This is a genomic window from Streptomyces sp. NPDC006510 (assembly GCF_040611955.1).
Classification (GTDB): Bacteria; Actinomycetota; Actinomycetes; order Streptomycetales; family Streptomycetaceae; genus Streptomyces.
In genome coordinates, this window is sequence record NZ_JBEXPH010000058.1 from 1 (window position 1) to 44,631 (window position 44,631).

Genomic DNA, 44,631 nt, shown 5'->3' on the forward strand with positions numbered 1-44,631 from the left:
AGTTGCACTCGCGTCACGTACGACGGTCTACCGGACCAGACCGTGCCACGAAGGCACATCCCGCAGATTGATCACGACTCGATACGCTCCCTAGTAGGATGCTCGGTCCGCGATTGAGGTCAGGACGTGCTGGCCTGGCGGGTCGGCTGGTGGGTGATCAGCGGGCCGAGTCGTAAGACCGTGTCAGCGGGGTCGATTACCGTGTCGGCCATGACTGACGCTCTGTGGGACGAGGCTCCATCGGCTGGCCCCGACGCGGTGCCCGGCGGCTTGACCGACCCGGGCTGGCTCGTCTGCGCGGACCCGGACTCGGTGCTCGCGCTGCTGGGAAGTGCGTCGGAGCCGGAGGAGCAGCGGGGGGCGACGGTGTACCGGGCCTCGCTCGACGTGCACCGGCATCTGACTGCCGCCGAACGTCGCTTCGTCCTCGCACTGGACGCGGCCAGGCTGGACGAGGAGGATCTCGCGGCGCAATTTGCGGCGGTGGCGGTTCCCGGTGCAGAGCCGCTCGGCTGGGAGCCGGCCTGGGTCAGAGGCTCGCAGGCGGATTCCCGCCTGGTGTGGACGCTGACCGGTCACCAGGGCCAGGTGACCGCTGTCGCCACCGCCGTGGTCGCCGGTCGCGCGGTGGCCGTGACTGGCAGCCGGGACGGCACCGTTCGGATCTGGGATCTTGCCACCGGACGGGAGGCCTGCCCACCCCTGCACTGCCGCACGGATGTCCGGACGGCGCTGACCGTCGAGGTCGACCGGATCGCCACGGCCACCTTGGACGGTTGCGAGGTCGCGCTGCTGCTCTCGGAGTTCGTCGGCGAGCAGCGGCTCCTCCTCCTCGACCTTGCGACCGGGTCCCTGACAGGTGAGTGCGTCCGTGTTGCGGCCGCGACGGAGTTGGCCGGCCGGAGCGTGGTGCTGACGCTGGAGGACGACCGGACCCTGCGGCTGTGGAACATCGCCACCGGCGAGGAGCTGGGCTCGTCCGTGCCGGCGCAGGTGCTGGCCGGTTCGCACGGCTACCCGGCCGCGGTGCGCGTCGAACTCGGTGGCGCGGTGCGGACTTGGGACCTTTCCGGGAACGAGCTCGACGCGGCGCCGGTGGACGCGGACGAGCAGGCGTACGACCCGCAGGCCGTCGCGGTGGTGGTCGACGGTCGGCTGGTCGCCTGTGCCTTCGACGCTCTCGACATCGACCATCTCCACGACGGCGACACCGCGGTGGCTCTCCTCGGTGACCTGGCGGCCGCTTGCGGGCAACGATCCGGTGCGCCGGTTCGCGTCTCCCAGTTTGTGGTGGTGGCCGGGCGGCTGGTCACCCTGTTCCGGGAGTACGGCGGGGCGCTGCGGGTGTGGGACCGGGTGGCCGGTTCCCGGCCCGGCGCGCAGGGGTGGGTGGTGACGACCGACGAGCTGCGCGGACAACCACTCCGGCTGCCTGCCGAAGTCCCGGGCCAGGACTACTGGTTCTGGCAACTCGGCGACCCGGCCCCGGCCTTGGCAGCGGATGCCGGACGCTCTGCCGCGAGTGTCCTGGGCACCTTCGTCGTCGCCGGACGCGCGCTCCAGCTGACCACCGATGCCGACCACGTGGTGCGGGTGTGGGACACCGCCACCGGGGCGGAAGTCGGTGAGCGGCCGATCCCCTGCCACGAGGACCCGGTCCGGGCCGGCGCCTTGGCCGAGGTGAACGGGCAGCTCCGGGCGGTTACGGCCGCTCTCGACCGGAGCGTGCGGCTCTGGGAGGTGGCCGGCGGGCGGCAGGTCAACGGCCCGCTCAAAGGGCACACCGGGCAGGTGTGGGACGTCGCGCCGGCGATCGTGGACGGGCAACCGGTGGCCGTCACCGCCAGTGCGGACCACACCGTGCGCATCTGGGATCTCGGGGAGCGCCGGGTACGGCGCCGCACCGAGATCCGCGGTCACAAGGACGTGGTGCTGGCGGCCGCCATGACCACCATTCAGAGCCAACCGGCCCTCGTCACCGCCAGTGCGGACAAGACACTGCGCACCTGGGACCTGGCCACCGGCATACCGTACGGCGGGGGCATAGCCGCCGAGGTCAGCCTGTTGGCGACGGCGGAGCTGGACGGACGCACCGTCGCGGTGGCCGCGGCCCCGGACGCCACGCTCCGCAGGTGGGACCTCGGTACCGGCGAGGAGCTCGACCAGGCCGTTGCCGGACCCGTCGGCCGGGTCCTGGCCCTGGCCACCGCCCGGGTCGACGGGCGAGCCGTCGCGTTGACCGGCAGCTCGGACGGCACCGCGCAGCTGTGGGACCTGGCGACCGGTCAGCACCTCGGCCGGCCCCTCACCGGCCACACCCGTCGGCTCACCGCACTCGCCACCGCCACCGTGGACGGGCGCGCGCTGGCCGTGACCGGCAGCTGGGACAAGACGGTGCGGCTGTGAGACCTGGCCACCGGCCAGCAGCTCGGTGAACCCCTGACCGGCCACGCCGACTGGGTCACCTCCGTGACCACCACCACACTGAACGGGCAGCCCATCGCGGTCACCGCGGGCCGGGACGGCACGATCCGCACCTGGAGTCTGCCTGACGGCCGGCAGTACGCCGAGCCACTGCCCTGCCCCGCCGGGCCCATACGCGGGCTGGCGACGGCCGTACTCGGCACCAGCACCCACCTGATCACCACCAGCGGCACCGAGACGGTATCGGTGCGCGACCTGGCCACGGGCGTCGAACTCGTGCCACCCCTGCGCTGCCCCGTGCCCGTCCAGGCGGCCCTCGCCGCACCGGACGGCGGGCTGGTGGTCTGCTTTGGCCCGGAGATCGCCATGCTATCCGCCGTTGACGGTCAGGCATCGGGCCGGAGGGCAACAACGGGCTACAACTCGGCCCGCGATGCTGATCGACCAGGACCGTGACGTGACAACGGCCGCACCGGTTCTTCTTTCAGCGTCGCGCAGCGTATCGATACTCGTTGATGAGGCCGCCGAGGACCCTGGTGCGGAGCATGCTTCGGTCGTCGAGGTCGTGCACGATTGCGGGCTGCTCGGTCGCGCTGGGCGGTAGCTGTTGCCGGGATCGGTGCGGCCGGTGTCCGTTGTAGTGGTCCTGGTAGTCAGTCAGGACCTTCCTGGCATGGTCCTCGCCCAGGATCAGGACGTGGTCGAGGGCCTCGCGGCGGATGGTGCCGATCAGGCGTTCGCAATGCGCGTTCATGCGCGGTGCCCGGGGCGCGGGCTGCTCGACGGCCAGGGACAGGGCTTCCATCAGGGCGGCGCTGTCGACGCGGGCTTCCCGCCGCGAAGCGTTCCAGCACCGCGGTGCGGCCTGCGTTGCACGGATCGCGGAGCATCTTGCCCGCCCAGCGGACCCAGAGATGCTGTCCGTCCTGGTCGTCCTCCAGGACGGGGAACGGCATCCGGGGCGCCCCGACACCGCGCAGGTGCAGACCACCAGCTCACGCAACAAGGCAGCCGCCTCCTCCGGATCGTGCCGCCACCGCGAGGCGACCTCGTCGCCGACGCTCACCAGGTCCATCGCGGCGAACTGCTCCACCCTCGGCAGCGGCACACCGTGTGCTCACCCGGCGGGCCTGCCTGCTCCGCGATCTACTGGGGCCTTTGCCACGACGCACCGGCGGCGTACGTCCGCCGGGCCTCCTTCCGCTCCCACGCCACGGCGGCCGGCCACCGGGCATCGTCCTCGGCACGGGCCCGGTCCAGCAGGGTGGCGGCAGCGAGGCTGACCTGGATGCACGGCAAGAGGCTCACGTCCACGGCCTCCTGGCCGGGCGGGGCCGCGGCAACCGGCTCGTACACCGCGCCCGCCGCTTCGGCACAGGCACCGATCAGCGTGGTCAGGGCGGCGATCAGCCGCGCGTGGCGGCGTCGGCGGGCGGGCAGGTCCCCGAGCGACCTGAGCAGCAGGATGGCGAGTTGATGGGGCATGCTCCGGCTGAGCCGGTCGAGCACGAGCCGTATGGCGGGGTTGCGTGCCTCAGCCTGCCCGCCCGCAGCGCTCGGTGTCGATTTCGGCGAGGGTGGCCTCGTTGTAACGGGCCCCATGCACAGTCGCGGCGTTCAGGACCCGCCCTGCCGCGTCGAGGACCTCGCCGGGTACCTCGACATTGACCGTGGAGAGATTCTCCCGCAGGTGAGTCACCGACCGGGTCCCGGGGATGGCGACGACATGGGGACCACGGGAGACGACCCAGGCCAGGGCCAGCTGCGCGAGCGTGAGGCCGGCATCCTCAGCGATCTGCTCCAACTCGCGCTGCAGCGCCAGATTGGCGGGGTAGTGGCGGTCGTCGAAGCGAGGCATGCCCCGCCGGATGTCGCCGGTGGGAAGCCCGCCGAGGTCCGGAGGCGCCGACGTGAGGAAGCCGCGGGCCAACGGGCTGAACGCCACCAATGCGACGCCCAGCTCGCGGGCCGCCGCGAGGGTGCCCTGCTCGGGGTTGCGCGACCAGAGGCTGTACTCGTTCTGCAGCGCGGCGATCGGATGCACTGCGTGGGCCCGGCGCAGCGTCTGGGAGGACGCCTCCGACAGGCCGAGCGCGTGCACCTTGCCGGCCTTGACGAGCTCGGCCATCGCCCCGACGCTCTCCTCGACCGGGACCGCCCGGTCGAGGCGGTGCAGGTAGTAGAGGTCGATGACGTCGGTGCGCAGCCGGGCCAGCGCCTCGTCAGCGGTACGCCGGATGCTCTCCGGCCGGCCGTCGATGACGCGCCGACCGTCGACGCCCGTCATGCCGCACTTGCTGGCCAGCACGATCCGGTCCCGGTGGCCGGCGAGCACTCGGCCGACCAGTTCCTCGTTGGCTCCGAAGCCGTAGAGCGCGGCCGTGTCGAAGTGCGTGACGCCTTCCTCCAGTGCCGTCAGGAGCAGGCGCTCGGCCGCCTCAGGCGTCGGCGGGACGCCGTAGGCATGGCTGAGGTTCATGCAGCCCAGGCCGATCGCCGGGACCTCGAAAGGCCCGATCCGGCGCGGCGTACGGCCCGGGACTGCCGCCGGTGCCGTGCTCACGAGCCCGAGGCGGCGATGAGCTGCTCCTCCAGGGCCGCCAGCGTCTGGTAGCAGGGCATTACCTGGGCGATCGAGGAGTTCGGTTCGCGGCCCTCGCGGATGGCGGCCACGAACTCACGGTCCTGCAGCTCGATGCCGTCCATCGAGATGTCGACCCCGCTGACGTCGATCGGCTCGTCCTTGCCGGTGAACAGGTCGTCGTAGCGGGCAATGTACGTGCCGGTGTCACCGATGTAACGGAAGAAGGTGCCGAGCGGCCCGTCGTTGTTGAAGGAGAGCGACAGCGTGCAGATCGCGCCGCTCTCCGCGCGCAGCTGGATCGACATGTCCATCGCGATGCCCAGCTCGGGGTGGATCGGGCCCTGGATCGCGTTGGCCTGCACGATCGGCGAGCCGGTCTGGTACGCGAACAGGTCGACGGTGTGCGCCGCGTGGTGCCACAGCAGGTGGTCCGTCCACGAGCGCGGCTGACCGAGCGCGTTGAGGTTCGTACGGCGGAAGAAGTACGTCTGCACGTCCATCTGCTGGATGCCGTACTCCCCGGCCTGGATCCGCTGCCGCACCCACTGGTGGCTGGGGTTGAAGCGCCGCGTGTGCCCCACCATGGCGACCAGTCCGGTGTGCTGCTGTGTCGCCAGGCACGCCTCGGCGTCGGCAAGGGAGGACGCCAGGGGAATCTCGACCTGGACGTGCTTGCCAGCTTCGAGGCAGGCCAGCGTCTGCGCGGCGTGCATCGGGGTGGGGGTGGCGAGGATGACGGCGTCGATGTCGTCCATCGCCAGTACCTCGCCCAGGGTCGCGACACCGCGGCCGACGCCCTGTTCTGCGGCGAATTTCTGTGCGCTTTCGAGGGTGCTGCTCACGACGGCGGCCACCTCGACGCCCTTGATCCGCTTGAGCGCGGCCGCGTGCTTGGCGCCGAAGGCGCCTCCGCCGGCCAGGGCGATCCGGAGGGTTCGGTCGTCAGTCATGTCACTTCACTCCTTCGGCGGGCTTCTGGGCCCGGGGGTGGTTTTCCAGGATCAGGTGGCCGACGGCGGTGTTGGACGCCGGCACATGGTAGAAGCGGTGCTTGACCTCGATCTGTCCAGCCCCGTCCAGGTCGCTCATCGCCCCGCGGGCGATCAGCCACATGACCAGCTCGATGCCCTCCGAGCCCGCCTCCTCGACGTACTCCAGGTGCGGCACCCGCGACAGGCCGACCGGGTCCTCGACCAGCCGGTCCAGGAAGGCGTTGTCCCACTCCCGGTTGATCAGTCCGGCGCGCGGGCCCTGCAACTGGTGACTCATGCCACCGGTGCCCCACACCTGCACCTTCAGCGGCTTTTCGTACGACTCGATCGCCTTGCGCAGCGCCTGCCCGAGCTTGAAGCACCTGGCGCCCGAGGGCACGGGGTACTGCACCACGTTCACGTGGAACGGGATCACCTTGCACGGCCACTTCTCGGTGTCCCCGAACATCAGCGACAGCGGGACGGTCAGACCGTGGTCGACAGCCATCTCGTTGGCGAGGGTGAGGTCGAAGTCGTCTCTGATGAGCGAGTGCGCGATGTGCGCGGCCAGGTCGGGGTCGCCCTCGATGCCCGGGACCGGACGGGGCCCGTAGCCCTCGTCGGCGGTGGGGTAGGCCGCGCCGGTGCCGAGGACGAAGGTCGGGATCAGGGAGAGGTCGAAGGAGGTGGCGTGGTCGTTGTAGACCAGGAAGATCACGTCGGGGAGGTTCTCCCGCTCCCACCGCTTGGAGAACTCGTACCCCTCGAAGACCGGCTGCCAGTAGGGCTCTTCGGTCTTGCCGTGGTCCAGCGCCGCGCCGATCGCGGGCACGTGCGAGGTGAAGACGGCGCCGGTGATCGTGGCGTGCTCGGCGGGCGCCGCCGGATCGGCGTACGCCGCCTCCAGGACGGCGTGGTCGATCCGGTTGCCCTCGACGGAGCGGCCACCGCCAACCATCATGGCGCGGTACTCCTTCTCGGTCATGCCGGTCATCGAGCCCGCCATCTGCTGGAACGAAAGCCCCAGCGTCGCACCCCACTTGGCGAGGAAGTAGATGTTGCCGCCTTCGCGCATCGCGGCGTTGAGGTCGCGGTCGAGCAGCGCCTGCTTCTGTTCCTCCCGCAGCGGCCACGCATCCAGGTAGGCGCGCTCGTTGGCGAGGTAGCGTTCGCGGTTCTCCGCCGTCATCAGCGACATGCAGAACTGGTTGAGGTGGTACCCCTTGGCGGACTGCTCGGCGTCGAAGACGGTCGTCCCCGGGACCAGTCGGTAGGTCTTGTCCAGCGTCATGCTGGGGCTCCAATCGCGGGAGGGATCAGTCGGCGTCGGGCCAGTACAGGTGCATCGGGTTGTCGACGAGGAGCTTGCGCTGCAGCTCCTGCGTCGGCACGATGTGCGGGACGAAGTCGACGAGCAGGCCGTCGTCGGGCATGTGGTCGGTGAGGTTGGGGTGCGGCCAGTCGGTGCCCCACAGGACCCGGTCGGGGAACTCCTCGACCACGCGCCGGGCGAAGGGCACAACGTCGCGGTATGCCTCCCGCTCCCCGTCGATGGCCGGTGGGCCGCTGACCGAAAGACGCTCCGGACACGTCACCTTGCACCAGATGTCCGGCCTCGCCCGCATGAAGTCGAGGAACGCCTCGAAGTCCGGGCCGTGCGGGTCCTTGGCGGTGTCCGGCCGGCCCATGTGGTCGATGACCAGCGGCACCGGGATGGAGAGGAGGAAGTCGCGCAGCTCGGCGAGGTCGGCCGCCTCGAAGTAGACGACGACGTGCCAGCCGTACGGTGCGATCCGCTCGACGACGTCCCACAGATCCTGCCGGGGCGCCGCGTCGACGAGCCGCTTGACGAAGTTGAACCGCACACCGCGGACACCCGCCTCATGCAGCTCGCGCAACTCCGCGTCCGAGATCCCGGGCCGCACCGTCGCCACGCCCCGGGCCAGGCCTCCGGAGGCGCGCAGGGCGTCGACCATGGCGCTGTTGTCGGCACCGTGACAGGTCGCCTGCACCACGACGTTGCGGGCGAAGCCGAGGTGGTCGCGCAGCGCGAACAGCTGGTCCTTGGACGCGTTGCACGGGGTGTACTTGCGCTCGTGGGCGTACGGGAACTCGGCGCCCGGGCCGAAGACATGGCAGTGCGCGTCGACGGCGCCCTCGGGCACCTGGAACCGTGGCCGACTCGGACCGGCGTACCAGTCCAGCCAGCCGGGGGTCTTCTCGAAGCTCGTGGTCATCCTCAGTCCTCGTAGCGCAGTCCGAGCTCGGCCAGCGGGCCGCGCATGCCGTACATGTCCAGGCCGAGCCTGCCCGCGCGGAACTGCGCGCGCTTCCCCTCCTCGTTGGCCTCGCGCGCGGCCGAGGCCGCGGCGACCTCGGCGGCCCGCTCGCGCGGTACCACGACGACACCATCGGCGTCGGCCACGACCACGTCGCCGGGCCGGACCAGGGCGTTGGCGCAGACGACGGGCACGTTGACCGAGCCGAGGGTGGCCTTGACCGTGCCCTTGGCGTTGACGGCGCGGGAGAAGACAGGGAAGTCCATCCGCTCCAGGTCGGCCACGTCGCGCACGCCACCGTCGAGGACAAGGCCCTGGCAACCGCGGGCGCGGAACGAGGTGGCGAGCAGTTCACCGAAGAAGCCGTCCTCGCTCTCGCTCGTGCAGGCCGCGACGACGACGTCGCCGTTCTGGATCTGCTCGGCGGCGACGTGGAGCATCCAGTTGTCGGCGGGCTGGAGCAGGACGGTCACCGCCGTGCCGCACATACGGGCCGTCGGGTAGACGGGGCGCAGGTAGGGGCGCATCAGCCCCACCCGGCCCATGGCCTCGTGGATCGTCGCGACGCCGAACTTCGACAGCGCGGCGACGGCCTCGGGGTCGGCGCGGTCGATCGCGGTGTGGACGACACCGATCTCGGTGTGTTCCATGGGTGCTTCTCCTGGGGTCAGCGGCCGGCCGCGGCGGGGCGGGCGGTGGCGAGGCGGGCGGCAAGGCGGGGGTAGACGCGCAGGGCGTTGCCGGAGTAGACGGCGGCGCGCTCCTCGTCCGACAGGTGCGGGGTGGCGTCCACGTACCGCTTTGTGTCGTCGAAGTGGTGGCCGGTGCGCGGGTCGATGTCGCGGACCGCGCCGATCATCTCGCTGGCGAACAGCACGGATTGGCTGGGGATCACCCCGGTCAGCAGGTCGATGCCCGGCTGGTGGTAGACGCAGGTGTCGAAGAAGACGTTGTCCAGCAGCGTCTCCGGATCCGGCTTGCCCAGCGCCATCGCCAGGCCGCGGAACCGGCCCCAGTGGTACGGCACGGCGCCGCCGCCGTGCGGGATCACGAACCGCAGCGTCGGGAAGTCGGCGAACAGGTCGCCCTGGACCAGCTGCATGAACGCGGTGGTGTCGGCGTTCAGGTAGTGCGCGCCGGTGGTGTGGAAGGCCGGGCTGCACGAGGTGCTGACGTGGATCATCGCGGGGATGTCGTACGCGACCATCGCCTCGTAGACCGGGTACCAGCTGCGGTCGGTCAGCGGCGGCGCGGTCCACCTGCCGCCCGACGGGTCGGGGTTGAGGTTGATCGTGACCGCGCCGAGCTCCTCGACCGCCCGGCGCAGCTCGGGCAGGCAGGTGGCGGGGTCGACGCCCGGCGACTGCGGCAGCATCGCGCCCATCGCGAACCGGTCGGGGTAGAGGGTGCTGACCCGGTGGACAAGGTCGTTGCAGATCCGCGCCCACACTGAGGAGACGGCGGAGTCGCCGATGTGGTGGGCCATGAAGCTGGCCCGCGGCGAGAAGATCGTCAGATCGGTGCCGCGCTCGTCCATCAGCCGCAGCTGGTTGCCCTCGATCGCCGCTCGAAGGTCGTCGTCGTCGATGACCAGCTCGTTGGGGTCGGGGAGGGGGCCGCGGCCGTCGGCCGCGGCGATCTGCCGGTCGCGCCACTGGGCCAGCTGCGGCGGGGCGGTGGTGAAGTGACCGTGACTATCGATGATCATGGGAAGCCTCGTAATCGTCCGGGTCAGTGGTCGTGGTCGCGGGTGGGCCAGCCGGTGTACTGCTCGGCGAGGTAGGTGCGCCCGGCACGCGTGCCCACCACGTTGTCGAGCTCGCCGAGCTGACGCTGCAGGTCGAACGGTGTGCCACCGGGCGCGGTGTGCAGCAGCCGGGTCATCCAGTACGAGAAGTTCTGCGCCCGCCAGACCCGCTGCAGGGCGCGCGGCTGGTAGCCGTCAAGCGCGGTCTCGCCCTCGCTGCCGAGGGCCCGCAGCAGGACGTCGGCGAGCACCTTCACGTCGTGCAGCGCGAGGTTGAGCCCGCGGGCGCCTGTCGGCGGCACGGTGTGCGCGGCGTCGCCCGCGAGTGCCATCGAGCCCCAGCGCATCGGCTCCTGGACGAACGAGCGGAACCGCAGCACCGTCTTCTCGATGACAGGCCCCTCCTTGAGCCGGAAGCCGTCCTGGCCGGCCACCCGGGCCTGGAGCGTCTCCCAGACGCGGTCGTCGGGCCAGTCGTCGAGGGACTCGTCGGGGGCGCACTGGAAATACATCCGCTGCACGGTCTCGGTGCGCTGGCTGATCAGCGCGAACCCGTGCTCGGAGTGGGCGTAGATCAGCTCGGGCGCGCTCATCGGCGCCTCGGCCATGATGCCGAACCATGCGAAGGGGTACTCCTTGCCGTAGCGCACCCGTCGGTCCTCGGGCACCAGGTCGCGGCACATGCTGCGCGAACCGTCGGCTCCGACCACGTACCTCGCCCGGATCTCGTGGCGGGTGCCGTCGGGCGCGGTGTAGCGGACCCGGGGAGCGTCGGTCGTGATGTCGAGGACCTCGGTGTCCTGGATGCCGAAGTGGACCGTGCCGCCGTCGCGGTCCCGGGCGTTGGCCAGGTCGATGAAAACGTCGGTCTGGGGGTAGAGCCACACCGACTCGCCGACCAGCTCCTTGAAGTGGATGCGGTGCGGCCGGCCGCCGAACCGGAGCTCGGTGCCTTCGTGTTCGTGGCCCTCGCGCAGAATCCGGTCGGAGACGCCGGTCTCGACCAGGTCCCGGGCCGCGCAGGCCTCGAGGATGCCGGCCCTCTGCGTCGTCTCGATCTCACGCCGGGTGCGGGTGTCAACCACGATCGTATCGACTCCGGCGCGCCCAAGCAGGTGCGCCAGCATCAGGCCTGCTGGGCCGGCACCGATGACAGCGACTGGAACCGAGGCAACGGAGTCGACGGCGGCGTTGGTCATGGCACTCCTGAGCAACTGTGAACGTTCCGAACACCTCGAACGTTGGCACCCAGGGCTGCAACCAGTCGCCGGTGTTTCCGTCAGGCGGAAGCCTGATCGGATCTCAGGCAGTCGTGCGGGTACGCCGGCCGAGCTCGTCGGAGATTCCGTGCGCGGCCCTCAACAGCGGCTCCCGTAGCCTGCGTGCACGGCTCGCGCCGCGCGCTGTGATCACGATCCCCAAGGCGGCGCTGACAGGCCCGGCCCGGCCGATCCGTACAGGCGTGGCAACCGCGACCGTGCTCTCCGAGAGCTGCCGGTCGCTGACGAAGACCTGTTCGCGGCGGATACGGTCCAGCTGCGTGCGCAGCGCCTTCGGGTCGGTGACGGTGTGCGGGGTCCAGGCCCGCAGTGGCGAATCGAGGACCTCCTCCTGGATCTCCTGCGGTGCGTGTGCCAGCAGCACCCGGCCCATCCCGGTGGAGGCGATCGGGAAACGGGTCCCGACCATTGTCAGCAGTTCCACCGACCGGTGACCGGCGATCCGCTCGATGAACACGAGCTCTGTGCCCTCGCGCACCGCGAGCTGGATGTTCTCGTGGGTCACCTCATAGAGGTCCTGCATGAAAGGCAGTGCCACATCACGCAGAATCTGGGTGCGCGGGCATCCCGAGGCGATCTCCCAGAGCCTCAGCCCGACATGCCACGACCCGCCCTCGCCGCGTTCCAGCACACCCCAGCCCGCCAGCTCCGCGACCACCCTGTGCGTGGTGCTCAGGGCCAGACCCGTACGCTGAGCGACCTCCGACAGAGTCTGCGACGGGTGCTCACGATCGAAGGCCGAGAGGACTTTGAGGACTTTTCCTGCCGCCGAGATATGGGTTGTGCTCACGCGGCCAGTCTCGCAGACCGGCGTTGAGCAGCCCGACTGCGGGCCGTACCATCTGCCGCACACCAAGGAGGCTTTGTGAACCGAGAGATCTCTGGGCTGTCCTCGATGGCGACGCGGCCGATACTGGCCGAGCTTTCCGAGCACATCCGACTCGCCCACGGGATTCCGGTGCGATTCGAGGCCGCCGGCGGGGTCGAGACCGCACGGCGAGTGCGAGAGGGCGCTGAGGCCGACCTGCTTGTGCTCGCAGATGGAGCGTTGGCTGCGCTGGAGAAGGAAGGGCACCTCCTGGCGGGCACGGTACGCCCGCTGTGGATCTCCCAGGTCGTCACCGCCGTGCCGGAAGGAACGCCGGTTCCAGCACTCGGCTCGGAATCCGACCTGCGGGCCGCTCTCCTGTCCGCGAAGAAGATCGCCTACTCCACAGGCCCGAGCGGGACGGCACTCATCGATCTGATCAGCAGGCTGGATCTCACCGACACGCTTCGGGACCGACTTGTCCAGGCAGCGCCAGGTGTGCCTGCCGGCAGCTTGTTGTCGTCCGGACAGGCCGACCTGGCCTTTCAGCAGCACAGCGAGCTGATGGACCTGCCGGGCGTCGTTGTCGTCGGACCGCTGCCGGGCGACACCGCGATCAGCTCGCTCTTCAGCGGGGGCGTACTTGCCTCCTCCACTCAGCCGACCCGTGCCCGCGAAGTCCTCGATCTCCTTGGGTCCGATACAGCATCAAAGACCGCCCGCGCCCGGGGCATGCGGGCGCGGGGGGAGTGACCTGAGCCACAGAGCCGCCGACACTACGAGCGACGGCCTTCGACAAGTTCGTCTGCAGTCTTGGCCCAGCTCCTGAGGAGTGCTCGCGAAGCTCCCTCTCGCCACTACGCCTCTTTGGGATCCCGAACGGGCGAAGACCCGGGTACACCTGCGCAGGTTGCTGCGACGTGTGGTGAGGGTGCGCAGGTCCCGGCGCCTCGCCCCGGCAGGAGGCCGAGGCACGGTGCACGGCCAGGCCGGTGATGCAGACCATCGGCTGGTCGTGGCTGAGCAGCAGGGCGGCACCACCGCCCTTGAGGTCAACGGCCCACAGCACGTCCTCGCCGAGGGCGAGGACGTCGCCGATCAGCTCCAGCAGGGCCGATTCGTCGTTTGACCCGGCGGGGTATGCGGGCCGTGGAGATCGAGGACGTGCTGTTTCCCGGTATCGAAGTGCGTGTCACGGCGGTGCACATCACAGCGGAGGGAGTCACCGTTGAGGCTTCGTCGTGTGCACAGCCGCCGGCTTGTCCGGACTGCGGCTGTCCGGGACGTCGCGTGCACTCTCGGTATGCACGCCGTCTTACCGAACGGCCTGTGGCAGGACAGTCGTTGACGTGCCGCACCGGATGTGGTCCTCGACGGTGGCGTGTCCGCGGTGGCGGACCTCCAGGAACTAGACGGATCCCCCGCCGGTGAACGGCATGTCGGTGAGGAAGGCCTGGTGTCGCAGGTCCTCGTCCTGATCGAACAGGGACAGTTGGGCTCCGGGATGCGGTCGCTCGAAGCGCACGATGCGGGTGTCGGCCGGGCAGCTGTCCAGGTCGACCACGCCGCCCGTTCGGTGACCTCGCCACCGGCACGTAAGGTCCCGTCCTGGTCCAGAGCGGGATGCCGGACCTGCTCGGGCAGGGCTCGGGAAACGAGACTTCTACTACGCGAGCGGGGCGTCGCCGCTTCGTATGACTGGTATGCGGTGGAGGCGTCCGCCGCGCTTCCCAGGTCCGTCGGCTCCGGCGGGATCCTTGTACCTCCGTCGATGGCGGGACACCGTCGCCGGGCGGGCGCAGGCCGGGGTCCGTCGCTGAATGCGGCCCCGGACCCGCGCTCCGCTACGCGGAGGTGAGCCCGAGCAGCCGGGCGGCGTTCTCCTTGAGGATCTTCGGCTTGACCTCGTCCTTGATGGGGAGCTTGGCGAAGTCGGCCAGCCACCGGTCGGGGGTGAGGACGGGGTAGTCGGAGCCGAAGAGGACCTTGTCCTTGAGCAGGGTGTTGGCGTAATGCACCAGCTGGGGCGGGAAGTACTTGGGGGACCAGCCGGACAGGTCGATGTGCACGCCCGGCTTGTGGGTGGCCACCGCCAGGGCCTCGTCCTGCCAGGGGAAGGACGGGTGCGCCATGATGATCTTCAGGTGGGGGAAGTCGGCGGCGACGTCGTCCACGCACAGGGGGTTGGAGTACTTCAGCCGGATGCCGCCGCCCCCGGGTACGCCGGCACCGATGCCGGTCTGGCCGGTGTGGAACAGGGCGATGGTTCCGGTCTCCTCGATCACCTCGTACAGTCCGTAGGCGAGGCGGTCGTTGGGGAAGAAGCCCTGGAGGCTGGGGTGGAACTTGAAGCCCTTGACCCCGTGCTCCTCCACCAGGCGGCGGGCCTGCTTGACGGCGGCCTTCCCGCGGTGCGGGTCCAGGGAGGCGAAAGGGATCAGGACGTCGGGGTTGGCGGCCGCGGCCTGGGCGACCTCCTCGTTGGGCACCGGCTCGGTGCCGGTGGCGGACTGGGCGTCCACGGTGAAGATCACCGCGGCCATCTGCCGCTCGCGGTAGTAGGCGGCCGTCTCCTGAAGGGTGGGCTTGCGGTTGCCCTCGACCTTGAAGTAGGCGCTGGAGGCGTCGTGCAGGTCCTCCTCCAGGGAGGCCTTGCCCTGGGAGGAGATCTCGACGTGGGTGTGGACGTCGATCGCGACCAGCTCGCCGACGTTGATGGAGGTCATGGATGCACGCTTTCGGAAGTCTTGGTGCGGGGGGACGGCTTGGGGGGCACGGCGGTCTCACGCTCTCTTTCAGGGGCGGGCCCGGGTGACTGTGGGCTACTCGGCTGCTGTGGCCACTGGTTTGGGAGGCAGTGGGCGGTGCAGCGGCTTCCTCAGGGCCACGACGCACAGCAGGGAGGCCAGCAGCGGGACGGTGAAGAGGAGGAAGATCTTCTGCGGGGCCCATCCTCCGGAGAGGAGGTAGCCGACCAGGACAGGCGCGGTGATGGACACCAGCCGGCCGACGCCGATCATCCAGCCCATGCCGGTGGCACGGGCAACGGGTGTGTACACACCGGGCGCCACGGTGTAGAACCCGGCGATGGCCGCGGTGGTCAGCATCCCCAGGATCGCCACCACTGCTAGGGCCACACCGGTGCGGCTGGAGACCTGTCCGAACAGTGCGTAGGCAACGGCCGCCGCGGTCAGGGCGCCGACCAGGAGCAGGCGGCTGCGCCATCGGCGGGCGAGGGCGCTGAAAAGGAAGCAGCCGACGATGCCGCCCAGGTTGGCGACGGTGCCCACGGTGACGCCCAGCGCGTCATCGCCGGAGACGGAGGCCATGATTTTCGGCATCCAGGTGTTGGCGAAGTAGTACGCCGCCACCAGGCAGCCGTAGCCGGCCCAGAGCTTGAGGGTCTGCGAGCGGGTGGGCCTGGTGAGGATTTCCTGTGCGGCGCCCTGCGGGCCCTGCGTCTCCGGCCGCGCCGGGAGCTCGGTCAGGGCTGGGCGGCCCAGTTTCACCAGGATCGCATTCGTTCTGTCGAGCGCGTCGGCGGGGCGGCGGGTGAGCAGGAAGTCCAAGGACTCCGGCAGACAGCGCCAGGAGACCACTAGCATGATCCCGCTGAGGACCGCCCCGGCGGCGAACACCGCACGCCAACCGAAGTCCGCGATCAGCGGGTTGGCGGCGAAACCCCCTATCGTGGCGCCGATGGGATAGCCAGCGGCGTAGATGCCGATGACGGAGCCGCGGCTGGTGTCCGAGGCGTACTCGGACACCAGGACGTTCAGGTTGGCCATCATGCCGCCGACACCGAGCCCGGTCAGGACGCGGAACGCGATCAGCTGGGTCGCGTCCTGGCTGAAGACCGACAGCACCATGCCGAGGGTGACGATCGTCATGGAGACCAGGGTCAACCTGCGGCGGCCGATCCGGTCCGCCGCCGGGGTGAGGAAGAACGACCCGGCGGCCATGCCGAACAGGCCTGCGCTCAGCAGATAGCCCAGTATCACCGGATCGATGTGCCAGGCGCGCGACAGGCTGGGCGCCGCGTACGCCATGACGGAGACGTCGAAGCCGTCGATGAGCGTGAGTGACAGGGCGACCGCGACTGCTCTGATCTGGAAGCGGCTCATCCGAGACCGGCGGATTTCCGCCAAGAGGTCCATGAATTCTCCCTGTGGCTGTACGGGTGGGACGGGATGTGCGGGGTTGGGCGGGGCGGGGTTACTGCCCGACGTAGGTAAGGGCGTTCTTGTACTCGCCGATCGGGATGGCGCCGTGCTGGAAGAACTCGACGGCGACCCGCACCCGCAGCCGTTCGAGCACCGCCGTCTGGATGCGCTCGGCCAGGTCACCGGCGGAGGCGGCCGAGCGGCCCTTGGGCAGTTCGACCTCCAGCGGCATCGCCTCGTCGAAGCGGACCTGGTCGGCGTGCGCCTTGCGCAGCCGTAGCGGGCCGGCGATCTCGGTGGCGAAGCCATCCAGGACGACATCCCGTATAGCGCTGGGGAAGACGTTCATGGCCTTGTAGATCAGCATGTCGTCGGTGCGGCCGACGCAGCGGATCAGCGGCGAGGTCCGGCCGCAGGGGCAGGCTGTGCCCACGACCTTCAGGTGATCGCGGGACCGGAATCGCACGACCGCGGTGGCCTGGCGGGTGAAGGTGGTGTAGACGGCCTCGCCGTGGGCGTCGGGCTCCCAGGGCACGGGCGCGCCCGTCCCGGGGTCGATGAGCTCGACGAAAATGTTGCGTCCGGCGGTGAAGTGCATGCCGCCGCCCTCGGGGCATTCGGCCCACATGCCGGGCATGACGTCGCAGAGCCCCATCACCTCGCTGATCCGGTCCGCGCCCCAGCCACTGCGCACCCGTTCGCGGATCGCCTCCTCACCCATGCCCGGCTCCCCGCCCGCGATGACGGTGCGCACCGAGAGTCGGTCCGCCGGGACGCCGATGGCCTCCTCGCAGCGGCCGGCGAAGAACGTGGCGAAGGAGGCGGTCCCGATCAGCGTGTCGACCCTGAGCTTCTGCATGATCGTCGCCATCCGGGCCGTCGTCTGGCCACCGCCCCACACCAGGGTGGCGCCGATCCGGCGCACCGCGTCGGCGTACGGCATGCCGCCCGCCACCAAGGGCATGCCGGTGGTCAGCGCGACCACGCTGTCGCGGCGGATACCGGCGGTGAAAAACATGTTGGCGACACTGTCCGACCAGGCCTGGCGGTCCGTTTCGGTGAGGCCGAAGAACACCGGGATTCCGGTGGTCCCGGAGGACGCGACCACCTGGATGATGTCCGCGCTGTCGACGCCTTGCAGGTCACCGAGGAAGGCGTCGGTGGTGGCGGCCTGCTGGGCCGCGCGCAGGTCGTCCTTGGTCGTGAAAGGGACGGCCGCCCAGTCATCGGGCGATCCCGCCTGCTCGACGGGCACCCCATCGAGCTGCCGGGCGTAGAACGGGGAGCGCTTGGCCAGGTCGGTCAGGAAGGCGGCGAGCCGGCCGCGCTGCCATGCCTGCAGCTCGTTCCACGGCATGGTGTCGAACTCGGCGTCCCAGTAGGCATCGGCCATGGGCGGTGGCTCCTTTGTCAGGGGGTAAGAGAGCGGGCGGGGAGGGCGGGGCGCGGCCTGGCTTCCGGTGTTCCGGGGCAGAGCCCCCGCTCGGCCGGCCCCAAGGAGGGCGCAGGTCTCGGCGCGGAGCCCGAGAGGCTTCGTCACGCGAGGCGGGATGCGGCTCCGGACTTGTTCCGCTTCTGGCGGCCGGCCGGAGCGCCGTGACGAGCATGGTGCCCCGTACTTTCTGGTCAGCACAATGCTTTAGTGTTTTAATTCTGATGTGCAGAATCAGACCCCTTCGTATCCAATCGAGTCCGTCGACCGGGCCCTTCAGCTGATCGTGATGCTCCAGGCCGGCCACCGCCTGAGCGTGAAGACCGCCGCCGAGAAACTGGGGGTCGCTTCCTCAACGGCACACAGGCTGTTCGGCGCGCTGTGCTACCGCGGTTTCGCCCGGCAGGACGAACAGCGCCTGTACCGGGCCGGGCCGGCCCTCAACCAGCGGACACCGGTCGCCGTCTCGCACACAGCCCTGAAGAAGGCGGTGCGGCCGGCCCTGGAGGAACTGCAGCTCCAGCTCGGCGAATCGGCGAACCTCATGGTGCTCCAGGGCGCCTACATACGCTTCCTCGACGGCGTCGAGAGCGAGCAGATGCTCCGGGTCGGACTGCGCACCGACGGCACGATGCCGGCGTACTGCTCAGCCGGAGGCAAAGCGATCCTGGCCGCGCTCGACCCGGCCGACGTGAAGGAGATCCATCACGATGGCCTGCCCCGCTGGCCCACCGCGAAGATCTCCACCGTCGACGAGCTCGCGCGCCATCTGACGGAGATCCAGCACGGCGGTTACGGGGTCAGCCTGGAGGAGACCGAAGAGGGCGTGGCCGGGGTGGGCGCCTGCCTGCGCGACTGGCTCGACCGCCCGGTGGGTGCCATCACGGTGGCGGTGCCCTCCACGCGTTTCTCCCAGCACGACCTGAGGCATTACACCGAACCGGTACGGAAGGCCGCCACGGCCGCAAGCCGCCGGATCGGCGAGCAGTGCACGGCATGAACGCTTCCCCGGTCCGTCCGTTCGTGCCGGTGCCCCCTGGGTCGTCTCCATGAAGTCCGGGCAATCTCCGAGATCTCCGGACATCCGCCTGCCGTCCTGCTCAAGTCCGGGCACGATCCCGAATGGCGCGGTAGCGGTCGGCTGAGCCGCCCTCCGCAGGGTGGGAGCCGATCATGTGACCCCATCCGAGGAGCTGCCCGCCATGCCGCAGATCACCGTCGACTACTCCGGCCCGCCCGACGCAGCCTTCGACCGCCCGGCCTTCGCGCTCCGCCCTGCACCCGATCGTCGTCGACACCGTCGACGCCCGCCTGGAGGCTTGCAAGACCCGCTTCCGCCGGGTCGAGGACTTCACCGTCGGGACCGAGACCGAGGGCCATGCCGTCCTGCACGTCGAGATCGGCCTGTGGCTCTGTTCACGTCGCAGGGTTCTGGCACAGGATCCGTGCAGCGGTTGCTGTGCGTGATGAAGGCGCCATGGTCTGCGTCTCGACAATGGGGCAGTAATCCCGAAGCTGTGGTGCAGCGATGAGCAACGACTCCCTCCTCGGCCGCGCTGTCCGTCTCGTTCCGCTGTCCGTCGATCATGCAGAAGCGTTGTTCCCCTCAGCGTCGGATCCTGGGGTCTGGCGTTGGATGCCCCGGCCTCGCCCAGGCTCCCTGATAGAGACGCGGGAGATGATCAGCCAGATGTCGGCGGATCGGGCGAGGAGATGCTCGCCGCCCAGCGCCTCACGGACGAGACAATGATCGGCCCAACCAGTCTGTATGAGCTTGACCTCGCTGAGGGCCGCGCTGAGAGTCGTTGCAGGAGCCGCTACGTACTGGGTCCGCTACAGAGTCGGAAGGCAGCACGCCGAGAAGCTGAACGGCAGCGTGAGCAGGCGGAGGCGGAGGCCGCAGCGGCGAGGGCACATGAGCATCGGAGCGCCCGGGTAGCACGCGTGGCCCTCATCCTCAGAGTGGTCGGCAACTGGTGTCACCTGCCGGAAGTGACGTTGGACGAGGTCCAACACGGCCATGCAGTCGAGAACTTCCAGGAGACTGTTCGCCAGTCCAGAGACGCAGTAACTGAAGCGATCTACGAAGGCATTCGTAATGGTTTCGCCATCGCCGTTTCTCAACGAAGCGGCGGGTCCACTTATCGGAGGCGGACCGCCGGTCGAACGTTGGGTGTCTCGGTACGGCGGCCGGAGGCCCGCTGAGGAGAACCCGTGTCAGCGATCGCACCATGGGAGTGAACGAATCCGAGCGGAAGCTGATCTTGGATGCGCTCGACCTCGCCACCTCACGCGTGAGCACCCTGGCTAGGCCGCCTTTGGACGACTCCCGATATCCAGAAGCACTTCAATCTGCGCAGAAGGCCTTGGACGAAGCGGGCCAAGCTAGAGCCGGCCTCTCTGTCCAACTCATGCAACGGCTGGTGGACATAGCCGACCTGGACTTTATCGACACACGTGATGACCCCAGGACCGTCAACCCCTGACCACAGCGCCATCTGACGCACCTGGCGCACGCTTCCGCTCCTGAGTCGAAGCTCACGAACCGTTCGAATCCATGGTGCTTTTGCTGCCTCCCGAAGTGGGGTTCTGGCTCAAGTTCTGTGGAGTCGGCGGTAATGGGGCTCATCGCGGAAGAGGGTGTAGTCGGGGGCTGTCGGTTTTCGAGGTCGCCTGCACGGATTTCCACGCTCGGCTGCACTCCTGTCCGGGCGCGGCGAGACGTGCGCCGAGGAACGAGCTATGCGTCGTCGTTGCCATCGCGCAGGGAATGAATCATGCCCTGCAGGATCCGGAACGCGCCTGACTGCTCGGCCTCGGTCATGCCGGCCAGCATTCTGACCTCGACGGACCGGACCGCTACGGTCGCCTTCTCCAGGCTCCGTCGGCCGCGAGGCGTGAGCCGCGCGGGAAGAACCTTCCCGACGGGCGCCTCCGCGGGCCTGGTCACGTAGCCCTCTCGTTCCAGGGCCTGGAGCAGCACGTTCATCGACTGCCGTGTCACGAACGCGCCACGCGCGAGCTCGGAGTTCGACAAGCCCGGCCGTTGAGCCAGCAGCTCGAGGCAGGAGTAGTGCGTCACGCTCATCCCGAGCGGCCGCAGCACCTCCTCCATGGCTGCGCGCAGGACGCTCGAAGCCTCTTTCAGCAGGTAGCCCAGTGATTTGTCCAGGTCGACGCCGACACCGTTTTGACTCATGTCAGCATTCTGACATACATTGATCTGTGTCAGAAATCTGACACGAAGAGAAGGAGTATCATCATGCCCGCCACCGGCCCCGACTTCATCTCGCTCCAGGCGCGCGACCTCGACGCTTCGCAGGCGTTCTACGAGCAGTACCTCGGCCTCGTCCGCTCGCAGGCCGGACCTCCGCACGCCGTCGTCTTCGAGACGAAGCCGATCGCGTTCGCACTCCGCGACGTCGTTCCCGGCACCGATCTCGCATCCGTTGCCCAGCCCGGCATTGGTGCCGCGATCTGGCTCCACGCCACCGGCGTCCAGGCCATCCACGATGCTCTCGTCGCCGACGGTCACACCATCGTCTCCGCACCGATCGACGGCCCCTTCGGCCGGACATTCACCTTCGCCGACCCCGACGGCTACCAAGTCACTCTCCACGACCGCGCCTGATACGCCCAACGCCACCGGACGATCACCGGTCCCCGAAGACCGCGGTTGCGCCCGAGGCGCGAGAATCCGGGCGACATTCATTGGCTCTTCGCATTTAACCGCGTAGACCGGTCTGGCGCGTCGGTGCCGGGGGTAGAGGCCGAGGTCTTCCGAGGATGAAAGTTCTGCACCGCTCATCTGGAAGACCTCGACGTGCGTGACGCCACCTTCTGCCCTGCTGATCTGACGACGTTCTGCCGGCTGGATGGCCTCGGCTTGGAAGTGGTCGGCCAACAGCTGCACCCCGACCACGCCGTGTTGCTCTGTCGAGTGGTCGAGCCTGACAACTGGTGCCATTCCTGCGGCTGTCCGGGGGTGCCTCGCGACAGCGTGCTGCGCCGACTGGCGTGCGTCCCGCTCGGCTGGCGGGCAACGATCCTGCACATCCGGCCGCTCGCTTCCTTCGCGCGGCCGGGCAGGCGGGCTTGGAGTTCCGCCGCACGTATACCGGTGCCGGTGCGTCGCGCGGTGCCGCTGCTCGGCCCTACACGTGAGCGGGCGGTCGATCAGGTGGTGGGAGCATCGGGATCGGGAGGAAGGACCAGGCGGGTACGGCCCCGGCGGGCGAGCGCGGCAGCCGTGCGCCAGATGTCAGCGCCGGCAAGCGCGCCGATTACCGGCGCAAGCAGGTAGATCCACAGATGCGTGGTGTTCCCGGACAGTAGCGCCGGGCCGAGTTGCCGTGCCGGGTTGGCGGATCCGCCGCTGCGGAGACCGAGCAGCGCGATGATGAGTGCGGTGGTCAGGCCCACGGCGTACGGCAGGAGCCGTCGGGTGGAGGGGCGGCTGAGGAAGGCGCCGAGCATGAGTGTCACGGTGACGATGGCTCCGGCCTCTGCCGTGAACACTGCGGTGGCGTTCCATGTCGGTGCGGGTTCCACGGCCGCGTAGGCGATGGGGGCGTGGCGGGCGGTGGTCCCCCAGGCAAGGCCGCCAAGTGCTGTGCCGGCCAGTGATCCCGCTGCCTGGGCGGTGATGTACGGGATGACGGCCCGCCCGGGAAATGCCTTCAGGCGCCACAGGGCAACGGTGACGGCGGGGTTCAGATGTCCGCCGGAATACCGCCCTGAAGGCGACAGGATGAGCAAGGCGAGCAGCCCTCCCATGAGTGCGCCGAGTACGGCCAGGGCGAGGTCGGGGTTCGCGATGACCAGGGGTGAGTCGGGCGCAAGCAGCCATCGCACCGCAGTGACGACAAGGAGGAGCAGCAATCCGGTCAGGCCGAACTCGTGGGCCGCGCACCGCAGGATGCGCACAGGCGGGTCGGCGGCGGACGCTCGTATCGGGGTGGTTGTCGTCGAGAGGGGTGCGCCCGGATTCGTGGGCGGCTTCCTGGTCCGCATGAGGTTGGCCTCGATGGTGTGAGTGCGTGCCTTTGGGACCGCGGGGTGGGGAACCCGGCAACGCAAGGGGTTCCCCACCGCCGTTCGGCCGTCGTCACTGGGCTGCGTGTGCGGCTTCCAGCCAGTTGAGGAACTCGCAGGCGAAGTGCCACTTGTGGCCGGTGAAGACGTGCTCCGGCGCGCTCGCGGGGAACTGGATCGTCAGCCGGACGCGCAGGCCGCGCGGACCGTCCCCGAACTCGTGCATGACGCGCGCGACCTCGGTGCCGTCCGCGAGCCTGCCGGTGCCGCCGATCCGGACGGGATACGTCTCGTGGCCCTCGCCCTCGATCGCGACGCCGTCGTGGAAGGTGAGGAAGAAGCGCAGCGGTCCGGAGCCGATGGTCTCGATGATCTCGACCACGCCGTCGGCGGAGTCGGCGAGGTAGTGCTCCGGGTTGGCCGCGAGCAGCGCACCCCGGTCAGCGCTCGCGAGCCGGCCCTGCCACCAGGTCAGGAATCCGTCGGCGTCGATCCCGTCGATTTCCATCTCGGTGACGGCGGACCGCCATGCTCCGTCCGAGGCGCCCGGCAGCGGTGCCATCGCCCGGTCAGCCGCCCGGAGGTCCTCGGTGAGCAGCTCCCGCATCAGCTCGTCCCCGATCCGGCTCTTGAGGAGGGTGAGCGCGGTGCGGGCGCGGTCCAGCTCCCAACGGTGGATGTCGTCCTGTGAGTACTCGGTGCCGTCGATCACGGTCCGGACAGTCAGCGCGCCGCTCATGGTGTGGCCCTTTCACGATGAAACCTTAAACGGAGAGTTTTTCTCCGCCTTCAGGACGATAGCATACGGAGAGAAACTCTCCGATTGGGTTGGGCGACGAAAGGTGGTGTGCCATGAGGGCGGATGCGGCACGAAGTAGGCGACGGATTCTCGACGCGGCCCGTGAGGTCTTCCTGGAGCGCGGCCTCGACGCGCCACTGGACCTGATCGTGCGCCGGGCCGGTGTCGGCCCCGGCACGCTCTACCGGCGCTACCCGGACCGGGAGGCGCTCGTCCGTGACCTGACCGGCGACCTGCTCACCCGGCTGGAGAGTGCGGCGGAAGAGGCCGCGGCGGTGGACGGCGACGCCTTCGCGGCCGTACGCCGCTTCATCCACGCGGCGGCCGACCTGCGTATGGGTGCGGTCATCCTCGTACTCCTCGAAGGTCTCGTGGTCGACGAGGAACTGGTGCGCGTCCGGACCAGTGCCGCGAACACCGTCGAGAACCTGATCGATGCCGCGCACCGGGCCGGCCGGCTCCGCCGCGACGTGGGCATGGGCGACCTCGTGCTGCTCTCGATCCGGCTCTCCCGCCCCCTTCCGGGCGGCCTGAACCGCCTCGACCCGGACGGCGCCCTCCTCCACCGCCACCTCGACCTTGCCCTCGACGGCCTGACCACCGCACCCTCAGACGAGCCCGCGGCCACCGCGGGACCGGGCACCCCGCTGACGTTCGCCGACCTCATCACCGCCGCCGACCGCCCGACCACCGCCGACTGAAACCTCGGCGACACGCCACGTCGCCTTCCCACACGGCGGTCAGGTATCCGCCCACCACCAGGGCGAAGGCCGCCCGGCCCCGGCGGCACGGCGCTCCCACCAGGGGCGGGAGGCGCGGCAGGCACCCCGTTCCGCCCGCGGATGGAGCACGCCTGGCCGCCCCGGGGTGCGGGACACAAGGAGAGCCGCCGCCTTCGGGCGAGAGGCCGATCTGCTGTCCCATGCTCCGCTGCTGCTCCTGGCTGCGGGCCTTGTCGCCTGCGCCGGCATTGGGCTCATCGCCCGACACGGACCGAAGCTGATCAAGGCACCCGGCCGCTGGGCGGCGCTGCCGGGGATCGCCGCGGGGCTGGTCGCGTTCGCGGTGTGGCAGGGGCAAGGGCCCGTCGCCGGCTACTACTTCGCGCACCCTTGTGCATAAGCGGTCGGATTCTCCTGCAGCTGCGGCCAGTTGACGATCCAGTTCGCGATGACGTCCAGCGCCATCACACCGCTAGCCAGCCGGACACCCGCGGACCGAACGAGTCCCACCGGCACTACGACCATCGGGTCGAGGACCGCCAGGCAGATGAGTATTGAGACATCCACCCCGTTGTGCGAAGCGGCATTTCGTGCCCTCTTCCACAGGCCCATACGGTCGGATTCATGGAGTGGAATTTTCCGACGGCCGACCAACTCGCGGCTGCCTTGCGTGCCGGTGAAGTGACCTCGGCGGAACTGACCGACGAGGCGATCGCCCGTATTGAACGGGACGACGATGCGATCAACGCGATCTGTGTGCCGGACTTCGACCGTGCACGGGCCGCCGCGCGCGGTGCCGACCGGGCGCGTGCCCGCGGTGAGGACCGGCCCCTGCTGGGCATTCCGGTGACGGTCAAGGAGTCGTACGACATTGCGGGGCTGCCCACGACCTGGGGTATGCCGCCGCACCGGAACTTCGTGCCGGCCGAGGACGCGGTGCAGGTGTCGCGGCTCAAGGCCGCGGGCGCGGTGGTGCTCGGCAAGACCAATGTGCCCGTGGGGCTGCAGGACGTGCAGACCTTCAACGAGATCTACGGCACCACCAACAACCCGTGGGACCACCGTCGTACGTCGGGCGGATCCTCCGGCGGCTCGGCGGCGGCCCTGGCGTCCGGATTCGGCGCGCTGTCCATCGGCTCCGACCTCGCCGGTTCGTTGCGCACCCCCGCGCATTTCTGCGGCATTTACGCGCACAAGCCGACACTCGGGCTGGCGGCGAGCCGCGGCATGGTCCCGCCGCCCGGGCCGGCCCTGCCGGTCGAGCACGACCTCGCCGTCGTCGGTCCGATGGCGCGCACCGCTCGCGACCTCACGCTCCTGCTCGACGTCATGGCCGGACCGGACCCGCTGACGCTCGGTGTGGCGTACCACCTGACGCTGCCACCCGCGCGCCACGAACGGCTCCGCGACTTCCGGGTCCTGGTCCTCGACGAGCATCCGCTCATTCCGACCGGGTCCGCCGTGCGGGCGGGCGTGGGCCGGGTGGCCGACGCGCTTGTCGACGGCGGTGCCCGCGTCGAGCGGGACAGTCCGCTGCTGCCCGATCTGACCGAAGCCGCGGTGCTCTACACGCAGTTCCTGTTTTCGGGCTCCGTTGCACGTTTTCCCGTCGAAGCGTACGAGCAGTTGCAGGCCCGCGCCGCCGGACTGAGCGCAGACGACCAGAGTCTCGATGCGGCGCGGCTGCGCGGCATGGTGTTCAGCCACCGCAACTGGATCGAGACGAACAGCTTTCGCGAGCTCCACCGCCATGGCTGGCGGCAGTTCTTCGCCGAGTTCGACGCCGTGGTGTGTCCCATCACGCCCACTCCCGCGTTCCCGCACGACCACAACCCCGACCTGATGAAACGTCGGATCGACATCGACGGCGTCGAGTATCCGTACTTCGACCAGCTCGTCTGGGCCGGTCTGGCCACTATGCCCGGTCTACCCGCCACCGCTATACCAGCGGGCCGGTCGCCCGAGGGTCTGCCGGTGGGAGTGCAGCTCATCGGTCCGATGTTCGAGGACCGCACCCCGCTGCGGCTGGCCGAATTGCTTGAGCAGAAGATCGGCGGCTTCCAGGCACCGAAGTAGGGCGTACTACCTGGGTGTCCGTCGAGGGCGAGGTGCGGATCACGACGAGATCCTCCGAATGCGCGCAGTCGCTCCCCGGAACGCGAATGTCACCCGCCTCCCGCAACACGACAGAAGGTCGTCGGACCATGCTGACACAACACACGGCAGTGAAGTCGATCACAGATGCCCCGACCTTATCGCCACACAAGCAGCAACCAGCATCACGAACGCCGCACCGGGAGTCGACCACTTCAAACACAACACGAACCCAGCCGCACACGGCGACTGCGGAGACAAGGCACTCGTTCGCGGTGGTCACCCTCGGACAGCTCCGGCGGGCCCACATCGCTCAGCTCGCCGAACTCAACCCTGAGCAGCGCGGGCACTACACCCGGATCTTCGGCGATCCGCTGGACTGGGTCCGCCGCGGGCTCGGACACCGGTCGATCCTGACCACCTTGATCTATTTGCACGCCCTCCAAGAGCTGGAGATGAAAACCCGCATGGCCTTGGTGCCGGGTACCCGGGAGGACCCGAGAGACACCCCGCTCACCGAGCTGAGCGACGATGCCGCCCCGGGCGGCGCTGAACAGGATGCGGTTCGGTGACCCGCTGCGGCCGCGGCAGCACGGGGCCAGGCCGTCCGTCGGGGCTGCCGCCGGGCGAGTACGACCCGAAGCGGCGTGCTCGACGAACTGCTGGCGGTAGCCGCCGTCCACCCAGACCTTGCGCAGGCCGGGCTGCTCGGCCGGCCGGCTTCCATCCGGCACTGCGACGTCGTGACGTCGCAATGCCGGCTCGGGCTCATGCCTTGACCGCGCCGTTCGCCAGCCCGCCCACGATGTAGCGCTGGAGGAACTGGAAGAGGACCAGCACGGGCAGCGCTCCGATCAGCGCGCCGGCGGCGAAGACGCCCCAGCTCTGACCGAGCTGATAGGAGACGAGCTGGTACAGGCCGACGGCCAGGGTCTGCTGGTCGGGGTCGGTGAGGACCAGCCCGGCGATGACGAAGTCGTTCATGGTTGCCACGAATGCGAACAGCGCCACGACGACCAGGATCGGTCGCACCAGGGGAAGCAGGATATGGAAGAAGATCTGCGCGTGCGAGGCGCCGTCGATCTGCGCGGACTCGTCCAGATCGCGCGGGATCGAGTCGAAGAAGCCCTTGATCAGGTAGGTGTTCACGCCGAGCGCGCCGCCGAGGTAGACCATGATCAGGCCGAGCCTGCTGCCGAGCCCCAGCGGGGGAAAGATCTCCTTCAGCCCCGACAGCAGCAGGAAGATCGCGACGTACGCGAGGACCTGCGGGAACAGCTGGACGAACACCAGTGCCTTCAGGCCTGCCCGTCGTCCTGTGAACCGGAACCTGGAGAAGGCGTAGGCCGCGCAGGCCCCCAGGAAGACCGATCCCGCCGCGGTGATCAGACCGATGACGACGGAGTTGACGAGCCAGTGCGGAAACGGGTGCAGCGCGTCGGTGAACAGCGTCGCGTAGTGATCCCATGTCACCGCCGCGAACAGGTCGTTGGAGCCGGTCAGCGTGCCGCTCGGATCGAGCGAGGCCGCCAGCACGAACAGCAGCGGGAACAGCGCCATGACGCTTGCCAGCACCCCGACCAGATGTCTCCAGAGCTTCATGCTTCCTCCAGTCGCCTGGTCCGGCGGAAGCCCGCCAGTGTCACGGCCACGATCACCGCGAAGATCAGGATGGATACGGCGCAGGCCAGGCCGTAGTTCCTGGACGAGCCGCCGAAGGCGAGCTTGTAGACCAGCGTGATCAGCAGGTCGGTGGAGCCCACGTCGACCGGGGCGCCGGCATCGCGCGGCCCGCCACCGGTGAGCATGTAGATCACGTTGAAGTTGTTGAAGTTGAAGGCGAACGTCGCCACCAGCACGGGCGCGGTCGAGGCCAGCAGCAGCGGCAGCTTGATCGAGCGCAGCACTCGCCATGGCCCGGCCCCGTCCATCCGGGCGGCTTCGGAGAGCTGGGGTGGGATCGCCTGCAGTGCGCCGGTACAGATGAGGAACATGTACGGGAAGCCGATCCAGACGTTGACGAGCAGCACGCTCAGCCTGGCGAGCCAGGGATCGGACAGCCAGGGGACGGCCGTGCCGCCCAGCAGCACTTCGTTGACGAAGCCGTGGTCGGTGTTGAGCAGGCCCTGCCACAACAGGGCTGCCATGAACGCTGGGAAGGCGTACGGGAAGACCAGCAGTGAGCGGTAGATCCGGTGGCCCTCCAGGGTCAGTGCGAGCAGCAGCCCGAAGCCGAAGGTGAGCGCGACCGACGCGGATGCGAAGACGAAGGTCCAGACGAGCACGCCGAGGAACGGTCCTCTGATCTCGGTGTCGGTGAGCACACTGGTGAAGTTCTCGGTGCCGACGAAGACCTTCCACCCGGGGCTGAGCTCCCGGCCGTCGGCGGCGGCGAAGGTGCCGTGCCCGCTGTCGCGGTAGACGGCGCCGCCGCCGTTGATCGTGTCGGATGCGGCGTTGTAGGTGTAGGTGGCCCGGTAGAGCGAGGCGGTCCTGCCGTCGGAGGTCTTGAGGGTGCCGCCTTCCGCGGGCACCCGGAGGTTCGCGATCTCCGTCTGCCTGTCGAGGATCTCCGGGTACGGGAGCGGGTGCCATCCCTCGCGGGGGCGCCCGTCCAGCAGGAAGCCGAGTTTCCCGTCGCGCTCGGCCACCTGGATGGGGACGGGCTCCGCGCCGGCCAACTTGACCTCGCTCTTCTCGAGGATCGCCGCCACCGCGTCCTGCTTGGTGCCGTTGTGGCCGTCGCCGTAGTTGGTGAACGCGGCGTAGCCGGTGTAGAGCACCACGTACACCTGGTAGACCAGCAGCAGCGCGATCCCGGGCGCCAGGTACTTGGCGGGCACCGCCCGCTTGCTGAGGTAGATCGCGTTGACGATCGCCGTGCCCGCGAGCAGGGCGGCGAACATCCACCACGAGCGCTGCCCGCCGAGCGCCACCAGGCCGTAAACGGCCAGCGCGTCCACCACGGCCAGGGGCAGGAGCCTGAGCGCGCGCATCAGGAGCCGATCTTCGCGCGGATGCGGTCAGCGGCTTTACGGGTCAGCTCGGCCGGGTCGCCCTGGCCGGTGATGATGCCCAGCTGCGACAGGCCCCAGTCGGACCAGACGGCTTCCATCTGCGGGATGTTCGGCGTCGGCACCCCCTTGGCGGCCACGTCCGCGAAACGGGCCGTGACCTGGTCACCTGCGAGTTCCTTGCGCACCGCGTTCATCGCGGGCGGCCGTCCGCCGGCCTTGTACAGCGCCTTCTGCACCTTCGGCGTTCCCAGGTGGTTCAGCACGAAGTCCTGGGCCAGGAGCGGGTTGGCGCTCTTGGAGCTGACGTAGAAACCCTGCACCGCCGTGAACGGCCGGGCGGGCTCGTCACCGGCGGGCGGCACCGGATCCACCGCGAACGGCACGCCCGCCTTGGTCAGGGCGGGCGCGTCCCACGGCCCGGTGACTAGGAACGGCGTCTGCCCGTTGATGAAGGCGTTGGTCGCGATATCGCCGGTCAGCGAGGTCGAGACCGCCTTCTTCTCCGCCAGGCCGCGCAGGTAGGCGGCGAACTTCAGCCCGTGAGCGTCGTCGATCGCCGGCTTGCCGTCGCGGAGGACCTGCGAGCCGAATGACGTCTGCAACGGGTAGAGGTGGAACGGCGAGCCCGCCTTGGGGTCGACCGGCAGGCCTACCGGGTACTTCGCGCCGAGCTCCTCCCCCTTGGCGACCAGCTCGTCGAACGTCTTCGGCGCGGTGTGCACCTGCTTCGTGTTGCGCAGCACCGCCACGCTCTCGATCGCGTACGGCAGACCGTAGGTCCGGCCGCGGTAGGCCATCGCCTTGACCGCTACTTTCGAGAAGCGTGCGGCCCTCGTGGACAGGTCGATCGGGGCGACCACGCCGTTCTGTACGAGTTTGCCCAGCCAGTCGTGCGGGCCGACGATCACGTCAGGGCCCTGCCCCGACGGGGCCTGGGAGACGAAGTCGTCACGCAGGTTGCCCATCGCCTTCTGTACGACCTTGACCTTGACGCCGCGGTCGCGCGCGAAGCCGGCGGCTATGTCCTGCAGCGGGGCGGCCCGGCTGTCGTCGGCCCAGACGGTCAGCGTCGGGGCGTCCTTCGCCTTGGGCTGTGGGTCGGCGCCGCAGCCGGTCAGGGCCATGGCGGTGGCGGTGGCGGCAGCGGTGATCGCAAGGATGCGCATTGGTTATCTCCTCAGGATCCGGCGTGCGGGTCGTCCTGGGCCGGATTGCTCCAGCCCGCGACGCGCACCCACACGCGCCGGCCCCCGTCGTGCCGTAGGGGAGTTCGTACGAGAGTGCCGTCGGCGTCGAGTCCGTCGCAGCGCCAGCCGCGGCTGACCGTGCCGTTGAGTCCGACGCCACGGGGCAGCCGCCACGAGCCGTGGTGGATGCCCGGACCGACCCGGGTGGTGACCAGGCCGGAGAAGTACACGGGCCCGGTCTGGGTGTCTTCGGGTACGACGACGGTGACGTCGAGCAGCGCGTCACGCTCGCCGTCGACGACCGTCACCTGCTCGGTGACGGCATGCTCGCCCACCTGCGCGGTGACCTCGACGTCTCCCGGCTCTGCGCCGGTGAGCAGCGCGTGCCCCGCGGGCTTCAGGGCATGTTCGGGCTCCCAGCTCAGCTCCGCCCCCAGCGCGGTGTAGACACAGCCGTCGGCTCGCTCGCCGCGGGGTGCCAGGTCGACGGGCTGGCCCACCGCGGCCCGCGCGGTTACGCCGGTGAGGGTGGTGGCAGGCCCTTCGGTGCCGAAGAGGTGGAGAAGCGCGCTGCCCACGCGGCCGGCCCAGGCGTCCTCGTGGTGTGCTGCGTTCGGCTCGTGCAGGTAGCGCAGCTCCTCGTCGGGCAGATAGCCGAGGCCGAGAAGGTGCTCGGCGAGTTCGCGCACCGGCCTGACCATGATCAAGCCCTCCATGCCGCCGATGTCGAGCCAGATCCGGTTCGGCCCGCGCCGGTCGAAGCGCCGGAAGACCGGGGTCTCCTCGAGCGTCTCCGGGTCGACGAAGACCAGGAACGGCGAGAGCACGGCGGCGAGGCCGAACACATCCGGGCGGCGGAAGGCCAGGTGGTAGCTGACCAGGCCGCCCATGGACGAGCCAAGGACCGCGGTGGCGTCGGCCTCGTTCGTGACCGCGTAGCGTGCGCGAATCATCGGCAGCAGCTCGGTGACCAGGAACTGCTCGTACAGCTCGCCCCGGCAGGGCACGACCGGACCGCGTGGGTAGGGCACCTCGTGGGAGTACTCGCTGCCGCGCTGGTCGCCGGCGTTGGCCACCGCCACGGCCACCAGTGGTGGCAGCAGCCCGCGCCCGATGAGTGTGTCGAGTGTCTCGTCCACGCGCCAGCTCGGCTCTAGGCCGGCGCCCGCGAAGACGTGCTGCCCGTCGTGCAGCACCACCAAGGGGTACGGGCCCGCCGCCGGGTCGTAGCCGGGCGGCAGATAGACGAAGACGTCACGGGCGTTGCCGAGCACCTCGGAACGCACCGCCGTGAGGATGTCGATCACCGTACGACCTCCCAGATGTGGAAGGCGGGGCCGTCGGCAGGTATCGGCTCGCCCGCGTTCAGGTCGGGAGCGCCGAGCAGACCGGCCAGCTCGCACGGGGCGAGCACCGGAGCATGGCCGGCCCGGCTGACCTGGACCACGAGGGCCTCGCCCGGCACGGCCCGCTCGAAGAGCACCACGTCGTCGTCGGCGTGCAGCCACCGCAGCCCGCCCCGGCGCAGCGCCTCGCGGGATCCGCGCAGCGCCGCCAGCTCCCGGTAGATCCGGTACGTCTCCTGGTCCCAGGCCCCGTCCCACGGGAACGGGCGGCGGCCGTCCTCCAGGTGCACGCCCTCGACGCCCACCTCGTCACCGGCGAAGACCATCGGCAGACCGGGCATCGTGAACAGCAGCGCCGCGCCCAGGTGCTGATGGTCGCGGCCCGCGACCGAGCGGAACCTGGCCGTGTCGTGCGAGTCCAGCAGCGTCAGACTGTGCGTGTACGACCGCCAAGGTATCCGGCTGGCGTAGCTCCGCATCACCTGGGCCACGTCCTGCCCGCCGTACTGCGGGATCGGCCCCGGCGTACCCCAGAACTCGTCGGACCTCTCCCGTGCCAGCCACGACCAGACAGGACGGGCGAAACCCGCGTAGGACATCGTGCCGTGCCAGCCGTCGCCGCGCAGCGCGGCCGAGGCGTCGAACTGGTGCTCCGCCAGCAGCAGATGCTCCTCGCCCAGCGCCGCCCGCGTCTCGCGGGCCACCTGGCCGTTGAGCTCGACGTCGCCGTGCCGGCCCGCCGACTGGGCCACATCGACCCGCCAGCCGTCCAGGCCGAACTCCGCCGGGTACCTGGCGATCACCGCGTCGAGGCGGCGGCGCAGCTCGGGCGCGCGGTGGTCGAACTTGGGAAGGCTCTTGACGCCCGCGAACGTGGCGTAGTCGTCGCCCTCGAAGTAGTAGAAATCGCGCTCCACGCTGCCCTCCTCTGCGCGCGCCTCGACGAACCAGTCGTGGGCGTCGCCGGAGTGGTTGAGCGTGATGTCGCCGATGACCCGGACGCCCTGGTCGTGTGCCCGGTCGACGAGTGCCTTGAGCGCCTCGTCGCCGCCGAGCAGCGGGTCGACGCGGTCGAAGGTGGAGGCGTCGTAGCGGTGGTTGGAGCGGGCAGGGAAGAAGGGGGTCAGGTAGATCAGGTTCGCGCCCAGATCCGTGATGTGACCGAGGCGGTCAGCAACGCCCCACAGGTCGCCGCCGTAGATCTGCTGGAGGGCCTCGGGCCGGCCGTACGGGATCGGCTCCTCCCACTCCGCAGGCCGGGCCCAGTCCGGCAGCACCTGCGCCTCGGGGCAGCCGCGCGCGAAGCGGTCGGGGAAGATCTGGTAGATCACCGCGTCCGCTGCCCACGCGGGCGGCGGCGGGTACGCCGCGAGCGTGAAGTCGGCGGCGTCCGTCACCTCGATGCGAGAAAGCCCCGCGGCCGTCAGCCACAGCGGGCCGCGGGCCGTGTGCAGCAGGAAGCGGTAGCCGCACTCGGGATTGACCATCTCGATCGACGCGCGCCACCACGTCTCGCCCTCGGCCTTCCGGTCGATCAGCGCCTCGGTGAAATGCGGCTCACCGTCCGGTGAGGTGCGTACGTGGACCCGCGTGACGCCCAGCGTGTCGGCCGTCCGCGCGAACACCTCCACGCGTCGGCCCAACTCCGGTGCGGGATCGGCCACATACAGCGGTGAGCCGTCGTGATGTGCCAGGGTGTTGCACAGTGTTTCTCGCTGCATCATGCTGCATCGCGCTCCTGTGATCTGTGGTGACACTTCGGAGCGTAGGATCGCCCGGAATTTGCAGGCAACAATCTGCAACATGTTTCAAGGGATATTGGAGGTCGGATGACCAGGCTGTCGGTCCGGACCATCGCCAAACGGCTGGGGGTGAGCGCGTCCACGGTCAGCCGCGTGCTCAACAACCGGCCGGGCGTGGCGGAGGAGACCCGGGCCCGGGTCCTGCGGGCCATGCGCGAGCAGGGCATGGTCGCGCCCGCACCGGCCGACGCGTCCTTTGTCGGCATCATCGTGCCTGAACTCGACAACCCCGTCTTCGCGCAGCTCGCCGGCGCCATCGAGGCCAAACTCGGCGCGCTGGGCGTCACCGCCGTGATCGGCAGCTCCACCAAGCAGGGGCCCACCGAACTCGACTACATCAACTCGCTCATACAGCAGCGCATCCAGGGCCTCGTACTCGTCTCGGGCCGGCATGCCAACCCCTCGGCCGACCACGGCTTCTACTGGCAGCTGCACCAGCAGCACCTGCCGATGGTGCTGGTCGGCGGTCACGTGCCCGACCTGCCGGTCTCCACTGTCACCACCGACGAGGCCGCCGGCGCCGCGATGGCCGTCACCCTCCTGCGTTCCCTCGGCCACACGCGCATCGGTCTGGCAGGCGGCCAGGGCTACCTCCGGCCATCACAGAACCGGCTCAAGGGGTACCGCCGCGAGATGCGCCGCCAGTTCGGCACCGTCGAGGACGCGCTCTACGCCGAGAAGGACTACTCCCTCACCGGCGGACACGCCGCCGCCCACCAGCTGCTCGCCGCGGGCGCCACCGCCATCATCGCGGGCAGCGACCTCATGGCCCTCGGCGCCCTCAGCGCCGTGCGCCAAGCCGGGCTGACCGTGCCGGGCGACGTCTCCGTCATCGGATACGACGACTCCTACCTCTCCGCCCACAGCAACCCGCCGCTGACCACCGTGCACCAGCCCACCGACCAGATGGCCGGCACCGTGGCCACCGCACTCTGGGAACGCCTGCAGGGCTACCACACGCCGCCCGTTGACCACGTCTTCCCGCCGAAACTCGTCGTCCGCGGATCCACCGGGCAGTGCGCACCGGTCGGCTGAGGGCAACACCTCCCGCTATCCGTGCGGCCGGCCGACGGGTCCTCCGCTCTGCTGCCGAGGGCGGAAGGGCCGGTGCTCGACGGGCTCAGTGAGGTCGATGAGCTGGTGGTGGTCGACGCCCACTGCGCCGTCCCGGAGTTGAGATGTCCGGACTGCTCGACGGTGTCCCGCCGCGTGCACAGCAGGTACCTGCGGCGTCCGGCCGAACTACCCACGAGCGGACGCCGCGTGGCGGTGAAGCTGACGGTGCGCCGGTTCCACTGCGACGTCGGCGACTGTCCGCGGCGGACGTTCGCCGAGCAAGCAGAGGTCCTGACGATCCGTCATGCCCGTGCCGGGCCGGTAGTGAAGGTGTGGTGGCGGGCCGTTGCACTGGCGCTGGGCGGACGTCCCGGCGCGCGATTGTGCCGTGTCCTGGCGGCGCCGAGCGGACGGGCACGGCTGCTCGGGCAGCTGCGCGCACCGGCGGTGCCGGCGCGCAGTCCGCGGGTGCTCGGGGGCGACGATTTTGCCTTCCGCCGCTCCCGAACGTACGGGACCCTCGTGCTGGACGTGGAGACCTCCACCGTCATCGACGTGCTGCCGGATCGCACCACGGAGACCCTGGCAGCCTGGCTGCGGGCCCGTCCCGGTACGGAGATCGTGTGCCGCGACCGGGACAGCGGGTACAGCCGCGCCATCCGTGAGGCAGCGCCCGAAGCGACCGAAGTCGCCGATCGCTTCCACTTGCTCCAGAACCTGTCCGCCGCGGTGGAAAAGACCTGTCACCAGCACCGTTCCTGTCTGCGCAAGCGAGCCGAGGACGAAGTCGCACGGGTCCGTCCGCAGCCGCCGCTACCCGAACTGCCGCCCTTCGAGCCGCCCCGCACCCTCCGCGCGGGCCACACGGAACCGCTCCGAGCGACGGACACCGTCATCACCGTGCGTAGCACCATCCGCCGCGCCTGGACCACCCACCGCTGGGACGACCGCCCCACCCGACGACCATGACCCCACATCTGCCTGCGCGAGCTCTTGGCAACGCGGAGATGACCTAGCGGCCGAGGGCCTGTCGCACGGTCAGGTTGTGGTACTTCCGCAGCCGGTACAGTTCCCAGCACGACAACACCGTCACCGACACCGGAGCGCCGAGCAGGAACACGATCTGGGCAAGGACGGGAACCTCGGCGTTCTCGTTGTTGATCACGTCGAGGGCGGCCATCACCCACACCAGCAAGGTGGCGAGGATCGGCGGCAGTACCTCGTGGATGTCGGCGGTGCGGAACACGTGCATGAGGCAGAGCACGATCCCGTACAGGGCGAAGCCCAGCGACCACGCGCAGAGGGTGATGAGGACGACCATGCCGGGGGTCCCGATGGCGCCACGGAAGCCGGCGGTCTCCGGATCGGGCGCGACGGCGAGGGGGAACGTGGCCATGGACCCCATCAGAGCCGCCACCGCCCCGAAGGACTTCAGGGACCGGCGCAGGTAGAGCCCGCGCAGCGCACCCTGCGCGGCGAACGCGAACAGGGCGATCACGAACGGGAAGGCGCACACGAGGACGAGTGTGCTGATCCAGCTCTGGTTGAACTTGTCGCCCGCGACGGTCTCGACGCCCTTGGCGGTGTCGACCGGCTTGTACGACATGACCAGCACGAGCCAGGCGACGATGCCGAGCCCGGTCCGCCACATCTGGATCTTGCGCACCGTCAGGTCCTCGACGGCGTCCGGGCGCGAGGGGCGGAAGGTCCGCTGGGCGGCGTAGAACGGGTTGTAGACGCACTTGAGGATCCGCTGCCTGCGCGTCAGCGGCGGCCGGGGCGGACGCGGGAACGGCGGCTGCGGGCCACCGCCGTGCGGCTGTGGCGGGTACGGGCCCCAGCCCTGCGGATGTCCCGGGTACCCCTGCGGCGGCACGGGCGCGGGCTGCGGCGGGTAGGGCACCACGCCGGGACCGCCGGGGTACGGGTGGTGTCCGGCCCCAGGGTAGGGCCGATGGCCGGGACCTGGGCCCGGCTGTCCACCGGGGCCGGGTCCGGGGCCGCCCGTCGGACCCCAGTAACCACTGCCGTTCGTACTCATGCCGTGCACCCCCGATGTTTCGGTCTGTGCCGTGCGCGGCACGGCTCGAACCGCCCGCTCAGCGTGCGGCGTGATCCTACCCATCGCGGCGGCCGAGAAGTGCACGTTCCGGGACCGGGCCGGGCACCGGTGGGTAACGACCTGGGGTGCGACAGGGAGCGGCAGCGTTCCTCTGACAGACCTGATCGCCCTGCCCTGTTCGCCATGAACTGGGCAAGGCTCTTGGTGCTCCTCGCGGTCGCGGCGTTCTTCAGTTCGGGAGCCCTCATCCAGGTCCAGGGTCGGGGCGAGCAGTGGCGAGTCATGGCAGTTCGCTCCGGCCAGGACCCGGCCCAGCGGGATTCCGTAACCGTCTGTCATTCCGGAGCGTTTGACGCCCTGTTTGCCTCGGTCGACCGGTGAGCATCCGGCGGCTTCTCCGCCTCCGGGTGCTTTGGTGATCGAGCCGTCGATGGCGATCTGGTCCAGGACGAGGCCGACGATTCGGTCGTATGGCTCCAGGGCTATGTGCCGAAGCCGGGCGGAGATGCCCAGCCGGATCCACTCGTCACGGCGGTTGCGGATCGTGGTGGCTGAGCAGGTGGTGTCCGCTATGGCTTGGCAGGAGCAGCCGAAGCGGAGGAACTGGAGCAGCTTGTCGAAGATGATCCGGTCGCTGATCCGCGGGCGGTGGCAGCCCAGTGGGTGGGCCGGATCGCAGACCGGCCGCTGGGCAGCAGCGCCGCGAATTGGTCCCGGAGGAGTTCGGTCATCCATGATGGCAGTGCAGGCACAGGTCTCCAGGCGATCACAGAGCGTCGCAACTCCATGATCACTAGGCCCTGTGCCTGCTCTACTCCCGAGTGCCCCACCGCGCCTATCCGCGCGAGCCCCAAGGCGGCTGGTCAGCGCCGGGCAGAGCCAGGGGCGGGACCCGAACAACCTCCGGGAGATGGCCAGCCGTTGCGCAGCACTTCGGGCTCTGTCCGGGTCAGAGTGAAGGGCGAGGTACGGCTCTTCCAGGGCTCATCCACGGCACGGCTCAGGCCCGCCACGGGGCGCTCGTATGCCCGGCCCAGGGACGTCACGACACCAGGCCGGCCCCCTCCAGCTCGGTCAGCCGTACGGTGCACAGACCCCCACGCTCGGCCTTCACCTCCGTCACCTTCAGCTGCGTCCCCGGCGCGAGGATGTACTCCTCCTCACCCGTGAAAGCGGAGAACCGCCGGATCCCCACCGCCCGCGCGGGTGTCACCTCGAACAGCGTCCGCCGGCCACGCCCGCCGAGGAACGCGCGGGCCACACCCAGCTCGGACGTGCACGACGACACGCCCCACCACGTCACCGTCCGCCCCAGCGGGTACTGGGACCGCAGATCCAGCGCCACACCACGCCACAGCGGCCGTGTCTGCGCCGGCAACGCCTCCATCGCCGAGAACAGCAACCGCAGGTACGGCAGGTACGGCACCACGCGCTCGCGGTCCGCCGAGCGCAGCACGGCGTTGATCTCGCGGTAGAAGCCCGACTCGCACGTGTACAGGTAGAGGGCCGAGATCGCGTCGGCCGACAAGGCGCCCACGGCCTCCCCGGACAGCACACCCGCGGACGCCGCCTCCGCGGCCTTCGTCTCCCCGAAACGGCTCGACAGATCGATATGCCGATCCAGGTGCGCGAGCACCCGCGAAACCGGCTCGACGGCCTTCCGGAAGTCCATCAGCGGCGTGTCGAACACCCCGGTGACGGGCGGCAGGGCGAGGCCCTCGTCCTTGACGCTGGTGAGCCGCTCCAGATAAAGCTGGTGCAACTCCATCGTGGACGCGATGAACGCCCCCATCCGCTGCGCGACACCACCGTCCTCCGGCCCGCCGGCCCCGCCCGTCCCCTGGTCCCAGCCCTTCTGCGGCAGCCAGTCGACCGGCTCGGCCCCCACCGCCGCCAGGGCGTCGTTCACCTGGGCGAAGTGGTCACCCTCGCAGAACAGATCCCCCTGCGCGGCCGGGTTGGCGTGGTCCAGGTGACGGACCTGCACCCCCGGGTACTTCTTCTCCAGCCGCTGGACGACCCTCTTCAGACTCCGGGCGTGCGCGCCCCACCAGGCGAACACCACCCCCCGGTCGTCCTCCTCCACCGCGTCCTGCTTCGCCCGGAGGATCTCCTCGACGATCTGCTCGGCCACGGGGCGCCAGAACGACGTGTGCCGATCGGTCGCCATCGCCCCGTCCGCGCTCGCCGTGAGGGACGCGTTCAGCAGCAGCACACCCTGGGTGAGCATCGCCTGGAACCACTCGGGCGGCTGAACCGTGCCCTCCTTCTTCAGCAGGGCCCGGACGTCGGCGATCGGGGTCTTCTTGACGATGCCGTACTTCCACATCGCGGCCGCCTTGATGAGGCAGCGGATGCTGACGACCCGGCCGAACTGGCTGTCCTTCCAGTCGTTGAAGGTGTTGTCGAACATCGCGATGCCGGTCGCGCTCTCCGCCCGCGGATAGGGGTTCTGTCCGAAGACGACCACCTTCCACTTCTCCGGCGGATGCGGCTTCAACGCCTGGAACGTCAGCTCGCGCACCGGAACGACCTCCGGGCTGCGCTTCGGGCCGATGAAGTCGGCGGCTCCCGGCTGCGCCTCGATCACCGGTCCGAGCAGCGGCAGCCACGGCTCGCCGCCACCGGTGAACAGGCCGGCCAGTCCCAGCGGATCCCCGGCCGGGGAATCGGCATCGCCCGCGACCGTCACGTCGACATCACTCACGAGGGTGGAACTCCCGATACTCGAACCGGACGCCTCCAAGGGCGCCCCGGCATGCTGAACAGTTGTGGCAGGGTCGTCGCCGGTGTCCGCGCCCTGGGCGGCACCGGCCTGCGAGGTCTTCGGGTCAGTGACGAAAGGAAGGCCGCTGCGGCACGTTGATCCGGACCCGCCGTGCGGACCCCGCTCCCTCTATGTCGTCGAGCTGCCCCAGTACGGCGGCCCGCAACTCGTCGTAGTCCGCGAAACCGTGGTCGTGGAAGAGGGTGTAGCCCGTCCACATCAGGTTGGCGCACACCTTCGCGGGCACCTGCCCGGTCTGCGCGCCCATCCCGACGAGGGCCACCGACCGGATGCTGCCCGGCTTCGTCCGGTTCTGTAGATGCACCGCCTGGAAGGCGGCCGCGCAGGCCAGGGCCACGTTCATCGTGTCGCTGACGTTCTGCGACGACTGGCGCATGGTGGGCGTCGAGATCAGGTACCGGGGTACGTCCGCCCCGGAAGCGACGCACACCGCGCTGCCCACCGGCAGCCGTCCGCCGAACCGGTCGCGGATCGCCCGCTGCACCCGCACCTGGATGCCCGCACCGAGGTACCGCTTGACGACGGCGTCGACCCCACCGTCCATCCGGCCACGCTCGTTGGTGGGAGAGACCCAGGCATCGGCGTCCACATCGAGAAGGGAACCCCGCCTGATCTCAACCTCCGGCGTGTCCGCGAACGCGGACCGCCAGGCCGTCACCACCTCGTCGTTGACGTCGACCAGGACGACGCTCAACGCATGCCTGACACCCACGAATTCACCCCTCTCACCCCGTGATCTCGAACAGTCCCGAAGCTACCGCGCGCCACTGACAGCGCCGTTCGACAGGGTTGTTCGAGCAGGGCAGCAGAGGGAGGGAAGACAGGTATCTGATTCAGTGCCTGGTTCTGAGCGTCGAGGCAGTCTTGCTCCCGCCCGCAGGGGCCACGTCCGCCGCCCGCCTTCGGGCATGCACTCGTGCTGCCGAGGGGACTCTCCGGATCGGATCGTCTGGCAGCTGCACGGCAGTTCCACGCCCCAGAAAGGCACCTTTTGGGCGCCGGGCCAGCATGCCGGGACGGGCGGGGAGGTGCCCGGCGGGCCGTCCCCCTTCAACGAACCTCTCCGCCGACCGGACCTCTCCGCACTCAAGATCACCCCTTGGTGCAACTGCGGTACCGCCGGTCCCCACGGCCGCTATCCGGGACAGCCGGGGCTCCAACTGCCGGACGCGGACGGCCAGGCGTTTGTTGCGTTCCAGGGAGTTGGCCGGGTCGGCTTGAAGCGATGCCCGGCTCACTGCCGTGATCTGCCCGTCTGTGGCGGCTGGTGTGCGGGCGGCGGCGTGGATGCGTTCGAACTGGCCGCCCCCTCGCGATGGACCCGTTGACCTGCTCGTTGCCACGGCCCGTCGTGGAGTGGGTGAGGAACACGCGGTCTCCGTCGCGCAGACAGTGTCACGCACCGAGTACCAGGGCTGGGACTGATCGAGGCCACTCCCGATGAGATCGTGCTGCGGGTCTGGCGTCTACTGGTGAACCTGCACCGTTCTCCCCTGCCCTGACCCTGTCCTGCCAGGGGTTCCTACGCCCCCGCGTGGACGTACGCCGCCCAGATGTGCGGCCTCTCCGGGATGCGGCGCCGCAACTGGCGGACGGTGTCGTGCAGGGCGTGCGCGACACCGGGGCTGTCGGGAGCGGTCGTTCGGCGATAGAAGTTGCGCGTCATGTGGTCCGCGTGCGTGCTGTCGATCTCCCACAGCGTGCCGACCGCCGTCGGGAAGCCCGCCAGCAGAAACGAACTCGTGATGTGAACGGCCTCGTCCGCGAGGCGTTCGGCGGTGCGTGCGGTGCCGCAGGCCGCGAGGAAGGCGAGCCGTGCCGAACGCGGGCGGACCCGGCAGATCTCCAGGACCGAGACCGACTCGCCGCTGGGCAGATGCAGCAGGGCGCCGGAGGGCTCCGCCGGGTCCGTCGTCGCGTGGCAGCCGAAATGGGCCCACGAGGCGTCGTGCAGCGCGGCGAGCACGGCCTCGCGGGTGGCGGCCGGGCCGATCAACGGCGCCTGTGCGCCGAGGAGTTCGGCCGCGTGGGCGGCTGCCGAGGCAACGCCGGGGAGATCGTCCTCGGGCGCGGCGACCAGCAGGGCGCTGCCGTGGTCGGCCGTGTCACGCTGCCGGGCGCGTGCTCGCGCGTACGCAAGGGTCTGCAGGCCGGGCGCGTACGACGACACCACGGCGTCGAGGGCGGCACCGCAGCCGTCCTCGGCGCAGTCGGGCGTCGAGCACTCGGCCGCGTGCAGTGGCAGGGCGCTGAATGGGCCGGTCGGCACCCACCAGATGCGCGGCCACGCGCCGTGGCGCGGGACGGGTTCCACCGCCCCGACGGACTCCAGGACCGGGCGCACGATCCTGTGCCAGGTCCACGCCAGCGTCTCGCGGACCTCCTTGCCTGCGGCGACGAGTTGAAGCGGGGAGGGGCGGGACGCGCCCTGCGCGTTGATGGCATCGACGGCGTCGCGCAGCCGGCGCGCCGCGTCGGCGATCTCGTCGGCCTCGGGGTCGAGGCGCAGGGCGGTGACCGACCGCTGGGTGATGATGAGGGCGTGGCAGTAGCGCTTGCCGTGGTTGAGGACGACGACGGGGCCTTCGGCCGCGAGCGCCTTGGACTCCTCTGCGGTCAGCGGCCGCAGGAAGCCCTCGAAGCCCGGCCGCGTGCGGATGCGCCGTACGAGATCGTCCAGTTCGTTGGACGCGCGCAGGCCTGCGAGCCGGGCCCACTCGGCGGCTCCGACGGCGGCCGACTCGGGCCGCGTGTCGATTCGGTCGGTCAACTGCTCGAACTCTTCGGCCAGTTCGGGGTGCGCGCCCTGCAGATCGCCGATGTCTGCGCGGGCCTCGATGCGGCGCGCCAGCAGCAGGCCCCGGCCGCGTTCCAGCAGTTCGGCGGTACGGACCACGTCGGGGCCCCGGACCGTGTGGTCCAGGGCGGGGAGGCCAGCGAGGTCGGGCATCTGTCCCGCCTCCAGCGCTCGCACGCCCAGTTCCAGGATCTGCGCCCGCTCGGCGACCTGTACGGCGGACTCGCGCAGTTCGAGGGAGGACAGGATCAGCTCGACGATCGACCTGATGTCGCCCTCGAAGGTCGACAGACCGTGCTCGGCGGACGTCTGGTCGCTGCCCCGGTCGGTGATCCCGGCCATCGCCTCGACGGCCGCTTCGAGATGCGCCAGTGCCAGGTCGATCCGCGGCTTCCCGCGGCCGAGCGCTCCGGCCGCCGCGGCGATCTCGCCGTGGGCGCGCATCCACACGGGAAGGGCGGGGTTGTTCCAGCCATCGGGGGCCGTGTGGCCGGCGAGGCGGGAACGGAGGAGGTCGAGGACGGCTGCGAGCGGACCGAACGAGTTGCTGTTTGCCGGTGCCGGTCCGGGGGCGTCGTCCGTCCCGGAGACCTCCGGGCGCCGTGCGGGACCAAGTGCGTCCGTGGTGGACACTTCCGGGAGGCGGTCCCGGCCGATGAGGTCGACGACCGAGCTGATCATGCCGGCCATGTCGATCGGCGACCCGTCCGGCCTCGCCTCTCTCAGGACGCCCTCCAGGCCCTGCGCCTCGGCGAGCAGCGCCCGGGACCGCTCCGGTTCGCTGGTGCGCAGGGTGGCGGCGCGCTGCATCAGGACCCTGGCGAGCGTCATCGTCACCATGGGCCGCATCGGATGTCCGGCGGGGCATCCCTCGAACGTCCTACGGCACTGTTCGACGACCGTGTCGTCGAGGTCGGGCCGCGCGCCGCCCGGCCCCACGGTTTCGACCAGGTCGACGTAGGCGTCGCCCATCAGGTCGTACCAGGGCGGGTCCTCCCCGTCGGTCGCCCCGGCACGGGTGATCTTCCGCAACCGGTGGGCGATCCGCCGGGCCCGTTCCAACTGCGCGGGCTCATGGCCGAACAGGTAGTTCTGCAGGGCGTTGTGGAACTCCGTGCGTGCTGCCAGCACCTCCCGGTCGGTCCGGGTCACCGCCGCGCCGTCGTGAAGGGTCGCCTCTTCGGGAGTCAGCGGGGCGGGGCCGGGCGCCGAGGCGAGCAGGGCCGCCGCCTCACGCGCGCCTTCCGCGTCGAAGGAGCCCGCCGACAGGGCGGTGAGGGCGTCGGCGAGTATCCGGTCGAACCTGCCGGGCGCGTCGCCGGAGTCGGCGCCGGCGTAGCGCAGCAGCTGTACGACCTCTTCGAGGACGGCGGGATCGGGCCGTTCCGCGACGCTGGCGGACAGGGCGCTGCCGAGGACTCCGGCCAGGTGCCGGCGCAGCTGGGGGTGGTCCTCGTCCGTGGCGTCGAGGAGTTCCCGGATGGTCGCGATGTCGGAGTCGAGGTGCTCGGGACTGTCGAGGCGGACGTCGGCCATCCGGGACAACTGGGCGAGTGTCCAGCGGAGTTCGTCGGGCATGTCCTCGTCCCGCGTGACGTCCGCCGTGATGGCGAGGGCGGCGACGGACAGCGCGGCCTCGAAGAGTCCGCGGCGCAGCAGGTCCGTCGCCGGGAAGCCGGGCGGGGCGTCGGTGAGCGTCTCCTCGGTCAGCTCGCGGGATTCGACGTCCAGCAGTCCGGCGCGGGCGGGCGCGCTGGAGCGCAGGGCTTCGGCTCGCAGCCCGGTGAGGGCTGCCAGGACCGCGACGTGAGCATGCCGGTTCGGGTGATCGGCCGGGAGGACGGAGAGGGCGGAGCGATAGCGGCCGATGCGTTCGTCGGCGCTGTCGTCGGGCTCGAATCCGGCGGTCAGGGAGAGGACTTCGAGGTCGAGGTCGATCTGTCGGCCCTCATGGGTGGCACGCTCCCTGTCCCACGCAGCGAAGCGACCGAGCAGCGCTGCGGCCCGTCCCAGGGCGTCCGGGTCGTCGCTCTCGCTCAACGACTCGAACTCCCGGTACGCGGCGAGCATCTCGCTGTGCTCGTCACTCAAGGCTCCGGCCGAGGCGAGCAGTTCGGTCGCCTCCAGGGCCGCGTCGGCGTCGTCGCACGCCCGCGTGAGCGCGGCGAGCGCCCGGCCGAGGGCGACGGTGACCGCGGTACGTTCGGGGTGACCGGCCGGGGTGTCGGCCAGGGCCGCC

36 protein-coding genes and 6 pseudogenes are annotated in these 44,631 nt (G+C 69.9%); 14 read left to right on the forward strand and 28 right to left on the reverse strand.

Going from position 1 to position 44,631, the window contains the following annotated elements; genetic code table 11:
* Positions 1-210: 210 nt before the first annotated feature.
* Positions 211-2,406: a WD40 repeat domain-containing protein gene (locus ABZY11_RS19190; protein WP_356480261.1), complete on the forward strand. Its 2,196-nt coding sequence runs from the start codon at positions 211-213 to the stop codon at positions 2,404-2,406.
* Between the two features lie 63 nt (positions 2,407-2,469).
* Positions 2,470-2,880, forward strand: a complete 411-nt coding sequence (locus tag ABZY11_RS19195; protein WP_356480262.1) for a WD40 repeat domain-containing protein — start codon at positions 2,470-2,472, stop codon at positions 2,878-2,880.
* Between the two features lie 28 nt (positions 2,881-2,908).
* Here the strand turns inward: ABZY11_RS19195 and ABZY11_RS19200 are convergent, their stop codons facing one another.
* From ABZY11_RS19200 to ABZY11_RS19245, 10 genes are all read right to left on the reverse strand, one after another.
* Positions 2,909-3,532 (reverse strand): integrase core domain-containing protein, encoded by a 624-nt coding sequence (locus tag ABZY11_RS19200; RefSeq protein ID WP_356480263.1) that lies wholly within the window; start codon positions 3,530-3,532, stop codon positions 2,909-2,911.
* Positions 3,533-3,570: 38 nt separating this feature from the next.
* Positions 3,571-3,909 carry a hypothetical protein gene (locus ABZY11_RS19205; protein WP_356480264.1) on the reverse strand — a complete coding sequence of 113 codons (339 nt, stop codon included), beginning with the start codon at positions 3,907-3,909 and terminating at the stop codon, positions 3,571-3,573.
* 49 nt (positions 3,910-3,958) lie between these two features.
* Complete coding sequence (locus tag ABZY11_RS19210) at positions 3,959-4,987, reverse strand: aldo/keto reductase (RefSeq protein WP_356480265.1); 1,029 nt, start codon at positions 4,985-4,987, stop codon at positions 3,959-3,961.
* On the reverse strand, positions 4,984-5,958 hold the full coding sequence (locus tag ABZY11_RS19215; RefSeq protein WP_356480266.1) for a Gfo/Idh/MocA family oxidoreductase: 975 nt from the start codon (positions 5,956-5,958) through the stop codon (positions 4,984-4,986). Before ABZY11_RS19215 ends, ABZY11_RS19210 begins: the two co-directional genes overlap by 4 nt.
* 1 nt (position 5,959) lies before the next feature.
* Entirely contained in the window at positions 5,960-7,270 is a 1,311-nt protein-coding gene (gene ligA / locus ABZY11_RS19220) for a protocatechuate 4,5-dioxygenase subunit alpha (RefSeq protein ID WP_356480267.1), read from the reverse strand.
* Between the two features lie 25 nt (positions 7,271-7,295).
* Complete coding sequence (locus ABZY11_RS19225; RefSeq protein ID WP_356480268.1) at positions 7,296-8,216, reverse strand: amidohydrolase family protein; 921 nt, start codon at positions 8,214-8,216, stop codon at positions 7,296-7,298.
* A 2-nt stretch (positions 8,217-8,218) separates the two neighbouring features.
* Complete coding sequence (ligK, locus tag ABZY11_RS19230) at positions 8,219-8,908, reverse strand: 4-carboxy-4-hydroxy-2-oxoadipate aldolase/oxaloacetate decarboxylase (RefSeq protein ID WP_356480269.1); 690 nt, start codon at positions 8,906-8,908, stop codon at positions 8,219-8,221.
* Between the two features lie 17 nt (positions 8,909-8,925).
* The gene (locus tag ABZY11_RS19235) at positions 8,926-9,966 is read right to left on the reverse strand and encodes an amidohydrolase family protein (RefSeq protein ID WP_356480270.1); all 1,041 of its coding nucleotides are present in this window, start codon (positions 9,964-9,966) and stop codon (positions 8,926-8,928) included.
* Between the two features lie 23 nt (positions 9,967-9,989).
* Complete coding sequence (locus ABZY11_RS19240) at positions 9,990-11,204, reverse strand: 4-hydroxybenzoate 3-monooxygenase (RefSeq protein WP_356480271.1); 1,215 nt, start codon at positions 11,202-11,204, stop codon at positions 9,990-9,992.
* Between the two features lie 103 nt (positions 11,205-11,307).
* Positions 11,308-12,075 (reverse strand): IclR family transcriptional regulator, encoded by a 768-nt coding sequence (locus ABZY11_RS19245; protein WP_356480272.1) that lies wholly within the window; start codon positions 12,073-12,075, stop codon positions 11,308-11,310.
* 75 nt (positions 12,076-12,150) lie between these two features.
* Here ABZY11_RS19245 and ABZY11_RS19250 point away from each other — a divergent pair, with 75 nt between their 5' ends.
* Complete coding sequence (locus tag ABZY11_RS19250; RefSeq protein ID WP_356480273.1) at positions 12,151-12,846, forward strand: substrate-binding domain-containing protein; 696 nt, start codon at positions 12,151-12,153, stop codon at positions 12,844-12,846.
* Positions 12,847-13,042: 196 nt separating this feature from the next.
* Here ABZY11_RS19250 and ABZY11_RS19255 read toward each other — a convergent pair.
* From ABZY11_RS19255 to ABZY11_RS19275, 5 genes and pseudogenes are all read right to left on the reverse strand, one after another.
* A pseudogene (locus ABZY11_RS19255) lies at positions 13,043-13,219 on the reverse strand (IS110 family transposase); the annotation flags it as partial.
* Positions 13,220-13,501: 282 nt separating this feature from the next.
* The gene (locus ABZY11_RS19260) at positions 13,502-13,657 is read right to left on the reverse strand and encodes a hypothetical protein (RefSeq protein ID WP_356480274.1); all 156 of its coding nucleotides are present in this window, start codon (positions 13,655-13,657) and stop codon (positions 13,502-13,504) included.
* Between the two features lie 280 nt (positions 13,658-13,937).
* Positions 13,938-14,810 (reverse strand): amidohydrolase family protein, encoded by an 873-nt coding sequence (locus ABZY11_RS19265; protein WP_356480295.1) that lies wholly within the window; start codon positions 14,808-14,810, stop codon positions 13,938-13,940.
* 105 nt (positions 14,811-14,915) lie between these two features.
* Positions 14,916-16,250 (reverse strand): MFS transporter, encoded by a 1,335-nt coding sequence (locus tag ABZY11_RS19270; protein WP_356480275.1) that lies wholly within the window; start codon positions 16,248-16,250, stop codon positions 14,916-14,918.
* Between the two features lie 58 nt (positions 16,251-16,308).
* A complete protein-coding gene (locus tag ABZY11_RS19275) occupies positions 16,309-17,649 on the reverse strand; it encodes a hypothetical protein (protein ID WP_356480276.1) in 1,341 nt (446 codons plus the stop codon).
* 265 nt (positions 17,650-17,914) lie between these two features.
* On the opposite strand from ABZY11_RS19275, the gene ABZY11_RS19280 reads away from it, so the two are divergent.
* Both ABZY11_RS19280 and ABZY11_RS19285 read left to right on the forward strand, forming a co-directional pair.
* Complete coding sequence (locus tag ABZY11_RS19280; RefSeq protein ID WP_356480277.1) at positions 17,915-18,688, forward strand: IclR family transcriptional regulator; 774 nt, start codon at positions 17,915-17,917, stop codon at positions 18,686-18,688.
* Positions 18,689-18,890: 202 nt separating this feature from the next.
* A pseudogene (locus ABZY11_RS19285) lies at positions 18,891-19,095 on the forward strand (isomerase); the annotation flags it as partial.
* A 1,333-nt stretch (positions 19,096-20,428) separates the two neighbouring features.
* Here ABZY11_RS19285 and ABZY11_RS19290 read toward each other — a convergent pair.
* On the reverse strand, positions 20,429-20,887 hold the full coding sequence (locus ABZY11_RS19290) for a MarR family transcriptional regulator (RefSeq protein WP_356480278.1): 459 nt from the start codon (positions 20,885-20,887) through the stop codon (positions 20,429-20,431).
* Positions 20,888-20,950: 63 nt separating this feature from the next.
* Between ABZY11_RS19290 and ABZY11_RS19295 the strand changes: the two genes are divergently transcribed.
* Both ABZY11_RS19295 and ABZY11_RS19300 read left to right on the forward strand, forming a co-directional pair.
* Positions 20,951-21,319: a VOC family protein gene (locus ABZY11_RS19295; protein ID WP_356480279.1), complete on the forward strand. Its 369-nt coding sequence runs from the start codon at positions 20,951-20,953 to the stop codon at positions 21,317-21,319.
* Positions 21,320-21,511: 192 nt separating this feature from the next.
* Positions 21,512-21,745, forward strand: a pseudogene (locus ABZY11_RS19300) (ISL3 family transposase); the annotation flags it as partial.
* A 119-nt stretch (positions 21,746-21,864) separates the two neighbouring features.
* Here ABZY11_RS19300 and ABZY11_RS19305 read toward each other — a convergent pair.
* Both ABZY11_RS19305 and ABZY11_RS19310 read right to left on the reverse strand, forming a co-directional pair.
* Positions 21,865-22,701 (reverse strand): aquaporin, encoded by an 837-nt coding sequence (locus ABZY11_RS19305; protein WP_356480280.1) that lies wholly within the window; start codon positions 22,699-22,701, stop codon positions 21,865-21,867.
* Between the two features lie 94 nt (positions 22,702-22,795).
* Entirely contained in the window at positions 22,796-23,461 is a 666-nt protein-coding gene (locus ABZY11_RS19310) for a hypothetical protein (RefSeq protein WP_356480281.1), read from the reverse strand.
* Between the two features lie 113 nt (positions 23,462-23,574).
* On the opposite strand from ABZY11_RS19310, the gene ABZY11_RS19315 reads away from it, so the two are divergent.
* From ABZY11_RS19315 to ABZY11_RS19330, 4 genes are all read left to right on the forward strand, one after another.
* Positions 23,575-24,222: a helix-turn-helix domain-containing protein gene (locus ABZY11_RS19315; RefSeq protein WP_356480282.1), complete on the forward strand. Its 648-nt coding sequence runs from the start codon at positions 23,575-23,577 to the stop codon at positions 24,220-24,222.
* A gap of 166 nt (positions 24,223-24,388) precedes the next feature.
* On the forward strand, positions 24,389-24,643 hold the full coding sequence (locus ABZY11_RS19320; RefSeq protein WP_356480283.1) for a hypothetical protein: 255 nt from the start codon (positions 24,389-24,391) through the stop codon (positions 24,641-24,643).
* A gap of 224 nt (positions 24,644-24,867) precedes the next feature.
* Entirely contained in the window at positions 24,868-26,319 is a 1,452-nt protein-coding gene (locus ABZY11_RS19325) for an amidase (protein WP_356480284.1), read from the forward strand.
* Between the two features lie 293 nt (positions 26,320-26,612).
* The gene (locus tag ABZY11_RS19330) at positions 26,613-26,909 is read left to right on the forward strand and encodes a hypothetical protein (protein ID WP_356480285.1); all 297 of its coding nucleotides are present in this window, start codon (positions 26,613-26,615) and stop codon (positions 26,907-26,909) included.
* Positions 26,910-27,105: 196 nt separating this feature from the next.
* On the opposite strand, the gene ABZY11_RS19335 is transcribed toward ABZY11_RS19330, so the two are convergent.
* From ABZY11_RS19335 to ABZY11_RS19355, 5 genes are read right to left on the reverse strand one after another with little or no spacing between them, the layout of a single operon-like run.
* The gene (locus tag ABZY11_RS19335) at positions 27,106-27,939 is read right to left on the reverse strand and encodes a sugar ABC transporter permease (RefSeq protein ID WP_356480286.1); all 834 of its coding nucleotides are present in this window, start codon (positions 27,937-27,939) and stop codon (positions 27,106-27,108) included.
* A complete protein-coding gene (locus ABZY11_RS19340) occupies positions 27,936-29,333 on the reverse strand; it encodes an ABC transporter permease subunit (protein WP_356480287.1) in 1,398 nt (465 codons plus the stop codon). Before ABZY11_RS19340 ends, ABZY11_RS19335 begins: the two co-directional genes overlap by 4 nt.
* A complete protein-coding gene (locus ABZY11_RS19345) occupies positions 29,333-30,520 on the reverse strand; it encodes a maltose ABC transporter substrate-binding protein (RefSeq protein ID WP_356480288.1) in 1,188 nt (395 codons plus the stop codon). Before ABZY11_RS19345 ends, ABZY11_RS19340 begins: the two co-directional genes overlap by 1 nt.
* Positions 30,521-30,531: 11 nt before the next feature.
* Positions 30,532-31,848 carry an alpha/beta hydrolase-fold protein gene (locus ABZY11_RS19350; protein WP_356480289.1) on the reverse strand — a complete coding sequence of 439 codons (1,317 nt, stop codon included), beginning with the start codon at positions 31,846-31,848 and terminating at the stop codon, positions 30,532-30,534.
* Positions 31,845-33,611 carry a glycoside hydrolase family 13 protein gene (locus tag ABZY11_RS19355; protein ID WP_356480290.1) on the reverse strand — a complete coding sequence of 589 codons (1,767 nt, stop codon included), beginning with the start codon at positions 33,609-33,611 and terminating at the stop codon, positions 31,845-31,847. The genes ABZY11_RS19350 and ABZY11_RS19355 overlap by 4 nt, the downstream gene beginning before the upstream one ends.
* A gap of 105 nt (positions 33,612-33,716) precedes the next feature.
* Here ABZY11_RS19355 and ABZY11_RS19360 point away from each other — a divergent pair, with 105 nt between their 5' ends.
* From ABZY11_RS19360 to ABZY11_RS19370, 3 genes and pseudogenes are all read left to right on the forward strand, one after another.
* Positions 33,717-34,724 carry a LacI family DNA-binding transcriptional regulator gene (locus tag ABZY11_RS19360; RefSeq protein WP_356480291.1) on the forward strand — a complete coding sequence of 336 codons (1,008 nt, stop codon included), beginning with the start codon at positions 33,717-33,719 and terminating at the stop codon, positions 34,722-34,724.
* 108 nt (positions 34,725-34,832) lie between these two features.
* A pseudogene (locus ABZY11_RS19365) lies at positions 34,833-35,534 on the forward strand (ISL3 family transposase); the annotation flags it as partial.
* 93 nt (positions 35,535-35,627) lie between these two features.
* A pseudogene (locus ABZY11_RS19370) lies at positions 35,628-35,714 on the forward strand (IS5/IS1182 family transposase); the annotation flags it as partial.
* 43 nt (positions 35,715-35,757) lie between these two features.
* Here the strand turns inward: ABZY11_RS19370 and ABZY11_RS19375 are convergent.
* The 5 genes and pseudogenes from ABZY11_RS19375 to ABZY11_RS19395 form a co-directional block, all read right to left on the reverse strand.
* Complete coding sequence (locus tag ABZY11_RS19375) at positions 35,758-36,651, reverse strand: hypothetical protein (protein WP_356480296.1); 894 nt, start codon at positions 36,649-36,651, stop codon at positions 35,758-35,760.
* A gap of 408 nt (positions 36,652-37,059) precedes the next feature.
* Positions 37,060-37,559: pseudogene (locus ABZY11_RS19380) on the reverse strand (IS5/IS1182 family transposase); the annotation flags it as partial.
* A gap of 290 nt (positions 37,560-37,849) precedes the next feature.
* Positions 37,850-39,514, reverse strand: coding sequence for an ADP-ribosyltransferase domain-containing protein (locus tag ABZY11_RS19385; protein ID WP_356480292.1), 1,665 nt, complete (start codon positions 39,512-39,514; stop codon positions 37,850-37,852).
* 124 nt (positions 39,515-39,638) lie between these two features.
* Positions 39,639-40,307 carry a macro domain-containing protein gene (locus ABZY11_RS19390; protein ID WP_356480293.1) on the reverse strand — a complete coding sequence of 223 codons (669 nt, stop codon included), beginning with the start codon at positions 40,305-40,307 and terminating at the stop codon, positions 39,639-39,641.
* Positions 40,308-41,117: 810 nt separating this feature from the next.
* A partial coding sequence (locus ABZY11_RS19395) for a CHAT domain-containing protein (protein WP_356480294.1) occupies positions 41,118-44,631 on the reverse strand: 3,514 nt, incomplete at its 5' end.

Bases quoted from the DNA above. Each gene is read 5' to 3' on its own strand.
- ABZY11_RS19305 (WP_356480280.1), bottom strand. From the start codon at position 22,701: ATGCGGACCAGGAAGCCGCCCACGAATCCGGGCGCACCCCTCTCGACG.
- ABZY11_RS19235 (WP_356480270.1), bottom strand. From the start codon at position 9,966: ATGATCATCGATAGTCACGGTCACTTCACCACCGCCCCGCCGCAGCTG.
- ABZY11_RS19355 (WP_356480290.1), bottom strand. From the start codon at position 33,611: ATGATGCAGCGAGAAACACTGTGCAACACCCTGGCACATCACGACGGC.
- ABZY11_RS19310 (WP_356480281.1), bottom strand. From the start codon at position 23,461: ATGAGCGGCGCGCTGACTGTCCGGACCGTGATCGACGGCACCGAGTAC.
- ABZY11_RS19325 (WP_356480284.1), top strand. From the start codon at position 24,868: ATGGAGTGGAATTTTCCGACGGCCGACCAACTCGCGGCTGCCTTGCGT.
- ABZY11_RS19205 (WP_356480264.1), bottom strand. From the start codon at position 3,909: ATGCCCCATCAACTCGCCATCCTGCTGCTCAGGTCGCTCGGGGACCTG.
- ABZY11_RS19290 (WP_356480278.1), bottom strand. From the start codon at position 20,887: ATGAGTCAAAACGGTGTCGGCGTCGACCTGGACAAATCACTGGGCTAC.
- ligA (WP_356480267.1), bottom strand. From the start codon at position 7,270: ATGACGCTGGACAAGACCTACCGACTGGTCCCGGGGACGACCGTCTTC.
- ABZY11_RS19315 (WP_356480282.1), top strand. From the start codon at position 23,575: ATGAGGGCGGATGCGGCACGAAGTAGGCGACGGATTCTCGACGCGGCC.
- ligK (WP_356480269.1), bottom strand. From the start codon at position 8,908: ATGGAACACACCGAGATCGGTGTCGTCCACACCGCGATCGACCGCGCC.
- ABZY11_RS19345 (WP_356480288.1), bottom strand. From the start codon at position 30,520: ATGCGCATCCTTGCGATCACCGCTGCCGCCACCGCCACCGCCATGGCC.
- ABZY11_RS19225 (WP_356480268.1), bottom strand. From the start codon at position 8,216: ATGACCACGAGCTTCGAGAAGACCCCCGGCTGGCTGGACTGGTACGCC.
- ABZY11_RS19335 (WP_356480286.1), bottom strand. From the start codon at position 27,939: ATGAAGCTCTGGAGACATCTGGTCGGGGTGCTGGCAAGCGTCATGGCG.
- ABZY11_RS19295 (WP_356480279.1), top strand. From the start codon at position 20,951: ATGCCCGCCACCGGCCCCGACTTCATCTCGCTCCAGGCGCGCGACCTC.
- ABZY11_RS19275 (WP_356480276.1), bottom strand. From the start codon at position 17,649: ATGGCCGATGCCTACTGGGACGCCGAGTTCGACACCATGCCGTGGAAC.
- ABZY11_RS19270 (WP_356480275.1), bottom strand. From the start codon at position 16,250: ATGGACCTCTTGGCGGAAATCCGCCGGTCTCGGATGAGCCGCTTCCAG.
- ABZY11_RS19240 (WP_356480271.1), bottom strand. From the start codon at position 11,204: ATGACCAACGCCGCCGTCGACTCCGTTGCCTCGGTTCCAGTCGCTGTC.
- ABZY11_RS19340 (WP_356480287.1), bottom strand. From the start codon at position 29,333: ATGCGCGCGCTCAGGCTCCTGCCCCTGGCCGTGGTGGACGCGCTGGCC.
- ABZY11_RS19190 (WP_356480261.1), top strand. From the start codon at position 211: ATGACTGACGCTCTGTGGGACGAGGCTCCATCGGCTGGCCCCGACGCG.
- ABZY11_RS19215 (WP_356480266.1), bottom strand. From the start codon at position 5,958: ATGACTGACGACCGAACCCTCCGGATCGCCCTGGCCGGCGGAGGCGCC.
- ABZY11_RS19360 (WP_356480291.1), top strand. From the start codon at position 33,717: ATGACCAGGCTGTCGGTCCGGACCATCGCCAAACGGCTGGGGGTGAGC.